The organism is Streptomyces sp. NBC_00654 (assembly GCF_026341775.1).
Classification (GTDB): Bacteria; Actinomycetota; Actinomycetes; order Streptomycetales; family Streptomycetaceae; genus Streptomyces.
In genome coordinates, this window is record NZ_JAPEOB010000001.1 from 1,546,762 (window position 1) to 1,604,432 (window position 57,671).

The following is a 57,671-nucleotide window of genomic DNA, read 5'->3' on the forward strand; positions in this document are numbered from 1 at the left end:
GGACCGCTCGCCCAGCCGCGTCCGCCACCAGGTCAGATCGGCGTCCGTGCAGGGCGGTTCGGGGGCCCCGAGAGCCGTCCCGGCGGGCCTGTCGAACACGGCAGGCCGGCCGTCGGCCGCCGCCCGGTACAGCTCCTGGAGGTCCGCCGCGAGCAGTCCGGCCGAGTGCGCGTCCGTGATGATGTGGTGCAGCCCGAAGACCAGTACGTGGTCGTCGTCGGCCAGCCTGAGCAGCCGGGGAGTGAACAGCGGCCCCTCGGCCAGGTCGTAGGCACGGGTGCTCTCCTCGGAGAGCACCGCCCCGATCGCCGCGTCGGGCAGCTGCCCCCGGGCATCGGTGATCCGGAGCGGAACGCGCTGCCCGGACCGGACGACCTGCAGTACGGACTCCTCGCCCGGTCCGTCGCCCCGCCCGGCCCGGAACACGGTCCGCAGCCCCGCGTGCCGCTCCACCAGCCCGTCCACGGCGGTGCGCATCGCCGCTTCGTCCAGCGGCCCGCGCAGCCGTACCGCCTGGGTCTCGTTGTACGCGGCACGGTCGCCGAGCAGCCGGGAGGACAGCCAGAGCCGGCGCTGCGCGGCGGTGGCGGGCGCGGTGCTCGTGCGCGCCCGCTCCTGGGTGCGGCGGCGCAGCAGGTCCAGCTGCCCGAGTCCCGCCCGCAGCCGTTCCGCGCTCATCCCGAAGTCGACGAGCGCGGCGATCTCGTCGACGCCCGCCCGGTGCAGCGCGTCGACGAGCGGCGCGACACCCTCCGGCGAACCGATCAGTGCCCGCTGGTCGCAGTACCGGTCGTAGGCCCGCCGGAACAGATAGTCGAGGTCCTCCTCGCTCGACTCCGCGATGTCCCGCGGGCTGCGGCCGAGCGCGGTGGCGGCCGACCGCATCAGCAGCGACGAGCGCAGATAGCGGACCATCGGCTCCAGCGCCTCGGCCCGCGCGGTCCCGTGATCCGTACCGAGGTACGTGTGCAGCAGGACGGTCACCCGGCCCGTCTCCGGATCCAGCCCGCACTCCGCGCGGACCTGCCGGTAGTACGCGATGTGCGCGGCCAGCTCCTCCACGGTCTGGCTCATCAGATTGGTGACGACACCGAGCCCGCGCCGGGCCGCCTCCCCGTACGAGGCACGCCGCCCGGAGGTGGCGAGGAACATCGGCGGCTCCTCCTGCACCGGACGCGGCTGGATGCGTACGCCGGTCTCGGCGCCCTCGCCCGTACGCCGCCGGACGGCCTCCCCGCGCCACAGCGCGCGGACCTCGTCCAGGTGGGCGAACGCGATCTCGCGGCGGTCGGCGAACCGGTCGGGGTGCAGCGCGAAGTCCTGGGCGTGCCAGCCGGTGGCGCACCCGATGCCGACCCGGCCGCCGGAGAGGTTGTCGACGACCGACCACTCCTCCGCCACCCGCACCGGATCGTGCAGCGGCAGGACGACGGAGCCCGCGTTGATCCGGATCCGGCCGGTCTCGCGGGCGAGGGCGGCGGCCAGGACGGCGGGGTTCGGGAAGAGCCCGCCGAAGGAGTGGAAGTGCCGCTCGGGGAGCCAGAGCGAGGAGAAGCCGTGCTCGTCGGCGAAGCGGGCGGTCTCGAAGACCGTCCCGTACGCCTGGGCGGCGGCCGGCGCGGTGTCCGGGCCGTCCGTGGCGGGACCGGCGTTCTCCGGGTGATGGCTCTGCGGGTGACCGTTATCCGGGTGGTCGCTCTCCGGGTGGTCGCTCTGCGAGTGGTCGCCGAAGAAGTACACCCCGAAGTCGGGGGCGGGGCGCACCGGCCGTACCGGCGGGCGCACGGGCTTCGCCGCGGGTGCCGTACGGGGGAAGAACCCACCCTCGCGCAGTTCGCGGAGCGACCCCTTCACCGCGTCCGCCACCGCCGCCACGTCCTCGTCCGTGTGCGCGGTGGAGAGGTAGAAGCTGCGCCACTCCCAGACGTACACCCCGCGCAGCTGGAGGTGGTGGTAGAGCAGCTCCATGTCGGCGCGGTGGGTGAAGCGGAACATCGAGCCGAAGTGGGCCAGTTCCAGCGGGAACTCCTCGTCCCGGAAGAAGGCGTTGAGCTGTCCGGCGAGGGCCGAGGTGCGGGCGTTGAGCCCCTCCTGGAGCCCCGGCCCCCGGTCCCTGAGATGAGTGAGCACCGCTCTCGCCGCCGCCATCGAGAGCGGGTGCTGCATATACGTGCCGCCGATGAAGGTGGTCTCCCGAGGGGGCCGGCTGCCGTCCCCGTACTGCCAGAAACCGCCGTCGACCCCGTCGAGCAGATCGGCCCGCCCCGCCACCGCCCCGATGGGGAAGCCGCTGCCGAGCGCCTTCCCGTACGTGGCGAGGTCGGGGACGACACCGAAGTGTTCCTGGGCGCCGCGCGGGTGCGGGCGCAGTCCGGTCAGCATCTCGTCGAAGAGCAGCACGATGCCCCGGCGCTCGGTCAGTTCGCGCAGGGAGCGCAGGAAGTCCACCGGCCGCAGCGCGGGATCGCGGCACTGGACGGGTTCGACGAGGACGGCCGCGATGCGGTCGCCCAGCGCGTCGATGGCGTCGAGGGACTCCTGATCCCCGTACTCCAGCACGATCAGGTCGGCGACGGCGCTCGACGGGATGCCGCGCGAGACGGGGACGGCGTGCCGGTCCGGACCGCCGGGGCGGCCGAGCACGGAGTCGATGTGCCCGTGGTACGAGCCCCGGAACATGACGATCTTGTCGCGCCCGGTCGCGGCGCGGGCCAGCCGTACGGCCGCCGAGTTCGCCTCCGTGCCGGACGTGGCGAAGGCCACCCGCTCCAGCCCCGTCAGCCCGGCGAGCAGCGCCGCGGCCTCGCCGGTGTCGGGGGAGCGGGGGCCGAAGCGGAGGCCCCGGGAGAGATGGCGCCGGACGGCCTCGGTGACGAACTCCGGTTCATGACCGAAGAGCAGGGCACCGAAGCCCATGGTGATGTCGGTGTAGTCGTTGCCGTCGACATCGGTGAGCCGGGAGCCGTGCGCCGAACGCGCGGCTATCGGATACAGCATCTCCTTGGTGGCGTCGCGGAACCCCACGACGGCCCGGCTGTCCGCGAGAACGGAACGGTGCTGCTGGGCGAGCCGCTTGGAGGTGCGGGTCCGCTCGGTGAACCTGCGGACGAGTGAGTCGGTGTGGGCCCGCTGCGCGGCATCGGCCCGGTCCGCTCCGGCCATCCCGCCCGCCGCGTCGACGACGAGGCGGGGGCCGTGGGACGGGGCCGCCGGGGGAGGAGTGCGCTCCTGCGGCGGTTGCGCCCGGGCAGGCGGGGGCTGTCGGGCGGGCGTCGGCCGTTGCGCGGGCGTGGGCCGGGGTGCCCGCGGTGGCGTCCGCCGGGCGCGGTCCCGGGCGGCGTCCGCGAGTTGCCGGGTCAGCCGCCGGGAGAGCTCCGCCGCCCTGTCCACCGCGTCGGCCGTCGCGTCCCGGCCGCCGGTGTGCGGGGCGCTCATCGGTCCGCCACCTCGGTGCGGCCGGTCAGCAGGGCGACCGCGTCGGAGAGCTGGGTCAGCATCGCGGCCTGGGTCTCGGCCAGCAGGCGTATCTGGCGGGACAGTTCCTCGACCTCGGCGCGGGTGGCGAGGGCGGGCTCCCGGTCCGCTACGGTCACGGGGGCCGGCACCGGAGACCGCACGGGTATCGGCTCGCGCAACGGCTCCTCCGCCGGGTCGGTCACCGTACGGCCCGCTATCAGCCGGGCCGTCAGCCTCGGGGTACCGGCCTCCTCCAGGATCTCCCGCATGGCCAGCTCCACGCCGAACTCCGCCTCCAACTGGCGGACCATGCCGATCAGCTGGAGCGAGTCCGCGCCCATCGCCACGAACGTGCGGTCGGCGTCGGCCGCCGAGGGCCGGTGGCCCAGATGGCGGGCGGCCAGTTCCAGCACCCGGTCCAGTACGGCCTGTTCGGTCATGCCATCCTCCGTCGTGCGTGCGGATATGTGCTGCGGGGGTGCGGTGGCCCGGACCGGCCCCGGGCCCTCCCAGTACGACTGATGCCGGAACGGGTACGTCGGCAGCGGCACCCGCCCGCCGCCGCTCCCGGCGAGCAGCGCCGTCCAGTCGACGGCCACTCCCGCGCAGTGGAGCCGGGCCACCGCGTGCTCCCACTGCCGGGTCGGCACCCGCACGGCGTCCGGCAGAGCCCGGCGGACCAGCCCGGTCAGCGTGGCGGAAGGACCCAGCTCCAGCAGGACGGGGGCGTCGCCGAGGGTGGCCAGTACGGCGGCGAAGTCGACCCGCGCCCGGGCCTGCCGGACCAGGTGGCCGGCGTCGGGCAGCCATCCGACGGGCCGTACGGCACCGTCGAGCCCGCTGACGAACTCCGTGCGCAGCGGCCGGAGTTCCGTCCTGCCGACAAGGACCCGGAGCCCGTCGAGAACCGGGTCGAGCAGCGTGGTGTGGAAGGCCCGGTCCAGGGCCAGCGGCTCGTACGCCTCGCCCCGTTCCGCCAGCAGGGACCGTGCGGCCGCGACCGCCGCCGGGGGGCCGGCGAGGACATGCAGGGCGGCGCCGTTGACCGCGGCGAGCTCCAGGCAGTCGACCCCGGCCAGCAGCTCCCGTACCCGCTCCCGTGTCACGAAGGCGGCGAGCATGGCCCCGGGCGCCACTTCGTTCTGCATCAGCCGGCCGCGCCGGCACACCAGCCGCATCGCGTCCTCGACGTCCATCGCCCCGGCCACGCACAGCGCGGCGTACTCGCCGACGCTGTGTCCGGCGACCCGCGCCGGAGTGACACCGAGCTGTTCCCAGAGCCGGGCCTGGGCGATCTGGAGGGCGAAGAGCGCGGGCTGCGCGAAGGCCGTGTCCCAGCGGTCCGGCCCCCGGCCGTCCACGACCCGCGCCAGGAAGTCGCGGTGGCCGGTCTCCTCCTCGTACAGCCGGGCGCAGAGGGCGAGTGTCGCGGCCACCACCGGGAAACGTGCCGCCAGTTCGGCGCCCATGCCGGGGCGGGTGCTGCCCTGCCCGCTGAACAGGAAGACCGGCGCCACCGCGCCGCCGCCCTCCTCCACCACACCCGTCACATATGTCCCGCTTGCCGCCGCCCCCGCCGTGCCCTTTCCGTCCGCCGTCCCTGCCGCGCCCGCCGCCCCCGCCGTGCCCTTGTCGCCCGTCGCGCCGTCGCGCAGGAACGCGTCGAGCCCCGCCACCGGGTCCGCCGCCGTGACGACCAGCCGGTGCGGCAGCAGCCGGCGTCCCAGCGCGGTGGTGACCAGCAGATCGGCGGGGGCGGTCTCCGGGTGGCGGACGAGATGGTCACGCAGCGAGCGGGCGTACGCCACGAGAGCGTCCGCACTCGCGGCGGACAACGGGAGCAGCGCGGGCACCGGGAGCAGCGCGGGCACCGGCGGGGAGACCGGGGGCGCCCCCTCGGCACGCCGGGACGCCTCCGCTGCACGCCGGGGCGTCCGCTCCGTACGCCGAGGTGCGTCGGGCGCCTGTTCCATGATCACGTGCGCATTGGTACCGCCCATGCCGATCGAGTGCACACCGGCTCGCCGCACTCCGCCCGCCGGCCAGTCCAGCTCGCGGTCCGGCAGGACGAAAGGGCTCGCCCCGACCGCCAGCGCCGGGTTGGGGCGGGAGAAGTTCACCAGCGGAGGGATGATTCCGTGCCGCAGCACCTCGATCGCCTTGATCAGTCCGGCGAGCCCGGCCGCGCTGTCGAGATGACCGATGGCGGGCTTCGTGGAGCCCAGCGCGCAGAACCCGGTCCGGTCGGTGTACCGGCGGAACGCCTCCGTCAGGGCGGCGAACTCGATGGGGTCGCCCTTGAGCGTGCCCGTACCGTGCGCCTCCAGATAGCCGACCGACTCCGCGGACACCCCGGCCGCGCGCAGCGCTCCGAGCACGGCGTCGCGCTGCCCGGCGATGCCCGGCGCGGCGAACCCCGCCTTGTCCGCCCCGTCATTGGTGACGGCCGACCCCAGGATCACGGCGCGCACGGTGTCCCCGTCGGCCAGCGCGCGGTCCAGCGGCTTCAGCAGGACGGCGGCGACCCCGTTGCCGCCCACGGTGCCGTCCGCGTCCGCGTCGAACGCCCGGACCGTACCGGTGGGGGAGAGCGTGGAACCCCTCACCGGGAGGTGTCCGGTGATCTGCGGCAGATGCAGGGCCGAGGAGCCCACCAGCATCAGCTCCGCGTCCCCGGCCCGCAGCGCCTGGCAGGCCAGGTGTACGGAGACCAGCGCACTCGAACAGGCCGTCGCCACGTTCACCGCGGGACCGGTCAGCCCGAGCCGGTACGCTGCCCGGTTCGCGGTGAAATCCGGGTAGTTGCCGACCTGTACCTGCTTGGCGGTCATCCAGTCGCCGGAGCGGGACTCCTCGCCCAGATTCTCCGCGAGATAACTGTGCAGCGAGTACAGCCGGTAGCCCGCGCTCCCGTACACCCCGATCCGTACCGCTTCGTCCGGTCGCGCGTACCCGCCGTCCTCCAGCGCGTGGAAGCAGCACTCCAGGAACAGCCGCTGCTGCGGATCGGTGAGCGCGGCCTCCCGCCCGCTCATCCCGAAGAAAGCGGCGTCGAAGCCGTCCACGGAATCCAGCAGCGCGCTCGCGCCGACGTACCCGGGGGTGCCGTACTCCGACTCCGGCATTCCCGCCGCCGCGAACTCGGCGTCGGTGAAACGGCGTACCCGGCTCACACCGGCGCGGATGTCGCGCCAGTACGCCTCGGTGCTGTCAGCTCCGGGAAACCTCAGCGCCGTCCCGATCACCGCGATGCGGTTCTCCTTCAACTGCCTCTCCCCTCCGCAGCCCCGCCACCCGCAGCAGGAATGCCAGGGCGACCACGATGGCAGCCCCATGGGACCACGCGACCACGGTGAAGGAGGTGTACCGGTCGAGGGCGGCGGCCACGAGGATCATGCCGACCCCGAAGCCGAGGTTCTCGAACGTGGCGGAGAGCCCGAAGGCATGACCGCGCAAGGCGGTCGGAAGGGTCTGGAGATGCGAGGTGTACGACACCTCGGTGAGCCCGTCCGCGGCGCCCGCGACCAGCGCGATCACCGCCGTCACGCCCAGCGGGAACCCCGCGAAGGCCAGGATGAACGCCGCGGACATCACGATGGTCCCGTAGCCGAATCCGAGGGCGCCCACGGAGCGCCCGGCGCGCCTCGCGTACCGCTGGATCACCTGCTGCGCGGCGATGTTGCCGACCGCCCACACACACCAGAAGGCGGAGACGAACACCGCGGGGTTGGACGCGTCCAGCTCGGTGGAGTAGACCGGCAGCGCCGCGTTGTGGGAGGAGGAACCGAACGCGTCCACCCCGCGCAGCGCCACCATCAGCCCCATGCCGGGCGCGGCGGCCAGCGCCAGCACGGCGACGGGCATCCGCCGCCCCGGCTTCCGGGCCGCCGCGCCCTCGCCGGGCCCTCCCGCCGGCTTCCCGTCCGCGCGCCCTCCGGAATCCCCCTCCGCGTCCGGCGTGGCGCCCGCACCCCTGCCGCCCCCCGCGATCGGCAGCAGGGCCACCGTCACCGCACAGGCCACAAAGGTCGCCATGTCGACCACGAACGCCGCGGTGTACCCGACCAGGGACACCACCACACCCGCCGAGGCGAAGCCCGCCACCATCGCCAGCGAACGTCCCGTGATCGACAGGGAGTTCGCCCAGGGCCGGCGGTCCTCGCGGACCATCTCCGGGATCGAGCTGCGCAACGAGACCATGAACAGCGTCCCGCAGGCGCCGACCACCACCGAGACGGCCATCAGCGAGGCCGTCCGCAGACCGTCCGGAGCCACGATGAGCAGCAGCATCACCGCCGCCTGCGCGACATTCGTCCACAGCATGACGCTTTTCGCCGTGAACCGGGCGAGCAGTCCGCCCGCGACCAGTCCGGCGACAAATCCGGAAGCCAGGCGTACGGCCATGAACAGGCCCATGGCGAGTGCTCTGCCCGTCGTCTCATAGACGAAGAGATTGAGCGCCACCATATTCAGGAACGTGCCGTACGAGGAGACCGCGTAACCGGCGACGAGGAATCGATAACGCCGCTCGGAACGCGCCGTGCCGCGTGCGCTCTCGGCCACGATCCGCGTATCGATGTCCGTTTTCCCGTCCGCTTCCCTGCCCGCCTCGTTCTCCGATGGACTGTTCGATTGGCTGTCGGTGCCGTTGATACCGGGCGTCACCCGCACATACTCGTCCAGCCGCGGCGCTCACCGATGTCGCCCCGTTTGTACAAAGGTAATCTGCATACTTGTGCAGCACGATCATTCCCTCCCACCGGTATGTGATTGCCGCGAATCGTCGCCGGACCGCCCGAATCCGGAGCGGCCCTGCGAGGCGTCACTGGCGACCTACCGGCGCGCCCTCGTCGAGGGCAGCCTGCCGCAGGACGAGGTGGCCGATTGTCTGCGTGCCCTGCACCTGATGGTGGCCGACCGGGAGTCACCGGGTTTCATGATCCCCGTACCGCCGGAGACCGCCTCGTTCGCCGCACTCGCCCCCATCGAGGAGGCGATCCTCGAACGGCGCCGCACACTCCGCTCGGCGCGCGCCACCCTCGCCGCCTTCGAGGGGCTGTACGCCGATGTGCACCGGCTCGAACAGCCCGCCCTCACCCGGCTCTCCGGCCACGCCGTGATCAACAAGGCGCTCGACGCGGGGGTCAGCGGCTGCCGCGAGTCGGTACGCACGGCCCACCCGGGCGGCGGACGCCCGGCACACGTCCTGGAGGAGTCGCTGCCCCGGGACCTGCGCAATCTGCGGCGCGGCATCCGGCAGCGCACGATCTACCAGCACACCGTCCGCTCGGACCGCACGACGCTCTCGTACATCGAACAGGTGACCGCGGCGGGCGCCGAGATCAGGACGCTCCCCGAAGTCGTCGACCGGATCATCGTGTTCGACCAGGACCTCGCGTTCATCCCGTTCTCCGACGAGCCGCACCACGCGCTGCGCATCCAGCATCCGCCCCTGGTCCGTTTCCTGGTCCGGCACTTCGACGAGGCGTGGGCCCGCTCGGTCCCCGTCCGCCCGGAACGCGCGCCGCTGCGCACCCCGGTCATCACCTCCGACCTCCAGCGCACGATCCTGCGGGCGGTCGTCAACGGCGAGACGGACGCGGCGATCGCCCGGCGCATCGGCATGAGCCGGCGCAGCGTCGCGGAGCACATGCGCAAGGTCTCCGAGCAGCTGGGCAGCAACAGCCGGGCCCAGCTCGGGTATCTGGTCGCCACATCGGGCCTGCTGAACGGCTCGGACGTGCCGGACGGTCCGGGGCCGCCGGGCGCGGAAGCACGGGAGGACGGGGCGGGCCAGGACGGCCGGCACGGCGGGGGCAGTCGGCACGGCGAGGGCAGTTCGGGCGGCCGGGACGGCTGAGAGCGTGCTGACGGGGGCGCTCCGTCCGGAACGCCCCCGTCAGCGTGTCAGCGTGTCAGTCCGTCAGCCCGTCAGTCCGTCAGCCCGTCAGTCCGTCAGCCGTCGGCCCGTCAGCCGAGGCCGGGGCCCCGTACCGGAATGCTGGTGAAGGTCGGCGCCGGGGCGGGCTCGGTGAAGAAGTCGTTGCCCTTGTCGTCGACCACGATGAACGCGGGGAAGTCCTCGACCTCGATCTTCCAGACCGCCTCCATGCCGAGCTCCTCGTACTCGACGACCTCGACCTTCTTGATGCAGTCCTGCGCGAGGCGCGCCGCCGGGCCGCCGATCGAGCCCAGGTAGAAGCCGCCGTGCGCGTCGCACGCGTCGGTGACCTGCCGGGACCGGTTGCCCTTGGCCAGCATCACCTTGGAGCCGCCCGCCGCCTGGAACTGCGCGACATAACTGTCCATGCGGCCGGCCGTCGTCGGGCCGAAGGAGCCGGAGGCGTACCCCTCGGGCGTCTTCGCCGGACCCGCGTAGTACACCGGGTGGTCCTTCAGGTACTGCGGCATCTCCTCACCCGCGTCCAGCCGCTCCTTGATCTTGGCGTGCGCGATGTCGCGCGCCACGACCAGCGGGCCGGTCAGCGAGAGCCGGGTCTTGACCGGGTACTTGGTCAGCTCGGCGAGAATGTCGTCCATCGGCCGGTTCAGGTCGATCCGGACGACGTCCGCCGCCTCGTCCAGGTGGTCGTCGGTGGTGTCCGGCAGGAAGCGCGCCGGGTCCTTCTCCAGCTGCTCCAGGAAGACGCCCTCGGCGGTGATCTTCGCGGTGGCCTGGCGGTCCGCGGAACAGGACACGGCGATGGCGACGGGCAGCGAGGCGCCGTGCCGGGGGAGCCGGACCACGCGTACGTCGTGGCAGAAGTACTTGCCGCCGAACTGCGCGCCGATCCCGATCTTCTGCGTCAGCTCGAAGACCTTCTGCTCCAGCTCCTGGTCCCGGAAGCCGTGCCCGGCCGGGGAGCCCTCGGCGGGCAGTTCGTCCAGGTAGTGCGCGGAGGCGTACTTCGCGGTCTTCAGCGCGAACTCGGCCGACGTACCGCCGACGACGATCGCCAGGTGGTACGGCGGGCAGGCCGCGGTCCCCAGCGAACGGATCTTCTCCTCCAGGAACTTCATCATGGAGGCCTCGTTGAGGACCGCCTTGGTCTCCTGGAAGAGGAACGACTTGTTGGCCGAGCCGCCGCCCTTCGCCATGAAGAGGAACTTGTACGCGCCGCCGTCGGTGGCGTACAGCTCGATCTGCGCCGGGAGGTTGGAACCGGTGTTCTTCTCGTCCCACATGTTCAGCGGGGCCATCTGCGAGTAGCGCAGGTTGAGCTTGGTGTACGCGTCGAAGATGCCGTGCGACAGGGCCTCCTCGTCACCGCCCGACGTCAGCACGTTCTGGCCGCGCTTGCCCATGACGATCGCCGTACCGGTGTCCTGGCACATCGGCAGGACACCCGCGGCGGAGATGTTCGCGTTCTTCAGGAGGTCGAGCGCGACGAACTTGTCGTTCGACGAGGCCTCGGGGTCGTCCACGATCCGGCGCAGCTGCGCGAGGTGGGCGGGGCGCAGGAAGTGCGAGATGTCGTGCATGGCCTCGGCGGCGAGCGTGCGCAGGGCCTCCGGCTCGACCTTGAGGAACGTACGGCCGTCGGCCTCGAAGGTGGAGACACCCTCGGCGGTCACCAGACGATAGGGCGTGGTGTCCTCTCCCAGGGGGAGCAGATCGGAGTACGCAAACTCTGGCATTACGGCCATTCCTCACTCGGCGACGGTGGCTGGCCTCCCTTGGACAGCGCACCCACCAGGGTAGAACCCTGTACGGCTCCCGATCCTGTGAGGTAGGGCTCACCTGGCGGACGGCGGAGCACCCCGGACGGAGCACCCGGACGGAGCACCCCGGAAGAAGCGTGGCGGACGGAATGGCCGGATCGCCGGGACAGCCCCTAGTCGCGATCTATCGCGTTTGGGTAGGCTGGTTCGGTGGACCTCGAAAAGCAGCCCCAGCAGCCCGTCGCCCCGGCTGAGCCCGCGCCGGCCGGCATCCGGGCCTCCGACGCCGACCGCGACCGGATCGCGGACATCCTCCGGGACGCCATGGCCGAGGGCCGGCTGACCGCCGAGGAGCACGCCGAGCGGATCGATCTGGTCTACCGCGCCAAGACCGTCGGTGAACTGGAACCCCTCGTCCGTGACCTGCCCGCGACCGGCGCCACCGCTCCGCAGGCCGGTGCGCAGGCCCGCCCCTACGCGTACGGCCCCGAGGCCCCCGCCGGACCGGCGGACAACCTCGTGGCGGTCTTCAGCAGCTCGACCAGGAAGGGGCGTTGGCGGGTCGGTGGCCGGACGAACGCCTTCGCGCTGTTCGGCAGCGTGGAGATCGATCTGACGGAAGCGCTTTTCGGCCAACGACTCACGGTCATCAACGCGACGTCCATCTTCGGCAGTGTCGAGATCAAGGTGCCGCAGAACATCTCGCTGCGCGGCAGCGGCACGGGTGTTTTCGGTAATTTCGAAGTGGTGACGCTGGAATCCGCCGACCCGGAAGCACCGGTTGTCGTGGTGAACGGCTATTCCGTCTTCGGGAACGTGGAGGCAAAGCCCAAGCGGGGCAAGTTCATTGCCGACCTCCACGACCAACTACGCAAACACCTGGGCCGCTGAGCGGGGCGGCGGGCGGGCTTCTGGTTCCGGCCAAAGTGCGCGCCGGGTGCAATTTCGTGCTCCGGAAGCCGGTGCCACGCAGTGCTTAGGCACGCGCACAGCGGGTAGGGAATGCTGCATCGTCTCTTGCTCGCGAAGCCGTCGTCAGGAGTAGGCCGTGCTGCAACCGCCGCATCAGACTCTGCAGGTCGCCGCCGTTCCTTCCCAGCGCACTCCCGCTCGGGAAGACCAGGCGGGTCCCTGGCATTCGGAGGCGGTGTGCCGCCGGGACGAAGCCGGGCTGTTCTTCGCCCCGTCGAAGGAGCCGACTGCTGCCCGACTGTCCCGCGAGGAGGCCGCCAAGCGGGTCTGCGCCCGCTGCCCGGTGATGGAAGCGTGCCAGGAGCACGCCCTGATGCAACCCGAGCCGTACGGGGTGTGGGGCGGACTGACCGCCGCCGAACGCCGCGTGGTGCTCGCCCGGCGCCGCAGGCGCGACATCGAGCTCAAGTCCGCAGCGCCGACAGGACGGATAGCCGCGGCGGGCTGAGGCCGCCGAGGGGGGGAGGGGCCGCCGGTCCGGCGGCCCCTCCCCCCCTCGACTGCTTCACGCTTACCGCCACGCGTGGTTCCTGCCGCTGTGCGCGGGTGCTACTTCGCGCGGTCGAAGTCGATCGCGCTGTAGGCGCGCAGCTTCGACAGCCGGTGGGTCGAGTCGATCTTCCGGATCGTGCCCGACTTGGAACGCATGACGATCGACTCGGTGGTCGCCGTCTCCGCGCGGTACCGCACACCGCGCATCAGTTCACCGTCGGTGATTCCGGTCGCCACGAAGAACACGTTGTCGCCGCTGACCAGGTCGTCGGTCGACAGCACCCGGTCCAGGTCGTGCCCGGCGTCCAGCGCACGCTGACGCTCGGCATCGTCCTTGGGCCAGAGCTTGCCCTGGATGACGCCGCCGAGGCACTTTATGGCGCACGCCGAGATGATGCCCTCGGGTGTGCCGCCGATGCCCATCAGTAGGTCGACGCCGGTGCCCTCACGGGCCGCCATGATCGAGCCCGCGACATCGCCGTCGGAGATGAACTTGATCCGGGCGCCCGTCTCCCGGATCTCCTTGACGATGCCCTCGTGGCGGGGGCGGTCGAGGATGACGACGGTGACGTCCTCGGGCGTGGAGTTCTTGGCCCGTGCGACACGCCGGATGTTCACCGCCACGGGCGCGTTGATGTCGACGAAGTCCGCGGCCTCGGGGCCGGTGACCAGCTTGTCCATGTAGAAGACGGCGGACGGGTCGAACATGGCGCCGCGATCGGCGGCGGCCAGGACGGCGATCGCGTTCGGCATGCCCTTGGCGTTGAGCGTGGTCCCGTCGATCGGGTCGACGGCGATGTCGACCTCCGGGCCGGTGCCGTCGCCCACGCGCTCGCCGTTGAACAGCATGGGGGCTTCGTCCTTCTCGCCCTCACCGATGACGACGACGCCGTTCATCGAGACGGTGGAGACGAGGGTGCGCATGGCCTTCACAGCGGCGCCGTCGGCGCCGATCTTGTCGCCGCGGCCCACCCAGCGCCCGGCGGCCATGGCGGCGGCCTCGGTGACCCGGACCAGTTCAAGGGCCAGGTTGCGGTCGGGGGCCTCCGGGGAGACCTCCAGTTGGGACGGCAGATGATGCTCGGACATCGGAGCGCACCTTTCTGTACGACGACGACCGGAAAAGAGGGTGCTGTGACTCTATCGGTAGGTCGATAAAATGAGCAGAGCGGGTCACGTATGAGCGGCCGGTGCCGGGCCGGGTGCGAGTGGCCGTCCCCGCGGTCGGAGGGTCGGGGCCTCATGCCACCATGGAGCGCGTGGCGAGCAAGCGAGGCAAGCAGACGGTCCGGGACATGTTCCTGTCGATGATGGTGATCACCGCGGTCGCGGGGGGCATTTACGTCTTCATTCCGCATGACGAGAAGGCCGATCCCATCGAGGCCGTCGACTTCCGGGTGGAACTCGCGACGGCCAGGCGCGCGGCACCGTATCCGGTGGCCGCCCCGGACGACCTGGGGAAGGGCTGGAAGTCGACCTCCGTCTCGTACGAGGGCGCGGCGGGCAACAACTGGCACCTCGGCTTCCTCGACCCGGACAGGAAGTACGTAGCGGTCGAGCAGTCCACCTCCCCGGCGAGGAAGTACGTCGCCCAGGTCACCCGGAACGCGAAGAACACCGGGCGCACCGAGGACGTGGCGGGCCGCACGTGGCAGCACTGGGAGGGCCCGAAGTACGACGCCCTCGTGCTCCACGACAAGGGCTCGACCACCGTGGTCACGGGCTCGGCGCCCAAGGCGCGGCTGGTGGAAATGGCCGCCGCCCTGAAGACCACTCCCTGACGGGCGTCGGAGCGCACACACGAAAGCGCCCGGCCGGGAATGCCCGGCCGGGCGCTTTCGTTCGGGATCTCCGCGGAGCGGCCGCGGATCCGGAGGGGTCCGGCGGTGCCGGACCCCGCGGGCCCGGACGGCTCAGACGGTCGTGACGACCTCGTCGTACGACAGGCGCGGCAGACGCGGGAACCAGGCGTCCTCGCCCGGCTTGCCGATGTTGACGACCATCAGCGGGGTGTGGTCGTCGTCCAGGAACTCCTTCTGGATGCCCGCGGCGTCGCAGCCGGTCATCGGGCCGGCGGCCAGACCGGCGGCGCGGATGCCGATGATGAAGTACGCGGCCTGGAGCGCGGCGTTCAGCAGGGCGGCCGACTCGCGGACCGGGCGCTCGGAGAAGAACGCGTCCTTGGCCTGCGGGAAGTGCGGCAGCAGCGCCGGGATCTCCTCGTGGAACTCGTTGTCGGCGGCGAGGATCGCGACGAGCGGGGCGGTCGAGGTCTTCGCCTGGTTGCCCTCGGCCATGTGCTTCACGAGGCGCTCGCGGCCCTCGGCGGAGCGGACCAGGACGACGCGCAGCGGCGACTGGTTGAAGGCGGTGGGGCCGAACTTGACCAGATCGTAGATCGCCTGGACCTGCTCATCGGTCACCGGCTCGTCGGTGAACGTGTTGGCGGTACGGGCCTCGCGGAAGAGGAGGTCCTGGGCGGCGGGGTCAAGAGCGAGGGACATCTTGCGGATTACCTTCCGGACGAACAAGGGGGGATCAAGCGACGACGTCACCGTAGCCGAGAAGTAGGTTAACTTTCAACTAAACCTGTTCCCGAGTGATCCACTCCACAGCACGAATGACCCACTCGACAGCACGGGAGGCCGCACACGGGGCCTACACGGGAGGCCGCATACGGGGCCGCACACGGGGTCGGCACGGGAGGCCGCACACGGGGCCGCCCCACGCTTCCTCCGCGCCCGCCGGGCCGCCGTTCCCCACCAGGCCGCCCGCCATCCGCCGTACGGCTCAGCCGTCGGCGCCCGGGGCCCGGGCGGGCTCCTCCGGGTGGGCCAGAGCCGCGTCCAGCCGGGCGCGGGCGCCCTCCAGCCAGTGCCGGCAGACCCTGGCCAGCTCCTCGCCCCGCTCCCACAGGGCCAGCGACTCCTCCAGCGTCGTGCCGCCCGCCTCCAGGCGCCGCACGACCTCGATCAGCTCGTCCCGCGCCTGCTCGTACCCGAGCGTGCCTGTCGCGGCGGCCGTCGCCGTCCCGTCGTCCGTCATGTGATCCACCCTATTCGTGAGCTGGGAAAACAACGTGAGGGGCTCACCCCTCCACCCGTACGGTGAACTCGCCCTCCGACACCCGCGCCCGCAGCGGTTCGCCGGGCGCCCCGGCGTCGGCGGGGGAGCGCACCACATGCCCGTCCGGCCGTTGGAGCACGGCATAACCCCGCTCCAGTGTCGCGGCGGGCGACAGCGAGACCACCCGGGCCCGGGTGTGCGCGAGCTCCGAATCGGCGCGGTCCAGCAGATGACCGAGCACCCGGCGGCTCCGCCCGACGAGCGCGTCCACCTCCGCGGCCCGCTCGTCCACCAGCCGGTGGGGACGCTCCATCGACGGGCGGCCCAGCGCATGGGCCAGCCCCCGCTCCTCCCGGTCCAGGACACCCCGTACGGTGCGCAGCGCCCGGTCCCGCAACTGCCGCACCCGGTCCAGCTCCTCACCCACGTCCGGGACGACCTTCTTCGCGGCGTCCGTGGGCGTCGACGCCCTCAGATCCGCCACCAGGTCCAGCAGCGGGGAGTCCGGCTCGTGCCCGATCGCGGACACCACCGGCGTACGGCACGCGGCCACCGCCCGGATCAGCTGCTCGTCGGAGAACGGCAGCAGGTCCTCCACGCTGCCGCCGCCGCGGGCGACGACGATCACGTCGACCTCGTCCAGGGCGTCCAGCTCCTCGACCGCCTCGACCACCTGATTCACCGCGTGCACGCCCTGCACCGCGGTGTTGCGCACCTCGAACCGCACCGCGGGCCAGCGGCGGCGGGCGTTCTCCAGGACATCGCGCTCGGCCGCGGAGGCCCGCCCGCAGACCAGACCGATCAACTGCGGCAGGAACGGCAGCGGCTTCTTGCGGTCCAGCGCGAAGAGCCCCTCCGCGGCGAGCGACTTCTTCAGCTGCTCCAGCCGGACCAGCAGTTCCCCGATGCCGACCGGCCGTATCTCCGTCGCCCGGAGGGAGAGCTGCCCCCGGGGCGCGTACCACTCCGGCTTGGCGAGAACGACGACCCGCGCACCCTCCGTCACCACATCGGCGATGCGGTCGAAGACCTGCCGGTAGCAGGTCACGCTCACGGAGATGTCGTGCGACGGATCGCGCAGGGTCAGGAAGACGACCCCGGCACCGGGCCGCCGCGACAGCTGGGTGATCTGCCCCTCGACCCAGATCGCACCGAGCCGGTCGATCCACCCCCCGATGAGCCGGGACACCTCGCCGACGGGCAGCGGTGCTTCCGCGGACGTATTGAGAGCCATGCGAAGGAGCGTATCGGCAGGCGCCGACAGGAAGGGGCGGACAGGCACTCGGGCCCGCTCACGCCCCACCGCTCCCACGGCCTCCACCACCCCGCACCGCTCCCACGGCCTCCACCACCCCGCACCGCTCCCACGGCTCCCACCACCCCGCACCGCTCCCACCACCCCCACCGCTCCCTCGGCTCCCTCCGCTTCCCCCTGCCTCAGCTCCCGCCGCTCCCACCGGGGCTCCCCGCACCCACGCCGGCCCCGGGGCGCCGCCCCCACTGCACCGCGAGCACCACCAGCCCCACCGCCAGCCAGCACAGCCCGACCACCTGGGCGCTCGCCGTCGCCTCCACGATCACCGCGATCAGCACCGCGGCACCCACCACGGGGATGACCACATGGCGCCACCAGCTCGGCGGCCCCTCCATCCGGCGTACGGCGAACCAGCCGACCACCGACGCGTGCAGCAGCACGAACGCCGTCAGCGCGCCCACGTCGACGACCGACACCAGATGGTCCAGCCCGTCGTCGCGCCGGGCCGCCCACACCGCCGCCACCAGCGTCACGATGGCCGCGCCCAGGATCGCGACCCGCGGTACGCCGGACTTCGGGTCGACCTTCGCCAGGAACGGCGGCAGCCGCCGCTCGCGCGCCATCGCGAACACCAGCCGCCCGGCCGCCGCCTGCCCCGCCAGCGCGGCGAACGCCGCACCGATCGCCTTGCTGACGGCCACCAGATCGTGCAGCCAGGTCCCCACCGAGGCGTCGACCGCGTCGTAGAACGCGGACCCCTGCTTCGCCGGATCGGCCGCCAGCTCCGCCGAGCTGACCGGTTCCAGCAGCGCGGCCAGATAGGACTGGGCGATGAACAGCACGCCCGCGAGCACCAGGCAGAACAGCACCGCCCGCGCCACCTTCGCCGAACCGCCGGTCACCTCCTCGGCGAACGAGGCGATGGCGTCGAAGCCCAGATACGAGAGCACGGCGACCGACACCGCCCCCAGCACCGCCGTCATCGAGAACCCGGAATCGCCGGTGAGCGGCGACAGCCAGCCGCGCTGCGCGCCGTCGCGTACGAGCACCACCACCGCCGACACCACGAACACCAGCAGCACCGCGATCTCCATGGCCAGCACGGCGAAGCCGACCCGGGCCGCGGCCCGTACCCCCCACAGGTTGAGCAGTGTGGTCAGCACGACCGCGATGGCCGTCCACACCCAGCGCGACACCTCGGGGACCAGCGCGTTCATCGCGATCCCGGAGAAGAGATAGGCGACCGCGGGGATCAGCAGATAGTCGAGCATCGCCATCCACCCGGCGATGAATCCCGGCCCCTCCCCGAGCCCCTTGCGGGCATACGCGAACACCGAACCCGCCAGTGGGGCGACCCGCACCATCTGGGCGTAGCTGAAGGCGGTGAACGCCATGACGACGGTCGCCGCGATGTAGACGAGCGCGACCGCGCCGTCGGACTTCGCGTCGAGCGTCCCGAACACGCCGACCGGCGCCATCGGAGCGATGAACAGCAGCCCGTAGACCACCAGATCCCGGAAGCCGAGCGTGCGCCGCAAGGTGGCCCGCTCCGTGCTGCTGCTTCCCGACATCCGACCTCCATCGCCGTCCGTGCACACCCACGTCGCCAACAGTCTCCCGACCCGGCCGGACCGGCGCCTGTTCGGTACGGCCTTACGATGGGACGCATGACTGCAACTCCTGCCCGCCGTGTCCTGCTCGCCGCTCCCCGTGGCTACTGCGCGGGCGTGGACCGTGCCGTGATCGCCGTGGAGAAGGCCCTGGAGCAGTACGGGGCCCCGATCTACGTGCGCCACGAGATCGTGCACAACAAGTACGTCGTGCAGACCCTGGAGAAGAAGGGCGCGATCTTCGTCGACGTCACCGCGGAGGTCCCCGAGGGCTCCATCGTGATGTTCTCCGCGCACGGTGTCGCGCCGGCCGTCCACGCCGAGGCCGCCGAGCGCAGGCTCGCCACGATCGACGCCACGTGCCCGCTGGTCACCAAGGTCCACAAGGAGGCCGTCCGGTACGCCAAGGAGGACTACGACATCCTCCTGATCGGACACGAGGGCCACGAGGAAGTCATCGGCACGAGCGGCGAGGCCCCGGACCACATCACACTGGTCGACGGCCCCGAGGACGTGGCGAACGTGAAGGTCCGCGACGAGTCGAAGGTCGTCTGGCTCTCGCAGACCACGCTCTCGGTCGACGAGACGATGGAGACGGTCGACGCCCTCAGGGGCAAGTTCCCGAACCTTCTCTCGCCGCCCAGCGACGACATCTGCTACGCCACGCAGAACCGTCAGATCGCGGTGAAGAAGCTGGCCCAGGACGCCGAACTGGTCATCGTCGTCGGCTCCAAGAACTCCTCGAACTCCATCCGCATGGTCGAGGTCGCCCTCGACGCGGGCGCCCCGGCCGCCCACCTGGTCGACTTCGCGAGCGAGATCGACGAGGCCTGGCTGGAGGGCGTGACCACGGTCGGCCTCACCTCCGGCGCCTCCGTCCCCGACGTACTGGTGGACGGCGTGCTGGAATGGCTGGCCGAGCGCGGCTACGCCGATGTCGAGACGGTGAAGACGGCCGACGAGTCGATCACCTTCTCGCTGCCCAAGGAACTGCGCCGCGACCTGCGCGCCGAGGCGGCAGCCCTTTCCGCCGAGTAGGCGGGCGCGGCGTCCGGCCTGCCCGTACGGTGGATTCCATGCAGATCTTCGGCGTGGACATCGGCGGATCCGGGATCAAGGGCGCTCCCGTGGACCTGGACCGCGGAGACCTGGCGCAGGAGCGCCACAAAGTACTGACACCGCAGCCGGCCACGCCCAAGGGCGTGGCCGACTGCGTGGCCGAGGTCGTCGGCCACTTCGGCTGGTCCGGCCCGATCGGCGTCACGTTCCCCGGGGTCGTCACGGACGGCGTCACCCGCACCGCGGCCAATGTCGACAAGGGCTGGATCGGCACGGACGCACGCACCCTGCTGGGCGACCGGATCGGGCAGCCCGTCACGATCCTCAACGACGCCGACGCGGCGGGAGTCGCCGAGATGACCTTCGGCGCGGGACGGGGACGCAAAGGCACGGTCATCATGCTGACCTTCGGTACGGGCATCGGCAGCGCGGTCTTCACGGACGGCCGCCTCGTCCCCAACACCGAGCTCGGCCACCTGGAGCTGCACGGCCACGACGCGGAGAAGCACGCGTCCACGAAGGCCAAGGAGGACGAGGACCTCAGCTGGCACCACTGGGCGCACCGGGTACAGAAGTATCTGGCACACGTGGAGATGCTGTTCTCGCCCGAGCTGTTCATCATCGGCGGCGGTGTCAGCCGCAAGGCGGACAAGTTCCTGCCGCTGATCGAAAACGTACGGGCCGAGATCGTCCCGGCGGAGCTGCAGAACAACGCGGGGATCGTGGGCGCGGCGATGGCGGCGGCGGCGGAGAAGTAGTCCCCGCCGCGGGCCGCAGGGTCCCGCGGCCGTCGGCCCGCGGTCCCGCCCGCGGGGCTACGGGCGCTGGGGGCGGCGCGCGGCGCCCGCCACGGACTGTCCGGTACGGGCGGCGGTCTGGGCCGACTGAGCGGCGCGGACCGGCTGGACCGCCGGGACCGGATGCCGCCGCTTGGCCCGCATGTGCCGGACCTTGCGTACGGTGGCGATGAGCCCGGCGACGAGAGTGCCGCCGTACAGCCAGCCGGCGTGCACGGCGAGCGCGGTGACGACGGCCATCGTCTGACCGCCCAGGCCTCCGGTGCCCCCGGAGACCGGGATGACACCGACGGCGAAGGCGATCGGCACGCTGATCGGCGCGGTGACGAGGTCGGCGGGGCGCACCCAGAGTGCGGTGAGCGCGCTCACCGGCAGGAACAGCAGCCCGTAGACAATCTCCGAGCTGTCGAACAGCAGCCGGTCGAGGCAGGCCAGGACGAACATGGTGACGGCGGCGAAGAGCCCCGCCCCGATGCCGGTCAGCCGGGGGTTGGGGAACCTGCGCAGTGCCGCCACCGCGGGCGGCAGCGAGCGGGTCCGGGCTCCCGGCGTACCCATCACCCGATAGACGGCGGCACTCTCGCCGAGTGCGCCCTGCGGGGACGGGGCCGGCGGGGCCTGCTGAGGCTGCCTGCGCTGCGGGGGTCGTGTCCTGTGCTGCTCCACCTGCACAACGTAGGTCGCGAGGCGTGAGGAATCAGGCGTTGGACACGCGCTTTGGCCGACCTTGGGGTTGAGTTCGATGTCACACGGCCGAATACCGACCTGTTCGGCCCTGCCTGGCGACCGGGCGGGGACCTCCGGCAGGCCTCCGGCGGACCTCGGGCGGACCCGTGCCGGGCCGCCCGCCGCCGCCCGTAAACTGGAGAATCGGTCCACTCCGAGGCCTGGCCCGAACAGCACGACTACCCCTCCTCACCTCCTCACTCCAGGAAGTCGCCAAAGTGTCGCTCACGATCGGAATCGTCGGTCTGCCGAATGTCGGCAAGTCGACCCTGTTCAACGCCCTGACCAAGAACGACGTGCTGGCGGCCAACTACCCGTTCGCCACGATCGAGCCGAACGTCGGCGTGGTCGGCGTCCCGGACCCGCGCCTGAACAAGCTCGCGGAGATCTTCAACTCGCAGAAGCTCCTCCCCGCCACCGTCGACTTCGTCGACATCGCGGGCATCGTCCGCGGCGCGAGCGAGGGTGAGGGGCTGGGCAACAAGTTCCTCGCGAACATCCGCGAGTCCGACGCGATCTGCCAGGTCATCCGCGCCTTCAAGGACGAGAACGTCGTCCACGTCGACGGCAAGGTCTCGCCCAAGGACGACATCGAGACGATCAACACCGAGCTGATCCTGGCCGACCTCCAGTCGGTCGAGAAGGCCGTCCCGCGCCTCACGAAGGAGTCCCGCCTCCAGAAGGAGAAGGTGGCGGTACTGGCCGCCGTCGAGGAGGCTCAGAAGATCCTGGAGTCCGGCGAGACGCTCTTCGCCGCGGGCATCACCGCGTCCACCGAGAAGGGCCGGCTCCTGCACGAGCTGCACCTGCTCACCACCAAGCCCTTCCTCTACGTCTTCAACGTCGACGAGGACGAGCTGGTCGACGAGGACTTCAAGAACGCCCAGCGCGCCCTGGTCGCCCCCGCCGAGGCCATCTTCCTGAACGCCAAGATCGAGTCCGAGCTCATCGAGCTGGACGACGACGAAGCCCTGGAACTCCTCCAGTCCATGGGCCAGGAAGAGCCCGGCCTGGCCACCCTCGGCCGCGTCGGCTTCGACACCCTGGGCCTCCAGACCTACCTCACGGCAGGCCCGAAGGAAGCCCGCGCCTGGACGATCAAGAAGGGCGCCACGGCCCCCGAGGCGGCCGGTGTGATCCACACCGACTTCCAGAAGGGCTTCATCAAGGCGGAGATCATCTCCTTCGAGGACCTCGTCGAAACGGGCTCGGTCGCCGAGGCCCGCGCCAAGGGCAAGGCCCGCATGGAAGGCAAGGACTACGTCATGCAGGACGGCGACGTGGTGGAGTTCCGCTTCAACGTGTAGTCGTGTGCACTGCACGTGACTTGATTGGTCAAGCGTGCAGGTGGGAAGGGGTCGGACTCCGTCGGGTCCGACCCCTTTGGCGTCACCATGCTGGATGGGCGCTGGATGTTCTGACGTATGGGCAGCGGTTGATCAGGTGTCGTAAACGGTGGACCGACGTACCACGTGAACGACCCCCAGACCGCCAGTTGCTCAGGAGATGGTCGTGGCGAGGGCCGCCGTGGAGGCGATTTGTCGGGGTCGGCCTCGCCCCAGCGGCGGGCGAGCCGCACCAGCTCCGGTCCCGACCAGGTGCGCGGTTCCACCCGGGTCTTCGCCTGGGCGAGCAGCAGCGGTCGTCCCCGCGCGTCCCTCACCTCGAAGTCGATGGCCTCGTCGGCGCCCTCCACCCGGAAGGTCTCTGCCTCCGGATACTGGTCCGGAGTGCGGATCAGCTGGAGAATGGCGCACGCTGTCTGGAACCCCATGCCCCGTGCCGTGTCGACTCCACCCATGTGGTGCATCCCCCTTGGCCTCGGCTCGCCCTCCAGCATGCAGGGCGCCACTGACAGCCCCCTGTCGCGAGCCATCAAATGCGCGCTATAGCTGATGACTTGTTGTATGCGACTTTAGGGTCACAACAGCACCAGAAGTCACGAGATCGTTCCGCGTCTTCCAGGGGGAATGGGCGGACCCGCAGATCGTCGCAGTAGCCGGTGCGGCTGGCACTGCCATCGTTTCGGCAATGGCTACGGATGCCTGGCACCGTGCGAGGGACAGCGTCGTAGCGCTCTGGCAACGGTTCCGACCCGAGTCCGCCGACGCGGTCCATGTGGATTTCGAAGGGAACCGGAGGGTCCTCGTCGATTCTCTGCCAGCGGGTGACGAACACAAACGCGCCGCACTGATCGCCGCATGGAACGGGTACTTTCTCGGGTTACTCGTCGCACAGCCGAACGCTCTTGACGCCCTCAGGCACCTCAGCACGGTCCTCACACAAGAGAACACCAGCGGTCCCCCTTCCTCCCTGAAGATGACAGCCCATGCGAGCGGCAAAGCACAGGTGTTCCAGGCCGGGCGTGACCAGAAGATCACCCAGTCGTGACTCCGCCCCGGCGTGACGATGAGATGAACGAGCCCTGGTCGATGCGGGCCGATGCCTCCGATGCCGCTCGGGTGCATCAGGCGGGCAGAGATCAGCACTTCGTTCAGAACCGGTTGAATGTGCGGGTCGGAAGGGGTCCGTCTCCTCGGAGGCGGGCCCCTTCGTTTTCCCGTGCTGGATCGGTGCTGGATCGGTGCTGGATATTCGGATTCTCCGTCAGGGCGATTCAGGTGTCGTAGATCGTGGAGCGGTGTCCGACGCGGATGACCCACACGATCAGTTCGCCGTTTTCGACGGTGTAGATGACGCGGTAGTCGCCGATTCTGAGACGGCGGCGCTCGGGCTGGGAAACGAGCGCGGTGGTGTTGAAGCCGAACGGGTCGGTTTCCAGTTCCGTCAGCTTGGTCAGGATGCGGAGCGCGGTGTCGCGCGGAACCTTGCGGAGTTCGGCTCGGGCTTCCGGGTGGAAGACGGTGCGGTACTCACTCACTTCGCGCCAGCGTCTCCTTCATGACGTCCTCGATCGGGATGCCGGCCGACCGGGTCGCCATGCGCTCGTCGATGAGGCGGTTGATCTCGCGCTCTTCCCATTCCTGGTACTTGCGGAGCACCTCTATCGACACGACGGCGGCAACTTCTTTGCCTCGTCGCGTGATGACTGTGGGCGTGTCGTCGCGATCGGCGCGTTCGACGACCTCGGCCAAGTGTGCGCGGACGTCGCGGATGGACTCAATGGGCATCTGCGTCATATGCTCAAAGGTACCGGATGTCTCATGTGTACACAATGGTTACTGGTCTTGGGTGAACCCCGGGCTGTGCTGGATGGCTCTTCACCGTGCTGGATGCGTGCGGGGCGGGATCTTCGAAACCAGCGTTTCCGGAGATGGGAGCCCTGTGTTGAATGTCCCCCTTCTGCGTGTAATCGTCCGCATGCTGTGCGTACTGATCGGCTAAATGTGCAGGTCGGAAGGGGCGGGGCGGTGTTGAGTCCGGCCCCTGGTCACCGCTGCTCGTGCTGTTGGTCGTCCCGTCGTCACTCTGCCTCCGACTCGCCGCATTCGCTTCGTCATGGACGTAGGCCATCAGCTCTTCTCCTCGGAGCCGCCCACGGTCTTGTCGAGCACGCCGTGCCTGCGGCAGGGGGCAGGGCGGGAATGGTCCACCTGTGCGGTCCCGTCGGTGTGCCATGGATTTCTCCGCCCCGGCGCACCCGGCCGGTCCGCGGCGAGTTCGCGACATCCGGCAACGGCCGTCGCGGACCGGCCGGGTGAACGGCCGATGGCGGCCTCCTGGCGGAGGCATAGGGTTCGGCCGAGAAGATCCGCTCGGCGCGGGCGAGTTGCGCCGGGGCGGTACGGTGGCCGCCCCGAGGAGGAGCCGGATGCTGCAGGCGCTGGGACTGGGACCGGGCGAAGAGGTCATCTATACGGCGCTGCTGGCCACACCCACCGGTTCCGCGCGGGACCTGGCCCGGCAGACCGGACTCGACGAGGCCGAGAGCGTCAAGATCCTCGATGACCTGGCGGCGCGGGGCCTGGTGGCTGTCGTGGCGGAGGCCGCGAGCGGGTCGCCCGAACCCGCCGAGGGCGAGGCCGGCCCGCCGCCCGCCCGCTATCGGCTCACACCGCCCTCGGTGGCCCTGGCTCCGCTCCTTGTCGAGCAGCGCAACGCGCTTCACCATGCCGAGACCGCCTTCTCGATCCTTAGCGAGCAGTACCGCAGTACCGCCGCACAGACCGCGGGGGGTGTCGTGGAGGTGGTCGTCGGTGTGGAGCAGGTCGCGCACCGGTTCCACCAATTGCAGAGCGGGGCCCAGCGGGAGTTGCTCGTCTTCCTCGTCGGCGCGCCCATCGCGGTGCCGCGCGAGGACACCGACACGGCGGAGAGTTCCGCGCTGGATCGCGGAGTCGACTTCCGGGTCGTCGCCGCCAAGGACTATCTGGACGGTCACGACATCGTGCGGGATGTGCGGACGGCTGTCATGGCGGGCCTCGACCTGCGCCTGGTCGACTCGCTGCCGCTGAAGATGGTCGTGTCGGACCGGGAACGCGCCATGGTGCCACTGGACATGGCGGACTCCGGTGGTGAGCCGAGCGCGATCGTGGTGCACCGCAGCGGCCTGCTGACGGCCCTGGTCCATCTCTTCGAGAAGGAATGGGCCCAGGCCCGGCCGATGTACACGACCACGGGGGCGCCCGAGGAACCTGCGGCCGATCAGCCGACCGAGGGGGAACTGGAGGTCCTCGCACGGCTGTTGGCGGGCATCTCGGACCGGCGGACGGCGTCCCAGCTCGGTCTCTCCGTGCGTACGGTGGAGCGGCGGATACGCCGTTTGATGGACCTCGCCGGAGTGGACTCGCGCTTGCAGCTCGGCTGGCACGCGGCACGTGCGGGCTGGCTGTGCCCGCCCTCTCCGTCTGTCTGAGAGCCGAGCACTCCGGTACCGGCGCCGGCAGTTCCTGGCAGCCCCGGGACGGCCGGCGGCGGGCGGCGTCGCCCCACGGCGTCGCGACCCCACGGCGTCGCGACCCCACGGCGTCGCGACCCCACGGCGTCGCGACCCCACGGCGACGTTCCGGCGGAGGGCGTCCGGCGGAGGGTGTCGGACGGAGGGCGGCCGCGCCCCGCGACCGTGTGAGGCGGCGGTTCCCGACGGTGACGAGCAGTGGAGGTGACCGCGTGACGGAATGCCGTCACGTGGGGAACCCGCCATGCGTGGCACGCCTACGCGCTCCGTATGTCTGCCAGGATTCAGCCGCAAGCCTGGCATGTTCACGGCGTCAAGTAGGGGAGACTCATGCATCCCATAGCGCGCATAGCCTTGGGCGCGGCGACCGCCGCAGTCCTGGGCGTCACCGCTGTCGCACCGTCCGGGGCGGCGACCACACCGCCTGACGGTGCTTCGGGAGAGAAGCCCATCGTCGGTGGCGGGACCCCGCCGGCGGGCGGCAAGCAGGTGACGGTCACGCTCGTCACCGGCGACAAGGTGCTGGTCACCACAGACCCGTCGGGCCGCAGCTCCGCGGCCCTGCTGCCCCACGAGGACGGCACGCAGCCGCTCGTGCAGACCTTCCAGCTGGGCAAGGACCTCTACGTCTATCCGGAGGGCGTTTCCCGGGCGATCGCCGAAGGCAGGGTCGACGAGCAGCTGTTCAACGTCACCGGCCTGATACGTCAGGGATACGACGACACGAACACCGATGCGCTGCCGCTCATCGCCACGTACCAGAACCGTGTCGATGTCGCCGACAGCCTGCCGGTGGCTCCTCGTGGGTCGAAGCGCGGCCTTGAGCTTCCCGCCGTGAACGGCGTCGCGCTCAAGGCGGGCAAGGACACCGCCGCCGCCTTCTGGCAGGACATCACCGACACCCGTTCGCGTGCTGCCTCCACGTTGAAGAAGCTGTGGCTGGACAGCAAGGTCGAGGCCACGTTGGACCGGTCGACCAAGCAGGTGCACGCGCCGGAGGCCTGGGCCGCCGGCTACGACGGCAAGGGCACCAGGGTCGCCGTGCTGGACACCGGCGTGGACGCCGAGCACCCGGACCTGGTGAACCGGATCGCCGCGTCCAAGAACTTCACGGACTCCCAGAGCACCGCGGACCGCCAGGGGCACGGCACTCACACCGCGTCCACCGTCGGCGGCTCCGGAGCCGCCGACGACGGCCGCAGGAAAGGCGTCGCCCCCGGGACCTCCCTGCTCGTCGGCAAGGTCCTCAACGACTCGGGGTCCGGCGAAAGCTCCTGGATCATCGCCGGTATGCAGTGGGCCGTCGACCAGAAGGCCGATGTCGTCTCCATGAGCCTGGGCAACCCGGCCATCGGCACCTGCTCCGACCCGCTGGCGGAGGCCACGAAGGAGCTCTCGCGGAACACGCGCACCCTGTTCGTCGTCGCCGCGGGCAACGCCGGTTCGGGCATCGAGACCGTTTCCTCGCCCGGCTGTGTGCCCGGCGTGCTCACCGTCGGCGCCGTCGACCGTGACGACACCACCGCGTGGTTCTCCAGCCGCGGCCCGGTGGCCGTCACGCATACCCTCAAGCCCGAGATCGCCGCCCCCGGCGTCGGTATCTCGGCCGCCAGCGCGGGTGGACGCGGCCCCTACGCCTACCGGGAGATGTCGGGCACATCCATGGCGACCCCGCACGTCGCGGGCGCCGCTGCCATCGTCCGCCAGGCCCACCCGGAGTGGACCGCGCAGCAGATCAAGGCGGCCCTCGTCTCCTCCGCCCGTACCGGCGGGAAGGTCGCCGGTGCCGACCAGACCGGGGCGGGCGTGCTCGATGTGTTCGACGCGGTGCGCCAGAAGGTGCTGTCCGCACCGGCCGTCCAGGGCGGCAGCTACAACTGGCCGCAGGACACCTCCGACCGCACCACCGTGCAGGTGCCCTTCACCAACACCGGCACCGACGAAGTCACCCTGAAGCTCGGGGTGAGCGGTGTGCACGGCAACGACGGCAGCGATGTCAGCTCCGGCATCATGAGGCTCGAACACAGCAAGGTGACCGTTCCCGCGGGCGCCACGGTCAACGTGCCGCTGCGTATCGACCCCACCGCCCGGCTCAAGGCCTCCCAGTACGGGGCCGTCACCGGCCGCGTCATCGCCACCGGCGGCGACGCGCATGTCAGTGTGCCGGTCACGCTCCACGTCCAGCCGGAAACGGTCACCCTCCGGGTCAAGGTCGTCGACCGCAACGGCAAGCCCGCGGACGGCGCCTCCTCGCTGGACCTGGTCAGCCTCGACACCGACCAGGGCGAGCGCCGCAGCAACGAGGGCGCCGCCGAGCAGATGTACCGCGTGCGCCCTGGTGACTACGCACTCGCCGGTTTCGTGGCCACCTACGACGCGGACAACGCACCCGAATCGATCGGCTACCTCGGCCGCCCGCAGCTGCGGATCACCGGTGACACCACCGTCGTCCTCGACGCCCGCAAGGCACACCGGCTCAGCCCGCGGACCGACCGTCCTTCCAAGGTGAGCAGCACCACGCTCAGCTACGGCCGTACGTGGGACGACACCTGGCAGCTGAACGGATCGCTCTCTTCCGGCAGCAACGTGCAGAAGTTCTACGCCTCCGTCGAAGGGCGGGCCCGGAAGGGCTTCTTCGAGTTCCGGCCCACCTGGCGTGCCACCGGTTCGCAGGGCGGCTCGTCCTACGTCTACAACCTCTCGTTCCCGACCGGGGGGCCGCTGCGGTCCGACCGGGTCTACCGCCCGAGTGATGCCGGGCTGGCCCGGGTCACCGAGAAGTGGAACGCCCTCGGCAAGGAGGCCGACTACCTCGACGGGCTGTTCATCCTCCCCGCCTGGAACACGAACACCGCCATCCCGGTGAGCCTGCTCGCTCCGGTCAAGGTGCCGGGCACCCGTACCGCCTACTACACGACCGGCGACGACACCTGGCTCCACGGCGCGATGACCAGCTTCCCCTTTGCCGCGTTCATGTCCGACCAGTACCGCGTCCACCGGCCCGGTGACCGGCGTACCGAGGAGTGGTACGGCGGCCTCCTGCGACCGGCCGCGGCGCGCGACACCGACGGCGACCTGGCGCTGGCCGCCGAGCGGCAGGGCGATCTGATCGGCTTCCAGAGTGCGCTCTGGCTCGACGGCTCCGGCGACCACTGGTCCTACGGCGGGTCCTTCGGCGACCTCGGCAACCTGTTGCTGAAGCGCAACGGCGAGGAGATCGCCAGAAGCACCTACCCGTACGACGCGTTCGAGGTGCCGGCCGAGGACTCCGCGTACGAACTCACCCAGAACCTGTCCAAGATCGACACCTCGGACCGGAACTGGCTGCGTTCCACCGCCGTCACCACCACCTGGAGCTTCCGCTCCCACCTGGAGCCCGACGTCTACTCCCGCGGCATACCGATCCTCTTCCCGGCGTACGACCTGCCGGTGGACAGCGTGAACACGCTGCCCGCGCGGAGCGGTATCAAGGTCGGTCTGTCGGTCGAGGGTCACGCCGGGTACACCCCGGGCAGGATCACGGAGGCCTCCGTCTCCTACTCCTACGACGGCGGCACCACCTGGACCCAGGCGCCGACCGAGCAGCGGGCCGGCAAGTGGACGGCCACGCTCGACCACACCGGTGCCACCGGCGAACAGGTCATGCTGAAGACCACCCTCACGGACTCCGAAGACAACGCGGTCACCCAGACCATCACCCGCGCCTACGACGTCCGATAGCCACACGGCAGGGCCGGGCGGGTCTCCCTCCACAGGGGGACCCGCCCGGCCCTTTCCCGCTGTCTGCCGGGCCGCGGCTCAGTGCAGCGGTGAACGGCGGACGGACAGGACTGCGACGTCGTCGTGCTGGCTGCCGTCCCCGGCGAACGCGCGCGCGTTGTCGTAGAGGGCGCGCGGCAGGTCGGTGGGGGAGAGCGAGACACGCTCGGCCAGCCGTTCGGTGATGGGGTAGAACGTGCCGTCGGCGGCGCGGGTCTCGGTGAGTCCGTCGGTGGTCAGCAGGAGCGTCGCGCCGGGCGGGAAGGCGAACCAGTCGACGGTCGCGGGTTCGGTGGCGAGTTCGGCCAGGCCGAGGGGGACACCGGAGTCGAGGGCCGGGGTGCTGACCGCGGCGTCGTGGAGCAACTGCGGCGGAATGTGGCCGCAGTTGATGACCTGCACCTCGTTGTGCGCGTCGATGTTGACGACCAGGGCGGTGACGAACCGTTCGTCGTCGCCGGTCTGCGCGGCGTAGGAGTTGTGCCGTACGACAGAGGCGTCGAGCGCGTCGGCGAGCGCGGTCAGGGTGGGCTCCCGGTGGGCCGCCTCGCGGAACGCGCCGATGACCGCGAACGCGGCGCCCACCGCGGGCAGGCCCTTGCCCTGGACATCGCCGATCAGGACCCGGGTGCCCCACGGGGAGGCGACGACGTCGTAGATGTCGCCGCCGACGAGCCGGTCCTCCTGCACGGGCTCGTACACGCCGTCGACCAGGACATCATCGGTGAGCAGGGGCAGCGGGCGCAGGATGTGGCGCTGCATCGCCGCGGCGGTGGAGCGGATCCGCAGCATCTCGTGCTCCCGGTGGATACGGCGGTCGCAGGCGTAGACGGAGGCCGCGCCCAGGGTGAGCGTCAGCAGCATCATCAGGAACCTGTCGACCCACGACGCCCCGTCGCCGTGCCGGAGCACCACGGTGACGATGACCACGATCGTGGTCCACGCGGAGACGAACAGCGTCTGCCGTACGGTGCACAGCGCCGACGCCGTCCCCGGCAGGAACACAAGGAGCCCCAGAAGCCACACCAGCGACCCGGACAGGGCGCCGAGGGCCAGCACCAGAGCCGTCATCGACACCACGCCGATCACGACTTCGGCATTGCGCGGCGGCTCGATGGCCTCGAAGGGACGTGCGAATCTCCTCGGACGAGTACGGGGCACGGGACCTCCTGGCAAGTGGTGTGTTCCCCGTACGTTAGGCAGGCACAGCCGCGAGCGAGCCGCGCCCCGCCGGACGGGGTCCGGCGGGGCGCGGCCGTGGCGGGTGAGGAAGAGGCGCACCTCGACGGCGGTCATGATCGGATGGCCCGCGGTATCCGGGGACACAGTGCGATGAGAGAGGCCGGGGCGGGATGGGGCGCGGTGAGCGGGAAGCGGTCGCGGAGGGCGTGCGGCTGCACGACGCCGCGCAGGCGGTGGCCGGTGACCACGGGAGGGCCGTCGAGGCGGTCCGGGCGGCGCTGAAGCCGATCCACGACGAGGCGGTGGAGCAAGCGCTCGATGCCATCCCCGTGGCCAGGCTGAAGGAGGTCACCGAGGGCAGGCTGAGGCTCGGCGACATCAAGAAGAGCGGGCTGCGGTCGGTCCGGCAGGTGCTCGACGCGGGCCCCTACCGGTTGCGGCAGATTCCCGGCGTGGGACAGCGGACCGCCGATCAGGTCGTCGCGGCGGCGCGTCAGATATCCGATGCCGTACGTGAGACCGTCGCCGTCCACATCGATGTGGACGCACCGGAGCCCCGCACCACGGCACTCGTCGAGGCCCTGTACGTCCTGGTGGAGGCGGGTCCCGACGCGCGGCGCGCCGTTGACGCCGCCGCGGTTCTCTCGGCGCGCCTCGGCCCGCTGCTGGCCGGGGCCAGGACCGCCGGCGGGCGGTTGCGCATGCTGCTGGCCGGGCGGGCCAAACGGGAACGGGCGCTCAAGGCGGTCGCCGAGGTCCGCGGGGCGACCGAGGAGGCGGTACGGGGCGGAGTGCCGGAACTGCTCGCCCAGGCCTCGGTCGATCTGCTGCGTGGTACCCCTTCCGACGTGGCGGCCTGGGTCGACTTCGAGCTGCGCTCCGCCGAGTACTACAGCCTGCTCGCGGAAATCTCCGGCGGCGGCCCCGACCCCGACGCCGCCGAGGGGTTCCTGCCCGACGAGGTCGCCGAACGGGTCCGCGGCCAGCTGCTCGACGACACCCACCGCAGGGTGTCGCTGCGCGGCTACCAAGCCTTCGGAGCACGCTTCGCCCTCACCCAGCGCAAGGTGATCCTCGGCGACGAGATGGGGCTCGGCAAGACCATCCAGGCCATCGCGGCCCTGTCCCACCTCGCCGCCGAGGGGCAGAGCCACTTCATGGTCGTCTGCCCGGCCGGCGTCCTGATCAACTGGACACGCGAGATCGAGGCCCGCAGCAAGCTGCGCGCGACGCCTCTTCACGGCCCCGACCGGCAGGAGGCGTTCGCCGACTGGCAGAGCCGGGGCGGGGTAGGAGTGACCACCTTCACCGCCCTGAGCGGTTTTCCCGTCCCCGCGAACGGCGAGCTCGGGATGCTGGTCGTCGACGAGGCCCACTACGTCAAGAACCCGCAGGCGCGCCGCTCCCGAACCGTGACCGCCTGGTCCGAGCACTGCGAACGCGTTCTCTTCATGACCGGCACCCCCATGGAGAACCGCGTCGCCGAGTTCCGCAGTCTCGTACAGATCCTCCAGCCGCAGCTGGCCGAGGCCATCGGTGACCGTGACGGTGCGGCCGGTGCCAAGAGCTTCCGCCGGGCGGTCGCACCGGTCTACCTGCGCCGCAATCAGCAGGACGTCCTGACCGAACTGCCCACGCTCCAGCACACGGACGAGTGGGAGGAGCTGAGCGCGTCGGACGAGGCCGCCTACCGCGAGGCGGTGCGCGAGGGCAACTTCATGGCGATGCGCAGAGCGGCCTACGCACACCCCGGGAATTCGGCCAAGCTGGACCGGCTGGGCGAGATCGTCGAGGACGCCGCCGAGAACGGGCTGAAGGTGGTGGTGTTCTCCACCTTCAGGGATGTCCTGGCAACGGTGAAGGAAGCGCTGGACGGTACCCGTGGCCCCGGCGGCGGTCAGGTGTTCGGCCCGCTCTCGGGGAGCGTGCCGCCCGTACGCCGCCAGCAACTGGTCGACGAGTTCACCGCCGCACCGGGGCACGCGGTGCTGGTGGCGCAGATCGAGGCGGCGGGAGTGGGACTCAACATGCAGGCCGCGTCCGTCGTGATCATCTGTGAGCCGCAGATCAAGCCGACCCTTGAGCATCAGGCGGTGGCGCGGGCCCATCGCATGGGGCAGTTGCGTTCGGTCCGGGTGCACCGGCTGCTCGCGACGGGCGGGGTGGACGAGCGGATGGTGCGGATGCTGAAGAACAAGTCCCGGCTCTTCGACGCGTACGCACGCCGCAGCGTGGTCGCCGAGTCGACGCCGGACGCCGTCGATGTGTCGGACACGGCGATGGCCCGCCGGATCGTCGAGGAGGAGCAGGCGCGGCTGGGAGCGGGAACGGCCCCCGTCCGGTCCACGGGGCACCCGTAGGAGTCTGCCGGGAGCCGGGAGCCGGGAGCCGGGAGCTGGGAGTCGGGAGTCGGCAGCACCGGGCGGTGGTGGATCACCGCCCCGCGCGTCACGTCAGCCGATCATGCCCAGCCGCTCCCCGCCCCGGTCGTGCAGTCGCCGGAAGAAGGCCAGTACGCCGGCCGAGCCACCGGCCCAGGTGGCGTTCGGGCCGGTCAGGCCGGTGTCCGGGAACGTCGGGCGGGACCGCGTGCCGCCGCTGCGGCTCAGGATGATCATCGCTACGTCTCCGGCGGCGTCCCACATCTCCTCGGACCCGGACGCCTCCGCGACGTCCACCAGCAGGTCGCCCACCCCCGCCAGCCCGCAGCACTGCGTGACCAGCGGCATGCGTGGCGCCAGCGCGGCGCAGGTGTGTGCCGTCCGCTGTGCGAGGCGAAGGTACTCGGGTTCCCCGAGGCGGTCGGCGGCGCGGAGAAGTACGGCTCCGATCCCGGCGAGGCCGCGGCACCAGGAGCCGTAACGGCGGGTCGCCCGCGGCTCGTTCGCCGCCGCGATGATGCCCGGTGTGGCGGCGGCGAGGTGCGCGCAGGCCTTCCGGGACCTGCTGATCACGGCCGGGTCGCCCGTCGCGCTGCCGTGTTCGAGCAGGAAGTACGCGACGCCCGCCTCCCCGTGCGCGAGGCCCGTGCCCAGCGCAGCGCTGCCGGGTGAGCCGGTGCCCGTCGCCGTCAGCCCGGCCTCGCCGGACTCCAGCATCCGGTCGCACGCGGCGGCTATGGCCCGGTGCCGGTCGGCCGCGTGGCGGTCGCCCGCCGCGAGGGCCTGCCGGGCGAGCAGCAGGCGGCCGAGGCCGATTCCCGCGGCGCCCTCGATCAGGTCCGCCTCCGGCGGGCCGCCGTCCGGCGTCCGGACCGGCAGGACCGGGTGGACCGAAGGGACCGGATGGTCCGACTGCCCGGCCGACGCCGCCGTTCCCGTGCCCGTGCTCCCTGCGCCCGCGTCCTCCGTACCCGTACCCGCATTCGCCTCCGCGAGGAACAGTTCCACGCCGGTGCGGCCGGCGTAGAAGCCCGGCGACATGCTCCTCGTCTGCTGGGCGGTCCATCGGGCCAGTGCGTCGACGGCTTCCCGCACCCCGGGGCGCCCGGTGTGGTGGAGGAGCTCCAGGCCGAGCCCCGAGCTTCCGCCGTAGACATCGACCGGCGTCGGGATGTTCAGGCGGGCGGCGCGCACCGGGTCCACGATCCTGCGCGCCTCCTCGGCGCAGTAGGCGGTCGTGTGCTCGATGATCTCCTGGAGCAGGCCGTCGTCCAGCCGCTGCCGTCGTGGCTGCCTGGGTGGTCCTGACGCCTCGGGTGTCCCCGTCCGGAGCCGGCCGGCACCGGCGGTTCGCGCGGTCGCGTCGAGGTTCATCAGACCGGTGATGGAGGACCGGATCTCCCGGTGGGCACGGCCGGGCAGCGCCCAGGCCAGGGCGTCGAGGGTCCGTTCCAGATTGACGCCGTCGTCGGCGTCGGCGATCACCGGGTCCAGGCCCGTGGCGGCGTAGAACAGGGTCGCGCCCAGCGCGTAGTAGTCGTCGGCGGGCGCGGCCGGACCGCTCCCGCGCTGAACGGGTGCGCTGTAGCCGGGGGTCGCCCCTCCCGGGCCGGTACCGCCCAGCTCGCTGATCCCGAAGTCGATCAGATGGCACCGGCCCGTGTCGTCGAGGACCACGTTGTCCGGCTTGAGGTCACGGACGACGACGCCCCGGCCGTGGATGTCGTCCACGATGCGCAGGAGACCCGTGGCGAGAGCGGAGAGCGTGCGCGCCGGATCGGCGGGGTCGTCCCGGTAGGGGCCGTTCTCCTGGACGTCCCGGCGCAGGTCCCGGCCGCCGCAACTGCTCATCACCAGATACTCGTCCGAGCGATGCCGGAAGTAGTCCAGCCCCCGGGGCACACCGTCGACGGTGGCGAGTGCGGCGAGGACCGTACGTTCGTTGCGCAGCCGGTCGCGCGTGTCCGCGCCCGACTCGTCCTCGGCCACGAACGCCCTCGCCTGCTTGACCACCACGGACCGTCCCGTGGACCGGTCGACCGCCCGGTAGACGTTGCCCTCCGGCTTGCGCACGATGCCGGCGGTGACCGTATAGCGTCCGCCGCCCAGGCCGGGCGGGGACGGCTTGTCCGCGGGCCCGGACCCGGGCCCGGACGCAGGGCTGGAGACGGGCCCGGACGCAGGGCTGGAGACGGGCCCGGACGCGGGGCTGGAGACGGGCCCGGACGCGGGGCTGGAGACGGGCCCGGACGCGGGGCTGGAGACGGGCCCGGACGCGGGGCTGGACCCGGGCGCGGTCGTGGTCGTGGTCGTGAAGGGATCCTCGGCCCAGGGCGGGCAGCGGTACGAGCCGACGGCCAGCCCGTCGAAGATCCGGCCGTCCGGTCCGGTCATGACCGACTCCAGCCGTCCGCTCCGGCCGGTCCGGTACTCGCCCGTGAAGGGCCCGTAACGGTAGTAGACGGGGGAGTCCGGATCGGCCCGCCGGTCGCTGACGACCTGCGGGCCCTCCCGGCCGCGCAGCACAGCGACCAGTTCCCCGGCGATCTCCACGACGGCGCCGGGCAGGGGATAGACCGTGATCGCCTTCCCCACGATGCCCGCGTCCGGCACACCGGAGTTGATGGTGCGCAGTGTCTCCGCGTCCCGGGCGAACTTCGCGTGGCAGACATGCCGCCGCAGCACCGGCAGTACGAGAGCGGTCACCTCGTCGAGTTCGGCGGGACGCGCGGTGATGTGCAGTTTCCAGCCGTGGTCCATCGCCGGCATCCGCGGATCGTTCAGGTACGACCAGATGTCGTCGGACCAGTCGCACCATCCGCTGCGGCCGGCGATGGATTCGGTCACGCTACGAGTTCTTCTGGCACTCGAAACGGGTGGTGGCGGTGACCCAGGGGTCGGAGAGGCAGGCCGTGTGCTCGCGGTCGCTGCGGTCGTCGTCCTCGAACACGATCGCCTCGTCGTCGACCGCCAGCGGCCCCGCGTCGCGGACTTCGTCGACCTTCGGGAGTTCCAGCATGGCTGTGGGCATGTGACGCCTCCGTGTCTTGTCGAGCATGCGCTGATGAAACGGGTTCCGGCCGGTGGGGACCGGCCGGGGTGCCCGCTGATTCAAGGTGCTGATCACGAAGGTAGGCAGCGGGGATCCGGGTGACAAGAGGCCCGATGCCGCTGCGGATACCCGTATTCGCCCCTCGACGGCACGGCCGAAAACCGCCGCCTCCCGCCGGACGGTACGGAGGGCGGAGGCGGCGCGCGTACGGAGGACGGAGACGGCGCGCACGGAGGGCGGAGACGGCGCGCACGGAGGGCGGCCGGCGCCCGGCCACCCCTGGTCGGTTCGCCGTGCCGGCCCTCCGCCGGCGGTGCCGGCCCTCAGCTCGCCGTGCCGACCCTCAGTTCGGCGATGCCCGCCGGTTTCTCCGCGTCCTCCGATCGGACTGTCACCCGCACCATCCTGGCGCTGCCCCCGGCCACGTACGGCTGCCACACGCGCCCGTCCACCGAGGTCTCCAGGGTGTGCGAGGCGGGGGGCACGTCGCCCCACTCCGGTACGAGGGAGGTCACGCCGAGCGGCCGGCCCAGGTCCACCGTGAGCGATCCCGTCGCCCCGTCCGGGGACCAGACCGTCGTCGGGCTGCCGTCCACCGCCGCCTCCGCGTACAGGCCGGGGGTCTCGGAGGTGGCCGTCGCCGGGCGGCAGCGTGCCGCGTCGGCCGTCGGGGCCAGGTCGGGGCGGCGCGTGGGCAGGGTGAGGGTGGTGGACAGCCGGCGCGGGCCCGCCGGAGTGTGGACGGTGAACGGGGCGCCGGACGTCAGCCGCACCGTGCTCGTCCGGGCGCCGATGACCATGTCGTACGTACGGCCCTGATGGCGCAGGCCCGTCAGTGTGACGCCCTCGTGCAGCTGAGGGGGCAGCATCGGGTCGAGGCGCACCCCGTCCTCGCGCAGCCGCAGCCCCGTCAGCCCGTGCGTGAAGACCTGGAGGAAGCCGCCCTTCCCGGTGATGAAGTCGTCGGCCGGAAAGCCGGAGAGGGGATCCTGCGCACCGGACTTCTCGCCGCGTGCCTCGGAGAACACGGAGTACGGGCCGCGGACGAACGGCCGCACGGCGCGCTGGAGATAGGTGTACGTCGCACAGCCCGGCTCCCCGATGGCGGCGGCGGCGACCGCGTGCACCGAGTCCGTCATCGCGGGGCCGTCCGGGTCGGTGCGGGCCGCGTAGTAGTCGAGCGTGGCGGCGGCCGCGCCCTGCTCCATCGGCCACTCCAGGGGATGGATCAGCAGCACGGCGTCGGCCTGCTTGATGGTGGAGCCGTTGTAGCCCGCGTACTGGAGGAACACCTTCCGTTCCGCGTCGTACGGGATACGGAGACCGTCCGCGACCCGCGTCCAGGCGTCCGGTGCCGGGTGGCCGAGCAGTTCGGCGGCGCGGGTCGCGTGACGCAGCGCGGTGGCGGCGACCGCGTTGGTGAAGACCCCGTCCGTGACCCCGTTGCTGTACTCGTCCGGGCCCGCCACATTCCGCACCGAGTAGCTGCCGTCGCTGTTCGCGGTGGCGCGCGACCGCCAGAACTCGGCGATGCCCCGCAGCAGCGGCCAGCCGCGCTCCGCGAGCCAGTCGCGGTCGCCGGTGGCCAGGTAGTACTGCCAGACGGCGAGCGCCACATCGCCCTGGAGGTGGTTCTGGGTGAGGCAGTGCGGCGGGTCCCAGCTCTGGCACTCGGAGTCCAGCCGGCCCCTGCTCGCGCTGGTCCAGGGGTAGAACAGGCCGTCGTAGCCGAGTCGTTCCGCGTTCGCGCGGGCGGCGTCGCGGGTGCGGTAGCGGTACTCGACGACGGAGCGCGCGAGCTCCGGCCGGGTGACGAGCAGTCCCGGGTACACCCAGGTCTCGGCGTCCCAGAACACCATGCCCGCGTAGTTGTCGCTGGTCAGACCGGCCGGGGCGATGCTGTCCGAGGAGCCCGGCCGGGTGTTCGCGAGCAGCCCGTACTGCGCGGACCGCAGCCAGCCCTGGAGTTCGGGACGGCCCCGTACGGTGACATCGGCGGCCCAGTCCCGCCGCCAGGCCGCGGCGTTCGCCTCGAAGACGCCCGTCCAGCCGCGCCGGGCCGCGCGGTGCGCGGCGTCAAGGGCGGACCGGCGCGGGGCGGAGGACGTGAGCGCGGTGTCGACGCCCACGTACTTCTCGAAGGTGTACGTGACGCCCTCGCGCACCGGGGTCGGCTGCGGGGCCTTCCCGGGCCGGTGCCGCAGTGTCTCGACGATGCCCGAGCCGCGTCGCATCGTCTGGGCGATGGCCCCCTCCGTCCCGGTGCCCAGGGTGCGGAACGTGCCGTCCGAGGCCATCGTGATCCGGCGCGCGCCCCGCTCGTCCAGGCGCCCGGTGACGGTCGCCGTACCGCTCCAGCGCGGGGTCATGCGCAGCCGTACCGCTCCGGTGTGGACATCGGACCGGTCGGTCAGGACGTCGTACGTCAGGTCGGTCGCCCGGCCGTCGGCGGTGGTCCAGCGCAGCGACGTACGGACCAGCCCGCAGGCCAGGAACACGGTCTGCCGGTAGTGCGAGATCCGGCCCGCCGGGGTGCCGGGGCCGTAGGTCTCCCCGCCGACGCGAACATCGAGGGTCGTCCAGCTCGGCAGCGCCGCGATGACCTCGCGCCCCTCGGCCGTGCCCTTCTCCCTGGCGTACAGCCCGGAGACGAACGCGCCGTCGTAGCGGGGGGTGTACAGGGGCCAGCCGGTCTTCTCGCCCGAGGCGTCGTACCCGGCCCCGGTTGCGGGGACGCGGTGTCCGAGATATCCGTTGCCGACATAGGGGTCGTATCCGGCGGCCTCACCGAAGCGGGTGGAGCTCGGCGCCCAGGAGGCGTCCGGGCCGTCCGTCCGGCCGCAGACCGGCGGCGGCTCCGTGCCGTTCCGCGCGGTGGCGTGCGGGTCCGCGCCCTGCGGGCCGGCGTGGTGCGGGGCCGCGTGGTACGGGGCTTCGGCGGCGTACGAGAGGAGTGGCAGGGGCGCGATCAGGGCGCCCGCGGCCAAGGACGCGAGGAGAGGGATGCGCGAGAGGCTCACGTCATGAAGGTAGGGAAGGCGGCGGCGCGGGCGGGGGCACGGCGCGCGTGAACGGCGGACGGCTGCGGGGCGAAGCGGCCGGATGGAGCAGAGGAGAGCGGCATGTCGTACCCGGATCCCACCTACACCGTCGGCTCGGGCGAGATCAGCGCCTCGTACCGGCCCTCGGACACCGCCCCGGAGCTGCTGACGCCCAGCGGCGGACGGACGTACTACCTGGCCACCACGGAGTCGACCCGCGGTGAGTTCGGGCTGTACCGGATGGACATGGCACCCCGTGCGGGCGGTCCGGCCACGCACTTCCACCGGTCGATCTCGGAGTCCTTCTTCATCCTCGACGGGACCGTACGGATCTACGACGGCGAGCGCTGGACGGACGCGACGCGGGGCGACTTCGTCCACGTACCGCAGGGCGGTCTGCACGCCTTCCGCAACGACGCGGACGAGCCCGCGTCGATGCTGCTGCTCTTCACACCGGGTGCGCCGCGCGAGGAGTACTTCGAGCAGGTGGCCGAGGCCGCCGAGTGGTCGCCCGAGGAGCGGGCGGAGTTCTTCATCAAGCACGACACCCACTGGATCGAGCACGACACCCACTGAACGGACCGATTCACCGGCCGGCTCACCTGCTGATTCACCGGCCGGCTCACACTCTGACCGGCCGGCTCACGGACTGACCGGCCGGCGGCTCACGCCCGTTCCGCGGCCAGGCCCGTCTTGAGCCCCGCTCCGCACAGCGGTACGACGACCTCGCGGTCCGTCCAGCTACCCACCGCCGCCCAGCAGGCGACCCCGGTCGTCTCCACGAAGAAGCCGCGGGACGCCAGGTCCCGCTGGGCGGCGCGGATCCGGTCCTCCGTCACGGTGAGGAAGGTGCCGCCCGACGCGCGGACGGCCGCCAGGATCTGACGGGCGCGCGGCGGGCGGGGGATGGCGATGCCCTCCGCGAGCGTGGGGGCCGCGTCGGCGGCGGCGGTGGCCGGGAGGTCCCGTGCGCCCGCGTGGAACGCGGCGGCCAGCGGGGAGACCGCCTCGGCCTGGACGGCGATCAGGGCCGGGCGCCGCTCGATCAGGCCGCGGGCGTGGAGTTCGGCGGTGGCGAGTGCCGCGCCGAGCAGCAGGGTGCCGTTGCCCACGGGTACGGCGAGCGCCTCCGGCAGCCGGCCGCCGAGGTCCTCCCACAGCTCGTACACATAGGTCTTCGTACCGTGCAGGAAGTACGGGTTGAAGACGTGCGAGGCGTAGAAGGTGCCGGGGGTGCCGGCGGCGGCGCGGGCGGCCAGCGCGGTGGCCTCCCGGCCGCCCGGGACGACCTCCAGCCGGGCGCCGTGGGCCCGGATCTGTTCGGTCTTCTTCGGGGAGGTCCCCTCGGGGACGTACACCGTGCAGGGCAGGGCGGCCCGCGCGCAGTACGCGGCGACGGCGGTGCCCGCGTTGCCGCTGCTGTCGGCGACGACACGGGCGGGGTTCAGCCGGCGGGCGAGTTCCACGAGCATCACGGCGCCGCGGTCCTTGAAGGAGAGCGTCGGCATCAGGTAGTCGAGCTTGGCGGAGACCGTCCCCGTGAGCGGCACCAGCGGGGTGCGGCCCTCACCGAGGGAGGTCGTGGGGGCGGAGAGGGGCAGCGCTTCCTCGTAACGCCACTGTGAATTGACGCGCCCGGCGAGGGAGTTCAGCGAGAGCCCCGCCGAGGTCTCGAAATCGAGGTCCCAGGGGCCCCGGCAGCGGGGGCAGCACCAGGTCAGGTCGGTGATGTCGGCACGGGTCCCGTCCTGCGGGCAGCGGTACATGGTCATGCCCGCCAGCATGTCAGGCGGATGGCGGATGAATGTCGAATGTATGGCGCACCTCAAGGCACCCTTGTGGGTTTGCCATGCATCGGTCAAAGTTTCGCCTGGCAGTACGACAGGCCGGTCACGGACGGCGCGGAAAGCGTGGCGCCACGGTGTCTGGTTTGTCATGCCCATGACTGGAATCGCGGCGCGGCTCCAGTGCCCCCACCAGCACACGCCCATGAGGAGGACCCCTCACATGTCAGTGACGCGTCACACCCCCCAGACCCGTCGAAGACTCGCCGCGGCGAGCGTCATAGCCGGTGCCGCCCTGGCTCTCTCCACCGCCGCGGCCTTCCCGGCCACCGCGTCCGAGCGCGCGGCGGAAGGCGTGATCGAGAACGCGGGCGCCCCGGGCGCGATCAGCGGCAGCTACATCGTCACCCTCGACGAGTCGGCTCCCGACGCGGGCTCCGCACGCGGCAAGGCGCTGGCCAAGGAGTACGGCGCCGAGATCAAGAAGACCTACCGCTCGGCCCTCAACGGCTACGCGGTCGAGGCCTCGGCCGCCGAGGCGAGGAAGCTCGCCGCCGACCCGGCCGTGGCGTCCGTGGTGCAGAACCGGACCTTCACGGTCTCCGGCACCCAGCCCTCGCCGCCCTCCTGGGGCCTGGACCGGATCGACCAGAAGAACCTTCCGCTGAACCAGAGTTACACCTACCCCGACAAGGCGGGCGAGGGTGTCACCGCGTACATCATCGACACCGGTGTACGGATCAGCCACAGCGACTTCGGCGGGCGCGCCTCGAACGGCTACGACGCCATCGACAACGACAACACGGCGCAGGACGGCCACGGTCACGGCACGCACGTGGCGGGCACCGTCGCCGGATCCTCGTACGGCGTCGCCAAGAAGGCCAAGATCGTCGGCGTCCGGGTCCTCGACAACAGCGGCTCCGGCACCACCGCGCAGGTCGTCGCGGGCATCGACTGGGTGACGGCCAACGCCGTCAAGCCGGCCGTCGCCAACATGAGCCTCGGCGGCGGGGCGGACTCCGCGCTCGACACCGCCGTGCGCAACTCCATCGCGTCCGGCGTCACCTACGCCGTCGCGGCGGGCAACGAGTCGACCGACGCCTCCACCAAGTCGCCGGCGCGCGTCGGCGAGGCGATCACCGTCGGCTCCACCACCAGCACCGACGCCCGTTCCAGCTTCTCCAACTACGGCAGCATCGTGGACATCTTCGCCCCGGGCTCCTCGATCACCTCGTCGTGGAACACCAGCGACTCCGCCACGAACACCATCTCCGGTACGTCGATGGCGAGCCCGCACGTGGCAGGCGCGGCAGCCCTCTACCTCGCCGACCACCCGGGCTCGACCCCGGCGCAGGTCTCCGCCGGTCTGGTCGCCGCGGCGACCACCGGAGTGGTGACGAACCCGGGCACCGGCTCCCCCAACCGGCTGCTGTACGTCGGCACCGGCACCACCACGCCGCCCGGCAAGAAGTTCGAGAACACGACCGGTTACGCCATCGCCGACAACGCGACCGTCGAGGCCCCGGTCACCGTCACCGGCATCACGGGCAACGCTCCCGCCGCGCTGAGCGTGCCGGTCAGCATCACGCACACCTACTCCGGCGACCTGAAGATCGACCTGGTCGCGCCCGACGGTTCGGTCTACAACCTGAAGGCGTACGGGACCGGCGGCAGCACCGACAACGTGAACACCACCTACACGGTGAACGCCTCGTCGGAGGTGGCCAACGGCACCTGGAAGCTGCGGGTCAGCGACAACGCGGCCGCGGACACCGGACGGATCAACTCCTGGGCGCTGCAGTTCTGACGGGCGTTCCGGCAAGCGGTGGAAGCCGTGCGCGCATGAACATGTGAGTGAGTGACGAGTGCGGGGCGGTCGCGTCGGGCGACCGCCCCGCATCCGTGTTCCCGGATCCGGACGGGAGTTCCGCGCGCCCCGCCCACCGGCAGGTTGCCCTTGGCGCGCAGGTTGACGCAGGACGCGCCGATGGTCATTCCGGACAGCGTTCTTCGACGCGTGAGGTTCGTCGCAGCGCGTGAACCGAGGCTGGATGTAAGCGATGTGAGCGCGCGAAAGCCGTTCTGTGCACAGGAAGTTATTGGCCTGGACCAAAAATGGTCAAGGGTTTGGCGATTGTTGATCGGGTGGGCCGTGTGGAAGGGGGTGAACGGGGGCAGGAAAAGGCCGGGACTCCTGTGGTGCTCATGTTCGGCGTATGCGCCGGTCGCAGCTGAATCATCACTTCGAGTGAAACTTTGGCCTGTGCTTGCGGTTCACAACCCACGGTTGTCAGTCTGTTGCAGACTGTCAACCTGTTGGGAGTGCCTGTGACTTTCGGTGAGCAGCCCGCCTATCTGCGCGTGGCCAGCGATCTCAGAGAGAAGATCGTCAACGGCGCGCTGCCGCCCCATACCCGCCTGCCGTCCCAGGCCCGTATCCGCGAGGAGTACGGAGTCTCGGACACCGTCGCCCTGGAGGCGCGGAAGGTCCTGATGGCCGAGGGGCTGGTGGAGGGGCGTTCCGGTTCGGGTACGTATGTGCGGGAGCGCCCGGTGCCGCGCAGGATCGCCCGCTCCGGCTACCGGCCGGGTGCCGGGGCCAGTCCGTTCCGCCAGGAGCAGACGGCGGACGGTGCGCGCGGGACCTGGGAGTCGCGCAGCGAGCAGGAGGAGGCCGGCCCGGAGATCGCCGAGCGGCTCGGGATCGAGCCGGGCGACCGCGTGATGCGTACGCACTACGTGTTCCGGGAGGCGGGTGAGCCGATGATGCTCTCCACCTCCTGGGAGCCGCTCGCGGTCACCGGGCGCACCCCGGTGATGCTGCCGGAGGAGGGCCCGCTGGGGGGCTGCGGGGTGGTCGACCGGATGGCGGCGATCGATGTCGTCGTGGACAACATGACCGAAGAGGTCGGCGCGCGCCCGGGGCTGGCGGAGGAGCTCCTGGCGCTCGGCGGCGTACCGGGGCATGTGGTCATGGTGATCGGGCGGACGTACTTCGCCTCGGGGCGCGCGGTCGAGACGGCCGATGTCGTGGTTCCGGCCGACCGCTATCGCGTCGCCTATCATCTGCCGGTCAGGTGACCTCCCGTCATCCGCGGTGCCCTGCGGTACCGGTGGGGGCCGGAGTCGGGGCCGGACTCCGGGGCGGCCGCCGGCCGTAACGATTTGTCATGTCCAGTTCCTCATTTCCCGTTCGTTGCCCGCACGCCGGACCGGCGGGGGCGCATGCGAGAGCGTGCGCCCCCCTCGTGCCGGATGGGATGTGTATCTCTTTGTGTAATTCCGCCTCCGCAGCGTGAAGGTCAGGCGTAGGCTCCGGCATATGCGTACTGCGGTTTCCTGGGGATCCTTAGAGACGTGCACGTCGGCGGGGAGAGGGGCGATATGCGGGGGAGCGACACGATGAGCGACAGCGGTGCCGCGCTCGCGTGGCTGGTGATACGGCAGGACGACAACGGCAATCGCTACCGCGTCGGCAGATACGCCACGGAGGACGAGGCCCGGAAGATAGCCGAAGGCCTCGATGTCCACGGCCACGAGCAGCTGTACTGGGTCGAGCGAATGGACCGGCGCGCGCGGCCCTGAGGCCCGATCCGGTCCGGGCGCGGTGCGGGCGGCGGGGACGGCTACGCTCCGCCGTATGAACGATTCTGTGGTGGTGGTGGCCGGAGCCGTCTGTGACCAGGGACGGCTGCTGGCCGCCCGCCGCAGCGCACCGCCCGAGCTGGCCGGCCGCTGGGAGCTCCCGGGCGGCAAGGTGGAGCCGGGCGAGAGCGGTGAGCAGGCGCTCGTACGGGAGCTCCGCGAGGAGCTGGGCGTGGAGACGGAGGCGCTGGAGCGCATTCCCGGCACCTGGCCCCTGAAGCCCGGATATGTGCTGCACGTATGGACCGTGCGGCTGCTGTCCGGGGTGCCCGAGCCGCTTGAGGACCATGACGAGCTGCGCTGGCTCGCGCCCGACGAGGTGGACCAGGTCGACTGGCTGGACCAGGACCGGCCCGCCGTAGCGGAAGTCGTACGCCGCATTCCCGCCCGGCCCTGACGCGACGCGCTCCCGCCCGGCCCTGACGCGACGCGCCCGCGCCGCGCTGAGGCGGCGCGGCCCTGGGTGTGTGGCGACGGTCGTCTGCCTGTGTCATGCACCCGTACGACCCATGCGTCGTGATTCGGGATAGTGCGGATGAGTTAGCGGGTATGTACAGAATGTCCCCACGTGAGGGATGTGCCCCGTTGCTGATCTTGGGAAGTGATCGGCGTGATCGATACCGAGGACGACTGCGCCGAGTGGACCTTTCCGGCGGCACCCGGTTCCGTACGCAGCGCCCGGCACGCGGTCCGCGACGCGCTGCGCACCTGGGGACTCGACGCGGCTTTCGGTGATGTGACCGTGCTGCTCGTCAGTGAGCTGGTGACCAATTCCCTGCGGTACGCCTCCGGCCCCATCGGCGTACGGCTGGTGCGGCCGTACCCGGACGGGGAGGCCGGCGGGGCGATCGGCGGGGCGGCCGGTATGTCGGACGGCTCCGGCGGAAACGGTCGCGAAGGCGTTGGTGAGAGGGGTTCCGGGCGTGCCGACGGCTCCCCGCCCGCCCCCCACGGACTGCTCGTGGAAGTCTCTGATCCGCTTCCGGATCCACCCACCGAACGCAGTGCGGGCCCCGAGGACGAAGGGGGCAGGGGACTGCAGCTCGTGGCTTGTTCCGCCTGCCGCTGGGGGACCCGGCGCGGAAAGACCGGCAAGACGGTGTGGTTCGAGCTGGCTCTCCCTGGTTAGGAGAGGGGAGGGACGCACAGCGATCACCGGAGGTCGGGCAGCACCTGGCTGAAAGGGACTGAGACCTTGCTGTGATCGTGAACGCCGTGTCGGACGGGGCCGTAGTGCTGAATACTGCGGGCAGGACCGGTCCGGTGTGTGAGCTGGAGGGGACGGTCGCGTGAGCGAAATACCTGGGACAGCGGGCGGCATCGTGTGGCAGAGCAGCCCGCCTGGCTCGATCTATGACTACATCAGGGTCGCCTCCTTCTCGATCGGACCCGACGGGTTGATCGAGCAGTGGAGCCGGCGGGCCGCCGGTCTGTTCGGCATGGCCTCGCACGAGGCGGTCGGCAGGGACCCGGTCGACGCGTTCATGCCCGCCGAGCTGCGCTCGGAGGGGCATCGGCGGGTCGGCGAGATCCTCGACGGCAAGGAGTGGACGGGCCTCGTCCCGTTCCGGATGCCGGGCGAGGGCGGTGCGCACGGGCTCGCCGAGATCTATGTCATGCCGAGTCTGACGGCGGAGGGCGAACGGGCCGCGCTCTGTATCGTCGTGGACGTACGGGCGCTGCGCCGCATCGAGACGGACCTCGCTGCCTCACAGGCCATATTCGGCCAATCCCCCTTCGCCTTTGTGCTGTTCGGCACGGACTTCACCGTCGTACGGGCCAACCAGCGGTTCGCGACGGTCTTCGGCGGAGCCGCGGACGACCACCGGGGCCGCACGGTGGACGACTACCTGGCCCGGCCCGAGGCCGAACGGCTCTCGGCCACCCTCAAGCGGGTCCTGGACACCGGCGAATCCGTCACCGACCTCCAGCTGATCGGTACCGCACCGGGAGAATCCGGCCGTCGGCACTGGTCCATGAACCTCTACCGGGTGCACAGCGGATCGGGTCGGCCCGTGGGGATCGCCGGACTGGCCACCGATGTCACCCGCCGGCACATAGCCGCCCGCGAGGCGGCCAGCGCCCGGCGCAATCTCGCCATTCTCAACGAGGCGAGTGTCCGGATCGGGAACTCACTGGACCTGGAGACCACCGCCCGCGAACTCCTCGACGTCGCCGTCCCCGGCTTCTGCGACCTCGCCTCCGTCGACCTGTACCAGGGGCTGCTCTCCGGCGAGGAGGCCCCGCCCGGCAGCTGGGGCTCACCGCACGGCGAGTCCGGCGGCTCGGCCGAACTGCGCAGGGTGGCCCATGCGAGCGCCGTCGCCGACGCGATGCCCACCGCCGCGGCCGGACCCGGCATCGCGTCCGGCACCGAGTGCGGCACCGGGGCGGACGGCCCGCCGCCCGCACTCGGCTCGGTCCACCGCTTCCCCTTCGGCTCCCCCCGCGCCGTCGCCCTGCGCACCGGCCACGTCGAGGATGTCCCCGGCGACGGCCTCGGCTTCGTCCAGTCGACGCTCGCCGTGCCGATGGTCGCCCACGACACCGTCGTCGGCCTCGTCCAGTTCTCCCGCACGAAGGGCAGCGAACCCTTCGGGGAGCGGGACCGGGTACTGGCCACCGAACTCGCCGCCCGCGCCGCCGTCTGCATCGACAACGCACGCCTCTACCGCCGCGAGCACGAGCGCGCGCTGATCCTCCAGCGCAGCCTCCTCCCGCCCGGCGACCCGGAGGCCGCGGGGCTGGACATCGCCTGCCGCTATCTGCCCGGCAACACCGCCACCGAGGTCGGCGGCGACTGGTTCGACGTGATCGAGCTGCCCGGACACCGCACGGCCCTGGTCGTCGGGGACGTCATGGGCCGCGGGCTCCGGGCCGCCGTCGCCATGGGCGAACTCCGCACCGCGGTGCGCACCCTGGCCCTGCTCGACCTGGAACCCGCCGAGGTGCTCGCCGCCCTGGACGAGGTCGCCCGGGGCCTCGGCACCCCCGGCACCTCGGGATCCGGCCGGGGCGGAGGCGCCCAGTGGCCCTCCCGGGCCGCGCACAAGTCCCGTGAGGCGGATCTGTCCGAGGTCTACCTGGCGACCTGCGTCTACGCCGTCTACGACCCGGTCACCCGACGGGCCACCTTCGCCAACGCGGGCCACCTCCCCCCGGTCGTGGCCGAGCCGGGCCGGCCCGCCGCGATGCTCGACGTCCCGCCCGGGATGCCGCTGGGCGTCGGCGGCGAGCCCTTCGAGGAGGTCGAGGTGGAGCTGAAGGAAGGCGCCCTGCTCGCCCTCTACACGGACGGCCTGGTCGAATCCCGGGACCATCCGCTCGACGAGGGACTCCAGGCGTTCCGTGAGGCCCTCACCGCGCCGGGCCAGGCGCTGGAAGACGTCTGCGACCACGTCCTGAGCACCCTGGACACCCGGCACGGCGAGGACGACATCGCCCTGCTGATGGCCCGTATCCAGGGGCTCCCGGTGGACGCGGTCGGCGACTGGCGGCTGCCTCCCGAGCCCCGCTCCGTGGGCCGCGCCCGTGAACTGGCCCGCTCCCAGCTGCTCGCCTGGGACCTCGACGACCTGGTCGACACGACCGAACTCCTCGTCAGCGAACTGGTCACCAACGCCCTGCGCTACGGCGAGGGCGAGATCCGGGTCAGGCTGCTGCGCGACCGTACGCTGGTGTGCGAGGTATGGGACGCGGGGCTGGTCCAGCCCCGGCGGCGCCGCGCCCGTGACACCGACGAGGGCGGGCGCGGACTGCAGCTCGTCGGACTGCTCAGCGCCGCCTGGGGGTCCCGGCGGACCCCGCGCGGCAAGACCGTCTGGTTCGAACTGCCCCTGCCCGACGGCGAACGGCCCGCCGAGCTCTCGGTGGAGCAGCTGCTCAGCATGTACTGAACCCGGTCGGCGGGGCGGTCCGGCCCCCGCTACGAGGCCGTCTTCAGGGCCGCGAGCCGCGCCTCCACCTCGGCGCTCTCGCCCAGGCTGTCCAGCTGCTCGAACTGCGCGTCCAGCGACGAGGCGGCGAGTTCCTGCTTCCCCAGGGCCTTCGCCTCCTCGCGCCGGACCTTGTCCTCGAAGCGGCTCAGCTCGCTCGTCGGGTCGAGCACGTCGATGTTCTTGACGGCGTCCATCATCTGGTTCTGCGCCTGTGCGGACTTGGCGCGGGCGACCAGCTCGTCGCGCTTGGACATCAGCTCCGTGAGCTTGTTCCTCATCTGGTCCAGCCCGGACTTGAGCTTGTCCACCACCTCCGTCTGCGAGGCGATGGCCGGCTCCGCCGTCCTCGCCTCCTGCTCGGCCCGGAGCTGCCGGCCCAGCGCGACCTTGGCCAGGTTGTCGAACGTGTCGGCGTCGGCCGCCGAGCCCGCCGCACGCAGCTCGTCCGCCTTCCGGCTGGCCGCGAGGGCCTTCCCGCCCCACTCCGCCGCCGCGTCGATGTCCTCCCGGTGGTCCTGCTCCATCAGCCGCAGGTTGCCGATGGTGGCGGCCACCGCCTGCTCGGCCTCCGCGATGTTGTTCGTGTAGTCCCGGATCAGCTGGTCCAGCATCTTCTGCGGGTCCTCCGCCTGGTCGATCAGGGCGTTGATGTTGGCCTTCGCCAGCTGAGTGACGCGGCCGAGAACGGTCTGCTTGGTCATGGCACTGCTCCTTCGACGACGAACGGAGGACGGGAGGGGGTACGGGGGAGTTACGGGCGAGAGGCACGGGGCGAGGTACGGGGCGAGAGGCACGGGGCGAGGCACGCGGCGACGTACGGGGCGAGAGGCACGGGGCGGCGTACGGGGAGACGTACGGGGAGACGTACGGGGCGAGAGGTACGGAAGAGGCGCGCGGGCGAGAGACGTCAGAAGCGGCCCCCGCCGCCCCGCCGGCCACGGGTTCCCCCGCCGCCGAAACTGCCCGGTCCGCCGAGCGAGCCGCCACCGAGGCCCCCGCCACCGAAGCCGCCGCCCATGCCGCCCCGGCCGCCTCCGCCCAGCAGCCCGCCGAGGAGGATGCCGCCGAGCACCGCGCCGCCCATGCCGCCCCCGCCCATGCCGCCGCCGCCCGACCGGACACCGCCGTCCGGGCCCTGCGGGCCGTCGAAGCCGCGTACGTCCTGTTCGGCCAGGCTCCGCGCCTGCCCGGCCAGCGCGTCCGCCCGCTGTGCCTCGGCCAGCGCGCTCCGGGCGTCGTCCGTGGCGGACAGCTCCCGGGCCCGTTCCCAGCGCCGCTGGGCCTCCGCCAGCCGGGTGCGGGCCTGGCTGCCGACCGCGCCCCGGTTCGTGGCGATGTAGTCGGCCGCCGCCGCGATCGCGGACCGGGCGGTGAGCATCGCCTGATCGAGGAGCGAACGGGCCCGGCGGTTGCCCTGGTCCTGCTCGCGGGCCCCGGCCAGCGCCTCGTCCAGCGCGGTGTCCGCCTCCTCCACCCGGCGCAGTGCGTCGATGGGGTCGTGCCGTCCGGCGGCCACCTCTTCCCGTACGCCACTGAGCACCGTCTCGGCGCGGGCGATCCGGCCGCGCAGATCCGCGGTCGAGACCCCTTCCGATGTGCCCTCCAGCAGACCTCCCGCGTCCGCCAGGTCCGTCTCCGTCTCGGTGAGCGCGGCCGGCAGCCGGTCCGCCGCCTCGTCCAGCTCCGCGGCCCGCCGGTCCACGGCGTCGACCAGGGTGGCTGCCTGCCCGACCGCGCCCTCGGTGGCCCGTACGTAGACCGCGGCCCTGGCGTTGTCGCCGTCGTCGACCGCCTGACGGGCCTGGTTGAGGCTGGATGTGGCGAAGACGAGCCGGTCCTTCGCCTGTTCGATGCCGGCCGCGGCGGGAGCGATGGCGGACTCCGCGTACCGGGCGCGCATACCGCTCAGCGTGGCCTCCGCCGCCGTGATCCGCCCGGTGAGCTCGCGGAAGGTGGTCTCGACCGTGGCCAGGGCCTGCGGAGCGGTACGTTCCAGGGCGCGCAGCCGGTCGAAGTCCTCGGACACCGTGTCGAGTCCCCCGTTGGCGGCCGCACAGCGGCTGATGATCTCGTCGAGCATCCGGCGGCGCGTCGCGTCGTCCTCGGGGAAGGCGTCGTCGAGCTGCTGGCGCAGCCGGAACGCGGCCGTCAGCTCGGACTTCGCCCGGGTGACGGCCTCGGTGAAGGGCGCGGCGGCCTCCTCCCCGAACTGGGCGGTGGCGAAGCCGAGTTCCTCCTCGCTGGTGCGCACCGCGTCATCGGTGTCCACCAGCACGCCCTTGGCCTGTGCGTCGAGTTCGGGGAGCGGGAGCGACGGTTCGGGCCCACCGCCCGCGCCGCCCCACCCGCTCGCGGCGGGGGTGGTGCGGCCCGACATGCGCCGCTTGCGCCGGATGTACGCGTAGGCGGCGACCCCGCCCGCGCCGACGACGAGGACCACGGGCAGGACGAGGTCCCCGGCGCTGCTGGGGTCGGAGTCTCCCGTTCCGGGGTCGGCGGGGCCCGGAGTGAGGGTCGGCGTCGGTACCGGCTGCCCGGCCAGTACGGCGGAGTAGCCGTTGGCCGCCCCGATGGCGGCGCCGGCCCAGTCGTTCTCCCGGAGGGCGGGCTCGATCGCGGTCCCCGCCACGTCCTGGAGCTGGGCGTCGGTGAGCCGGGAGCCCGCGTCGACGGAGTAGGCGTACTGCCGGTCGTGGGTGGCGACGGAGAGCAGCACGTCCTCCTGGCCCAGACCGTTGCGGTTGGCGGTCTCATCGGCCCAGGTCTGCGCGGACCGGCCGGAGAAGTCGCGCACGTACACGACGAAGAGCTGGACGCGGCGGTCGTCGAAGAGCTGGTCGAGGGCCGCCTTCACCTGCGGCTCACGGTCGCCGAGCGCTCCCACCCGGTCGGTGATCTGCCCGTCGCGGGAGAGCGTGACCGGGTCGTCGGCACGGGCGGTCACGGCGGGGAACAGGACCAGCCAGCACACCGCCAGCAGCGCGGTGAGCACGGCCCTGCCGGGTATGGGGCTCCGGGTGCGACTCACGGGCGGCATCACATTTGTGAGGCTATGTCCACCCTCGGTGACCCGCTACCCGACGTGGACCGCGAGGGCCGGCCGCGGTGGCCCTCACGGTCCACGCACCCTCGGCCCTCACGGTCCGTGCGCCGTCAGATGGAGAAACGCTCCTTGGCGAGCAGCGGACGCACCCGGGAGCGGAAGCCGCCGGTCCGGAACGGTGTCTGGAGCAGACCGGGACGGATCGCCTGGGCCAGCGCCGCCGCGATCATGCCCTGGTCGAGGGCGAGCATGAAGTCGCTGACCCGGCCGGTGCCGACGTTCACCGAGTCCCGGAAGCCGTATCCGTCGTGGTAGGCGCCGAAGTCCCGGTCCAGCGCGTGCAGGTTGGCCACCGCCTCCCGCGGGGCGTACGGCAGCGCGAGGAACGAGGCGTGCGGCGTGACCACACCGTTGGTGAACGCGGACGCGGGCGGCAGCGGCGCACCGTCGGTCGTGTACGTACGGTCGGTGTTGGAGGCGTAACCGTCCACCTGCATGCCGAGCGCGTCCACGCCGTACTCCTGGTAGCCGCCCTCGGGGATGTTCGAGGGGGAGAACCCCCAGTACCCGTACTCCGCCTCCCGCATGCCGTGGTCGATCTGGCTCCGCACGTACCGCTGGTGGTTGCGGCCCCAGGACCGGGGCGACCACTCCGGCTCCGGCACGAACAGCGGGACCATCAGGGCCTCGAACATGGAGCCGCCCCAGGTGGGGACGATCTTCCGGCCGCGGTGGGTGTAGTGCCCCTGCCAGACGCGTACGCCGTCCATGGCGACGTAACCGCCCTGCGGGTACTGCTCCTGGCCGTGCTCGGGAAGCATCGTGCGCAGCAGGTGCCAGTAGTGGTCGCCGGGCAGCGAGCCATCGGCGATGCCCAGGTAGCTGGCCATGCGGGGCTCGGTGTTCAGCGCCCCGTAGTGGTGGCCGGTCGGCTCCTCCGTGTCGGTCCAGAACCCGCCGCGCAGCTGGCCGGGGCCCGCGACCGGATCGGCCGGGTCGTACGGCGTGTAGTAGTACGACCAGTCGGCTTCCGCGAGGATCCGCGCGATGCGGGGGCGCAGGGAGGGCGCGGCGTCGGCGGCGATCCGCAGACCGGTGACCAGCCAGGCGTTGTCGACCGAGGAGAGGAACGGGCGGACGGGGTCGCCGGTGCCGGGCCACCGGGTCAGTACCGAACCGTCGTGCGCGTCGTACCAGTTGAGCCAGAAGCCGTGGTGGCGCTCCAGCTTCTCGACGGCGGAGACGGTGTGCGCCAGCTTGCGGCGCATCGAGGTCTCGCTGATCACCCCGAGTCCGGCGGCGGCGACGGTCGACCACAGCCCGCAGCCGATGTTGGTGGGCGAGGTCTGGCGCGACTGCACGGGGGCGCCGGAGCCGCTGAGGTCGATCTTGTCCGTGGCGAGACCGAAGTCGGTCGTCATCGCCTCGATCGACCGGTAGGTGTCCCGGAACCAGCGCAGCAGCTGCCGGTCGTCGGCGGAGTACGGGGAGTGCGCGCCGCGACCGGCTCCGGCCATGGCCCCCGCGGTGCGGGCGGGCGGGGACGCGGCGGTGGCGGAGTGCGCCGTTACGGCTCCGAGGGAAAGGGCGGCGGCCCCCGTTCCCGCGGCGGTGATGAATGTGCGACGGTCCATGAAGGTCCAGCTCCCGGTGGCAGAAGGGGGAAGGGGGAATTTCGTGGCGTGCTCGGTGCCGCTGCCGCGGCGTGGGCCGTGTCGGAACGACGGCGGCAGCGGCTGTGGGTGTCACATGACGCGAGGCGACGTGACGTGACGCGAGGCGACGTGACGGAGGGCGGGACGGCCCGGCCGTGCGGGACGCCCCGGATGCGCGTGGGCGGCCGGAGCTGTGGGCTCCGGCCGCACCGGACGGCGAACGGCGGTAGCGGGGCACGGCGCGCCGAACGCCTGGGTGGTGCGGGAGCCGGCGGCCGTCAGGTGCGCCGGCTCCCGCACCGGAGGGAGCCGTCAGGTGGCTCCCCGTCCGTGGGGTGGTGCCGGAGCCTGCCGGGGTGACCTCCGGTCGAGGGTCACCCGGCAGGCTCTCAGCCGGTGATGCGCGGGAGGGTGCGGGTGCGGCCCATCTCGCCCAGCCAGACGGCGGACGGCTTCGGCAGCCGCTCGAAGGTCTCGGGGTCCCAGCCGATCAGACCGAAGGTGGGCTTGTAGGAGCCCCACTCGTAGTTGTCGAGCGCGCTCCACGCCAGGTAGCCCTGGATGTTGAGGCCGTCCTCCAGCGCGGAGGCGACCTCGTTCAGAGCGCCGGTGTAGTAGTCGACCCGACGGGTGTCGACATCGGTCGCGATGCCGTTCTCCGTGACGATCAGCGCGACGCCGTTGCCGAGGATGCCGGCGGTGTGGCGCAGGGCGTGGCCGACGGCGGAGGGGTAGTACTCCCACTGGGTCAGCGTGCGCTCGACGTCGTCCGCGGTCGGGATCGGGCCCTCGGGGCCGATCTTGGTGCGGGTGTAGGACTGGACACCGATCCAGTCGTCGCCGCGGGAGGCCTCGATGAAGATGTCCTCGCGCGGGTACCGGTAGGCGGCGGTGACGTCCTCGGCGCCCGGGAGCGCCTGGTAGACCTGGTTGGCGATGGTCCAGCCGACCTGGATGCCGGCGTCGATCGCCCGGACTTCCTTGACGGCCGCGTGGTGGGCGGCGATGACGGCCTGGGTGGTCTCGTCGTCCGGGGTCGGCAGACCGGCGGGCGGGAAGCCGATGTCCCCGCGCTTGGCCTGGCCGGCCATCACGGCGATCATGTTCGGCTCGTTGATGGTGCAGACGTGGCTGACGCCCTGGGAGATCACCGGTGCGCAGGCCGCGACGTAGCGGGCGAAGAGCTCGACCGCGCCCTCGGCCGTCCAGCCGCCGCGCGCCTCGAACCACTGCGGCACGGTGAAGTGGTGCAGGGTGATCATCGGGCGCAGACCGCGCGCGACGGCGCCTTCGACCATGCGCCGGTAGTGGGCGAGCTCGGCCCGGGAGAACTGGCCCTCGGCGGGCTCGATCCGCGCCCACTCGATGGAGAAGCGGTAGTCCGTGAAGCCGAGTCCGGCCAGGACGTCCATGTCCTCGTTCCAGCGGTGGTAGCTGTCACAGGCGTCCAGGCTGGGCTCCTGGATGTGGGTGCCGGTGGAGTGTTCCTTGACCCACCAGTCGCTGTTGGTGTTGTTGCCCTCGATCTGGTGGGCGGCCGTGGAGGCACCCCACAGGAAGCCTTCGGGGAACGGGACCGTGGTGTGAGTCATGGCGAGATGTCCTTCTGCTGCGTAAGGGGTGTGGCCGTGGGGGTGTGCGGGGCACGGCCTCGTACGTGTCCGGGCTGCCCGGCGGGGGCGGCCGGGCGGGCTACTTCATGCCCGCCGTGGCGATGCCCTGGGTGAAGTGCCGCTGCAGTGCGATGAAGAGGATCAGCACCGGCAGCACGACCAGGAACGCTCCGGCCATCAGCATGCCGTTGGAGCCACCGGCCTTGTTCGGGTCCGTGGCGAACGTCGCCAGGGCGACCGGGAGCGTGTACTTGTCGGGATCGTTGGTCGCGATCAGCGGCCAGACGAAGTTGTTCCAGGAACCGAGGAAGGTGAAGATCGAGAGCGTCGCGAGGGCGGGCTTCACCAGCGGCATCACGATCCGCCAGAAGATGTACCACTCACCGGCGCCGTCCATCCGGGCCGCTTCCAGCAGCTCGTCCGGGATCGACTGCATGAACTGCCGCATCAGGAAGACCCCGAAGGCTCCGGCGGCGAACGGCAGCACCAGACCCGCGTACGAGTCGATCAGCTGGAGCTTGCTCATCAGCACGAAGAGCGGCAGCAGCATCAGGTTGCCGGGGACCATCAGAGCGCCGAGGACCAGACCGAAGATCTTGTTCTTGCCGACGAAGTTCAGCTTGGCCAGCGCGTACCCCATCATCGAGCAGAACACCAGGTTCGCGACGGTGACCAGCACCGCGACGATCACGGAGTTCATGAAGTACAGCGGCAGGTTCAGCTCGTCGAGCAGCTGCCGGAAGTTCTCCAGCGTCCACTCGGTCGGAATCCACACCGGCGGGCTGGCCGACAGCTCACTCTGTGTCTTGAAGGCGGAGAGCCCCATCCAGAGGAAGGGCGCGGACATGACCAGCAGTCCGACCGACAGCAGGACGTAGACGAGCGGGCGCTTCAGATTCCGCTTCCGCTTCGGTACGGAGGTCTGCTCGGGCTTCTTCGACGGCGCCGTCCGCACGGCACCGGGTGCATTGGCGCTCATTTGGTGTTGTCCTTCAGCAGTCGGAGCTGGAGCACCGTGATGCCCATGATCACTACGAAGAGGACATACGCCATGGCGCTCGCATAGCCCATGTGGAAGAAGTTGAAGCCTTCGCGGTACATGTTCAGCGAGACGGTGAGGGTGGAGTCGGAGGGGCCGCCCTGGGTCATCACGAACGGCTCCTCGAACACATTGAGGTAGCCGATGGTGGTGATCACCGTGGCGTACAGCAGCGTGGGCCGCAGCAGGGGCACCGTGATGCCTCTGAACTCCTGCCAGACCCCGGCGCCGTCGAGCTTCGCGGCCTCCCGGACCTCGGTGGGAATGGCCTGCAGGCCCGCGATGAAGAGCACCATGACCGTGCCGACGTTGCGCCAGACCGCCATCGCGATCATCGAGGGCATGGCGAGCGTCTCGGAACCGAGGAAGTCGGGTGAGGTGAGGCCCACTTCGGCGAAGAGGCCGGAGATCAGCCCGTCGCTCGGGTCGAGCACGAACCGCCAGACCACGGCGACCGCGACGATGGTGGTGACCACCGGGGCGTAGAAACCGACGCGGAAGAAGGTCCGCGCCCGGTCGATGCCGTTGTTGAGCAGCACCGCGACGACAAGGCCGATACCGATCGTCAGCGGGACTCCGATGACCACGAAGTAGGCCGTGTTGAACAGCGACTTGAGGAACTTCTCGTCGCCGAACAGCTTGACGTAGTTCTCGAAGCCGATGAAGTTCGCTTCCCACGGGCGCGTCACATTGCGCAGCCCGAAGTCCGTGAAGCTCATCACCAGCGTGGCGACGATCGGGAACGCCATGAAGACGGTGAAGAGGACGATGAAGGGGGTGGAGAACAGCCAGCCGGCCGCGTTCTGCACACCCATCGACTTCTTGCGGCCCCGGCGATCCTTGGGCCCGGCGGCCGGGGACTTCGCGGTCCCCGGCCCGGCCGGCACCTTGGCCGGCTGCGCGGCCTTTCCGGTCGTGGTGCTCATGGCTCCTACTTCACGAGGCCTTCGATCTGGGACTGCGCCGTCTTCAGCGCGTCCTCGGCGGAAGCCTTGCCCTGCGTCACCTTCGCGATGGCCTGGTCGACCTTGTCGGTGATCTCCGTCCACTTGGCCATGGACGGCGAGGACTTGGCGGTGTCCATCTGCTTCTTGAAGACCTGGAGGTTGGCGTCGTCGGCGAGCGAGCCGGAGGTCCAGGCCGAGGTGTTGGCCGGGAGGTCCTTGGTGCGCTCGTACCAGTCGGCCTGGCCCTTGGTGTCGGTCAGGTACTTGATGAACTCCGTGGCGGCGGCCTTGTGCTCGCTGTCCTTGGAGATCACCAGGGAGGAGCCGCCGGCCATGGAGACCGAGGACTTGTCCGCCGGGACGTTGGCCACGGTCCACTTGCCCTTGAGCTGGGGCTGGCCCTCGTTCAGGAGGGTCACGTGCCAGGGGCCGCCGAAGAACATCGGGACGCGGCCGTTGCCGAAGTCCTTCACGACGTCGTAGCCGGGCTGCACGGACTTGTTGGAGAGGCCCTTGTCGAAGTACGAGCCGTACTCCTTCAGCGCCTTGACGGCCTCGGGGCTGTCGATGACGGCCTCGCCCTTGTCATTGACGATCTCGCCGCCCGCCGAGTACAGGAAGGAGTAGAAGTTCTGCACC

At 71.3% G+C, this 57,671-nt stretch carries 42 protein-coding genes (2 of these 42 only partly in view); 18 read left to right on the forward strand and 24 right to left on the reverse strand.

What is annotated here, in order from left to right:
- The 3 genes in view from OHA98_RS06810 to OHA98_RS06820 are tightly spaced (each overlapping or abutting the next) and all read right to left on the reverse strand, a layout consistent with a single transcriptional unit that may run on beyond the window.
- Window positions 1-3,435 carry the 5' portion of a MupA/Atu3671 family FMN-dependent luciferase-like monooxygenase gene (locus tag OHA98_RS06810; RefSeq protein ID WP_266923353.1) on the reverse strand. Its footprint begins 2,571 nt before the window's first position, so the window shows 3,435 of its 6,006 coding nt (coding positions 1-3,435); its start codon is at window positions 3,433-3,435; its stop codon lies beyond the left edge, outside the window.
- On the reverse strand, window positions 3,432-6,722 hold the full coding sequence (locus OHA98_RS06815) for a type I polyketide synthase (protein WP_266923355.1): 3,291 nt from the start codon (window positions 6,720-6,722) through the stop codon (window positions 3,432-3,434). The genes OHA98_RS06810 and OHA98_RS06815 overlap by 4 nt, the downstream gene beginning before the upstream one ends.
- The gene (locus OHA98_RS06820) at window positions 6,667-8,019 is read right to left on the reverse strand and encodes an MFS transporter (protein WP_266927767.1); all 1,353 of its coding nucleotides are present in this window, start codon (window positions 8,017-8,019) and stop codon (window positions 6,667-6,669) included. Before OHA98_RS06820 ends, OHA98_RS06815 begins: the two co-directional genes overlap by 56 nt.
- A 172-nt stretch (window positions 8,020-8,191) precedes the next feature.
- Between OHA98_RS06820 and OHA98_RS06825 the strand changes: the two genes are divergently transcribed.
- A complete protein-coding gene (locus OHA98_RS06825; RefSeq protein WP_323179524.1) occupies window positions 8,192-9,316 on the forward strand; it encodes a LuxR C-terminal-related transcriptional regulator in 1,125 nt (374 codons plus the stop codon).
- A gap of 110 nt (window positions 9,317-9,426) precedes the next feature.
- On the opposite strand, the gene OHA98_RS06830 is transcribed toward OHA98_RS06825, so the two are convergent.
- Window positions 9,427-11,094, reverse strand: a complete 1,668-nt coding sequence (locus tag OHA98_RS06830; protein WP_266923359.1) for a fumarate hydratase — start codon at window positions 11,092-11,094, stop codon at window positions 9,427-9,429.
- 234 nt (window positions 11,095-11,328) lie between these two features.
- On the opposite strand from OHA98_RS06830, the gene OHA98_RS06835 reads away from it, so the two are divergent.
- Together OHA98_RS06835 and OHA98_RS06840 are read left to right on the forward strand one after the other, a co-directional pair.
- On the forward strand, window positions 11,329-12,009 hold the full coding sequence (locus tag OHA98_RS06835; RefSeq protein ID WP_266923361.1) for a DUF1707 domain-containing protein: 681 nt from the start codon (window positions 11,329-11,331) through the stop codon (window positions 12,007-12,009).
- Between the two features lie 157 nt (window positions 12,010-12,166).
- The gene (locus OHA98_RS06840; protein ID WP_266923363.1) at window positions 12,167-12,538 is read left to right on the forward strand and encodes a WhiB family transcriptional regulator; all 372 of its coding nucleotides are present in this window, start codon (window positions 12,167-12,169) and stop codon (window positions 12,536-12,538) included.
- 101 nt (window positions 12,539-12,639) lie between these two features.
- On the opposite strand, the gene glpX is transcribed toward OHA98_RS06840, so the two are convergent.
- On the reverse strand, window positions 12,640-13,671 hold the full coding sequence (glpX, locus tag OHA98_RS06845; RefSeq protein WP_266923364.1) for a class II fructose-bisphosphatase: 1,032 nt from the start codon (window positions 13,669-13,671) through the stop codon (window positions 12,640-12,642).
- Between the two features lie 161 nt (window positions 13,672-13,832).
- Here glpX and OHA98_RS06850 point away from each other — a divergent pair, with 161 nt between their 5' ends.
- Entirely contained in the window at window positions 13,833-14,363 is a 531-nt protein-coding gene (locus OHA98_RS06850; RefSeq protein WP_266923366.1) for a DUF4245 domain-containing protein, read from the forward strand.
- A 132-nt stretch (window positions 14,364-14,495) separates the two neighbouring features.
- On the opposite strand, the gene OHA98_RS06855 is transcribed toward OHA98_RS06850, so the two are convergent.
- From OHA98_RS06855 to OHA98_RS06870, 4 genes are all read right to left on the reverse strand, one after another.
- Complete coding sequence (locus OHA98_RS06855) at window positions 14,496-15,086, reverse strand: malonic semialdehyde reductase (RefSeq protein WP_266923368.1); 591 nt, start codon at window positions 15,084-15,086, stop codon at window positions 14,496-14,498.
- Window positions 15,087-15,372: 286 nt separating this feature from the next.
- Window positions 15,373-15,627, reverse strand: coding sequence for an exodeoxyribonuclease VII small subunit (locus tag OHA98_RS06860; protein WP_266923370.1), 255 nt, complete (start codon window positions 15,625-15,627; stop codon window positions 15,373-15,375).
- Window positions 15,628-15,670: 43 nt separating this feature from the next.
- The gene (gene xseA / locus OHA98_RS06865) at window positions 15,671-16,882 is read right to left on the reverse strand and encodes an exodeoxyribonuclease VII large subunit (protein WP_266923372.1); all 1,212 of its coding nucleotides are present in this window, start codon (window positions 16,880-16,882) and stop codon (window positions 15,671-15,673) included.
- 203 nt (window positions 16,883-17,085) lie between these two features.
- Window positions 17,086-18,474, reverse strand: coding sequence for an APC family permease (locus OHA98_RS06870; RefSeq protein WP_266923373.1), 1,389 nt, complete (start codon window positions 18,472-18,474; stop codon window positions 17,086-17,088).
- Between the two features lie 87 nt (window positions 18,475-18,561).
- Here OHA98_RS06870 and OHA98_RS06875 point away from each other — a divergent pair, with 87 nt between their 5' ends.
- On the forward strand, window positions 18,562-19,551 hold the full coding sequence (locus tag OHA98_RS06875) for a 4-hydroxy-3-methylbut-2-enyl diphosphate reductase (protein WP_266923375.1): 990 nt from the start codon (window positions 18,562-18,564) through the stop codon (window positions 19,549-19,551).
- A gap of 38 nt (window positions 19,552-19,589) precedes the next feature.
- The gene (ppgK, locus tag OHA98_RS06880; protein ID WP_266923377.1) at window positions 19,590-20,330 is read left to right on the forward strand and encodes a polyphosphate--glucose phosphotransferase; all 741 of its coding nucleotides are present in this window, start codon (window positions 19,590-19,592) and stop codon (window positions 20,328-20,330) included.
- 57 nt (window positions 20,331-20,387) lie between these two features.
- On the opposite strand, the gene OHA98_RS06885 is transcribed toward ppgK, so the two are convergent.
- Window positions 20,388-20,927: a DUF6542 domain-containing protein gene (locus OHA98_RS06885; RefSeq protein ID WP_266927769.1), complete on the reverse strand. Its 540-nt coding sequence runs from the start codon at window positions 20,925-20,927 to the stop codon at window positions 20,388-20,390.
- Between the two features lie 386 nt (window positions 20,928-21,313).
- Here OHA98_RS06885 and ychF point away from each other — a divergent pair, with 386 nt between their 5' ends.
- Both ychF and OHA98_RS06895 read left to right on the forward strand, forming a co-directional pair.
- Entirely contained in the window at window positions 21,314-22,402 is a 1,089-nt protein-coding gene (gene ychF / locus OHA98_RS06890) for a redox-regulated ATPase YchF (RefSeq protein ID WP_266923379.1), read from the forward strand.
- A 724-nt stretch (window positions 22,403-23,126) separates the two neighbouring features.
- The gene (locus OHA98_RS06895) at window positions 23,127-23,486 is read left to right on the forward strand and encodes a hypothetical protein (protein WP_266923381.1); all 360 of its coding nucleotides are present in this window, start codon (window positions 23,127-23,129) and stop codon (window positions 23,484-23,486) included.
- A 226-nt stretch (window positions 23,487-23,712) separates the two neighbouring features.
- Here the strand turns inward: OHA98_RS06895 and OHA98_RS06900 are convergent, their stop codons facing one another.
- Window positions 23,713-23,976, reverse strand: coding sequence for a type II toxin-antitoxin system RelE/ParE family toxin (locus tag OHA98_RS06900; RefSeq protein WP_266923383.1), 264 nt, complete (start codon window positions 23,974-23,976; stop codon window positions 23,713-23,715).
- Complete coding sequence (locus tag OHA98_RS06905; RefSeq protein WP_266923385.1) at window positions 23,969-24,235, reverse strand: type II toxin-antitoxin system Phd/YefM family antitoxin; 267 nt, start codon at window positions 24,233-24,235, stop codon at window positions 23,969-23,971. The genes OHA98_RS06900 and OHA98_RS06905 overlap by 8 nt, the downstream gene beginning before the upstream one ends.
- A gap of 632 nt (window positions 24,236-24,867) precedes the next feature.
- On the opposite strand from OHA98_RS06905, the gene OHA98_RS06910 reads away from it, so the two are divergent.
- Both OHA98_RS06910 and OHA98_RS06915 read left to right on the forward strand, forming a co-directional pair.
- A complete protein-coding gene (locus OHA98_RS06910; RefSeq protein WP_266923386.1) occupies window positions 24,868-25,911 on the forward strand; it encodes a LuxR family transcriptional regulator in 1,044 nt (347 codons plus the stop codon).
- Window positions 25,912-26,283: 372 nt separating this feature from the next.
- Entirely contained in the window at window positions 26,284-29,673 is a 3,390-nt protein-coding gene (locus OHA98_RS06915) for a S8 family serine peptidase (protein ID WP_266923388.1), read from the forward strand.
- 78 nt (window positions 29,674-29,751) lie between these two features.
- Here OHA98_RS06915 and OHA98_RS06920 read toward each other — a convergent pair whose 3' ends face one another.
- Window positions 29,752-30,873, reverse strand: coding sequence for a PP2C family protein-serine/threonine phosphatase (locus OHA98_RS06920; protein WP_266923390.1), 1,122 nt, complete (start codon window positions 30,871-30,873; stop codon window positions 29,752-29,754).
- Window positions 30,874-31,064: 191 nt separating this feature from the next.
- On the opposite strand from OHA98_RS06920, the gene OHA98_RS06925 reads away from it, so the two are divergent.
- Window positions 31,065-33,254 carry a DEAD/DEAH box helicase gene (locus OHA98_RS06925; protein ID WP_266923391.1) on the forward strand — a complete coding sequence of 730 codons (2,190 nt, stop codon included), beginning with the start codon at window positions 31,065-31,067 and terminating at the stop codon, window positions 33,252-33,254.
- 93 nt (window positions 33,255-33,347) lie between these two features.
- On the opposite strand, the gene lanL is transcribed toward OHA98_RS06925, so the two are convergent.
- The 3 genes from lanL to OHA98_RS06940 form a co-directional block, all read right to left on the reverse strand.
- Window positions 33,348-36,122 carry a class IV lanthionine synthetase LanL gene (gene lanL / locus OHA98_RS06930; RefSeq protein ID WP_266923393.1) on the reverse strand — a complete coding sequence of 925 codons (2,775 nt, stop codon included), beginning with the start codon at window positions 36,120-36,122 and terminating at the stop codon, window positions 33,348-33,350.
- Window position 36,123: 1 nt separating this feature from the next.
- Window positions 36,124-36,306 (reverse strand): SflA family class IV lanthipeptide, encoded by a 183-nt coding sequence (locus tag OHA98_RS06935; RefSeq protein ID WP_266923395.1) that lies wholly within the window; start codon window positions 36,304-36,306, stop codon window positions 36,124-36,126.
- Between the two features lie 344 nt (window positions 36,307-36,650).
- Window positions 36,651-39,347 (reverse strand): discoidin domain-containing protein, encoded by a 2,697-nt coding sequence (locus tag OHA98_RS06940; protein ID WP_266923396.1) that lies wholly within the window; start codon window positions 39,345-39,347, stop codon window positions 36,651-36,653.
- 102 nt (window positions 39,348-39,449) lie between these two features.
- Between OHA98_RS06940 and OHA98_RS06945 the strand changes: the two genes are divergently transcribed.
- Complete coding sequence (locus OHA98_RS06945) at window positions 39,450-39,944, forward strand: cupin domain-containing protein (protein WP_266923398.1); 495 nt, start codon at window positions 39,450-39,452, stop codon at window positions 39,942-39,944.
- Between the two features lie 89 nt (window positions 39,945-40,033).
- Here OHA98_RS06945 and OHA98_RS06950 read toward each other — a convergent pair whose 3' ends face one another.
- Window positions 40,034-41,140: a pyridoxal-phosphate dependent enzyme gene (locus tag OHA98_RS06950; RefSeq protein WP_266923400.1), complete on the reverse strand. Its 1,107-nt coding sequence runs from the start codon at window positions 41,138-41,140 to the stop codon at window positions 40,034-40,036.
- A gap of 235 nt (window positions 41,141-41,375) precedes the next feature.
- Between OHA98_RS06950 and OHA98_RS06955 the strand changes: the two genes are divergently transcribed.
- The 6 genes from OHA98_RS06955 to OHA98_RS06980 all read left to right on the forward strand — a co-directional run bounded on the left by OHA98_RS06955 (window position 41,376) and on the right by OHA98_RS06980 (window position 48,693).
- Complete coding sequence (locus OHA98_RS06955; protein ID WP_266923402.1) at window positions 41,376-42,959, forward strand: S8 family peptidase; 1,584 nt, start codon at window positions 41,376-41,378, stop codon at window positions 42,957-42,959.
- A gap of 521 nt (window positions 42,960-43,480) precedes the next feature.
- Complete coding sequence (locus OHA98_RS06960) at window positions 43,481-44,233, forward strand: GntR family transcriptional regulator (RefSeq protein ID WP_266927771.1); 753 nt, start codon at window positions 43,481-43,483, stop codon at window positions 44,231-44,233.
- A 303-nt stretch (window positions 44,234-44,536) separates the two neighbouring features.
- The gene (locus tag OHA98_RS06965; protein ID WP_266923404.1) at window positions 44,537-44,737 is read left to right on the forward strand and encodes an SPOR domain-containing protein; all 201 of its coding nucleotides are present in this window, start codon (window positions 44,537-44,539) and stop codon (window positions 44,735-44,737) included.
- A gap of 55 nt (window positions 44,738-44,792) precedes the next feature.
- Entirely contained in the window at window positions 44,793-45,194 is a 402-nt protein-coding gene (locus tag OHA98_RS06970) for a (deoxy)nucleoside triphosphate pyrophosphohydrolase (protein WP_266923406.1), read from the forward strand.
- Window positions 45,195-45,398: 204 nt separating this feature from the next.
- Window positions 45,399-45,926 (forward strand): ATP-binding protein, encoded by a 528-nt coding sequence (locus OHA98_RS06975; protein WP_266923408.1) that lies wholly within the window; start codon window positions 45,399-45,401, stop codon window positions 45,924-45,926.
- 193 nt (window positions 45,927-46,119) lie between these two features.
- A complete protein-coding gene (locus OHA98_RS06980) occupies window positions 46,120-48,693 on the forward strand; it encodes a SpoIIE family protein phosphatase (RefSeq protein WP_266927773.1) in 2,574 nt (857 codons plus the stop codon).
- Between the two features lie 29 nt (window positions 48,694-48,722).
- On the opposite strand, the gene OHA98_RS06985 is transcribed toward OHA98_RS06980, so the two are convergent.
- The 7 genes from OHA98_RS06985 to OHA98_RS07015 form a co-directional block, all read right to left on the reverse strand.
- Window positions 48,723-49,436, reverse strand: a complete 714-nt coding sequence (locus tag OHA98_RS06985; RefSeq protein ID WP_266923410.1) for a PspA/IM30 family protein — start codon at window positions 49,434-49,436, stop codon at window positions 48,723-48,725.
- A 206-nt stretch (window positions 49,437-49,642) separates the two neighbouring features.
- Window positions 49,643-51,763 (reverse strand): TPM domain-containing protein, encoded by a 2,121-nt coding sequence (locus tag OHA98_RS06990; protein ID WP_266923412.1) that lies wholly within the window; start codon window positions 51,761-51,763, stop codon window positions 49,643-49,645.
- Window positions 51,764-51,888: 125 nt separating this feature from the next.
- A complete protein-coding gene (locus OHA98_RS06995) occupies window positions 51,889-53,412 on the reverse strand; it encodes a glucoamylase family protein (RefSeq protein ID WP_266923414.1) in 1,524 nt (507 codons plus the stop codon).
- A gap of 410 nt (window positions 53,413-53,822) precedes the next feature.
- Window positions 53,823-55,025 carry a glycoside hydrolase family 1 protein gene (locus tag OHA98_RS07000; RefSeq protein ID WP_266923416.1) on the reverse strand — a complete coding sequence of 401 codons (1,203 nt, stop codon included), beginning with the start codon at window positions 55,023-55,025 and terminating at the stop codon, window positions 53,823-53,825.
- 100 nt (window positions 55,026-55,125) lie between these two features.
- Window positions 55,126-56,025, reverse strand: a complete 900-nt coding sequence (locus tag OHA98_RS07005; protein ID WP_266923418.1) for a carbohydrate ABC transporter permease — start codon at window positions 56,023-56,025, stop codon at window positions 55,126-55,128.
- Window positions 56,022-57,011, reverse strand: coding sequence for a carbohydrate ABC transporter permease (locus OHA98_RS07010; RefSeq protein ID WP_266923419.1), 990 nt, complete (start codon window positions 57,009-57,011; stop codon window positions 56,022-56,024). The genes OHA98_RS07005 and OHA98_RS07010 overlap by 4 nt, the downstream gene beginning before the upstream one ends.
- A gap of 5 nt (window positions 57,012-57,016) precedes the next feature.
- Window positions 57,017-57,671 carry the 3' portion of a sugar ABC transporter substrate-binding protein gene (locus OHA98_RS07015; RefSeq protein ID WP_266923421.1) on the reverse strand. 590 nt of this gene lie beyond the right edge of the window, so only the last 655 of its 1,245 coding nucleotides appear in the window; the start codon falls outside the window, past its right edge — the gene reads right to left on this strand; the stop codon is at window positions 57,017-57,019.

What these genes read in the sequence shown, in the direction of transcription:
- OHA98_RS07010 (WP_266923419.1), bottom strand. Translation starts at nt 57,011, where the DNA reads ATGAGCACCACGACCGGAAAGGCCGCGCAGCCGGCCAAGGTGCCGGCC.
- OHA98_RS06905 (WP_266923385.1), bottom strand. Translation starts at nt 24,235, where the DNA reads ATGACGCAGATGCCCATTGAGTCCATCCGCGACGTCCGCGCACACTTG.
- OHA98_RS06950 (WP_266923400.1), bottom strand. Translation starts at nt 41,140, where the DNA reads ATGACCATGTACCGCTGCCCGCAGGACGGGACCCGTGCCGACATCACC.
- OHA98_RS06830 (WP_266923359.1), bottom strand. Translation starts at nt 11,094, where the DNA reads ATGCCAGAGTTTGCGTACTCCGATCTGCTCCCCCTGGGAGAGGACACC.
- OHA98_RS06885 (WP_266927769.1), bottom strand. Translation starts at nt 20,927, where the DNA reads ATGGGTACGCCGGGAGCCCGGACCCGCTCGCTGCCGCCCGCGGTGGCG.
- xseA (WP_266923372.1), bottom strand. Translation starts at nt 16,882, where the DNA reads ATGGCTCTCAATACGTCCGCGGAAGCACCGCTGCCCGTCGGCGAGGTG.
- OHA98_RS07000 (WP_266923416.1), bottom strand. Translation starts at nt 55,025, where the DNA reads ATGACTCACACCACGGTCCCGTTCCCCGAAGGCTTCCTGTGGGGTGCC.
- OHA98_RS06870 (WP_266923373.1), bottom strand. Translation starts at nt 18,474, where the DNA reads ATGTCGGGAAGCAGCAGCACGGAGCGGGCCACCTTGCGGCGCACGCTC.
- OHA98_RS06970 (WP_266923406.1), top strand. Translation starts at nt 44,793, where the DNA reads ATGAACGATTCTGTGGTGGTGGTGGCCGGAGCCGTCTGTGACCAGGGA.
- OHA98_RS06965 (WP_266923404.1), top strand. Translation starts at nt 44,537, where the DNA reads ATGCGGGGGAGCGACACGATGAGCGACAGCGGTGCCGCGCTCGCGTGG.
- OHA98_RS06895 (WP_266923381.1), top strand. Translation starts at nt 23,127, where the DNA reads ATGGCTACGGATGCCTGGCACCGTGCGAGGGACAGCGTCGTAGCGCTC.
- OHA98_RS06935 (WP_266923395.1), bottom strand. Translation starts at nt 36,306, where the DNA reads ATGCCCACAGCCATGCTGGAACTCCCGAAGGTCGACGAAGTCCGCGAC.
- OHA98_RS06850 (WP_266923366.1), top strand. Translation starts at nt 13,833, where the DNA reads ATGGAGCGCGTGGCGAGCAAGCGAGGCAAGCAGACGGTCCGGGACATG.
- OHA98_RS06875 (WP_266923375.1), top strand. Translation starts at nt 18,562, where the DNA reads ATGGGACGCATGACTGCAACTCCTGCCCGCCGTGTCCTGCTCGCCGCT.
- OHA98_RS06910 (WP_266923386.1), top strand. Translation starts at nt 24,868, where the DNA reads ATGCTGCAGGCGCTGGGACTGGGACCGGGCGAAGAGGTCATCTATACG.
- OHA98_RS06915 (WP_266923388.1), top strand. Translation starts at nt 26,284, where the DNA reads ATGCATCCCATAGCGCGCATAGCCTTGGGCGCGGCGACCGCCGCAGTC.
- OHA98_RS06945 (WP_266923398.1), top strand. Translation starts at nt 39,450, where the DNA reads ATGTCGTACCCGGATCCCACCTACACCGTCGGCTCGGGCGAGATCAGC.
- OHA98_RS06955 (WP_266923402.1), top strand. Translation starts at nt 41,376, where the DNA reads ATGTCAGTGACGCGTCACACCCCCCAGACCCGTCGAAGACTCGCCGCG.
- OHA98_RS06985 (WP_266923410.1), bottom strand. Translation starts at nt 49,436, where the DNA reads ATGACCAAGCAGACCGTTCTCGGCCGCGTCACTCAGCTGGCGAAGGCC.
- OHA98_RS06925 (WP_266923391.1), top strand. Translation starts at nt 31,065, where the DNA reads ATGGGGCGCGGTGAGCGGGAAGCGGTCGCGGAGGGCGTGCGGCTGCAC.
- ppgK (WP_266923377.1), top strand. Translation starts at nt 19,590, where the DNA reads ATGCAGATCTTCGGCGTGGACATCGGCGGATCCGGGATCAAGGGCGCT.
- OHA98_RS06860 (WP_266923370.1), bottom strand. Translation starts at nt 15,627, where the DNA reads ATGACGGACGACGGGACGGCGACGGCCGCCGCGACAGGCACGCTCGGG.
- OHA98_RS06855 (WP_266923368.1), bottom strand. Translation starts at nt 15,086, where the DNA reads ATGTCCCTCGCTCTTGACCCCGCCGCCCAGGACCTCCTCTTCCGCGAG.
- OHA98_RS07005 (WP_266923418.1), bottom strand. Translation starts at nt 56,025, where the DNA reads ATGAGCGCCAATGCACCCGGTGCCGTGCGGACGGCGCCGTCGAAGAAG.
- OHA98_RS06995 (WP_266923414.1), bottom strand. Translation starts at nt 53,412, where the DNA reads ATGGACCGTCGCACATTCATCACCGCCGCGGGAACGGGGGCCGCCGCC.
- glpX (WP_266923364.1), bottom strand. Translation starts at nt 13,671, where the DNA reads ATGTCCGAGCATCATCTGCCGTCCCAACTGGAGGTCTCCCCGGAGGCC.